Source organism: Rhizobium sp. SRI_017 (assembly GCF_057586295.1).
Genome location: NZ_JBYCZP010000016.1, coordinates 1 through 56,276, shown reverse-complemented (window position 1 = coordinate 56,276; position 56,276 = coordinate 1). Strand labels below are relative to the sequence as shown.

The 56,276-nt window shown below is 61.7% G+C and carries 52 protein-coding genes; 24 read left to right on the top strand and 28 right to left on the bottom strand.

The genetic code is table 11. The features are described from left to right. Positions 1-294 precede the first annotated feature (294 nt). The 3 genes from AC2YI2_RS27160 to AC2YI2_RS27150 all read left to right on the top strand — a co-directional run bounded on the left by AC2YI2_RS27160 (position 295) and on the right by AC2YI2_RS27150 (position 6,651). Positions 295-1,032 (top strand): helix-turn-helix transcriptional regulator, encoded by a 738-nt coding sequence (locus tag AC2YI2_RS27160; protein ID WP_487389657.1) that lies wholly within the window; start codon positions 295-297, stop codon positions 1,030-1,032. Between the two features lie 235 nt (positions 1,033-1,267). Beyond that, on the top strand, positions 1,268-4,726 hold the full coding sequence (gene pyc, locus AC2YI2_RS27155; protein WP_487389656.1) for a pyruvate carboxylase: 3,459 nt from the start codon (positions 1,268-1,270) through the stop codon (positions 4,724-4,726). A 299-nt stretch (positions 4,727-5,025) separates the two neighbouring features. Beyond that, a complete protein-coding gene (locus tag AC2YI2_RS27150) occupies positions 5,026-6,651 on the top strand; it encodes a putative bifunctional diguanylate cyclase/phosphodiesterase (protein WP_487389655.1) in 1,626 nt (541 codons plus the stop codon). 336 nt (positions 6,652-6,987) lie between these two features. Here AC2YI2_RS27150 and AC2YI2_RS27145 read toward each other — a convergent pair whose 3' ends face one another. From AC2YI2_RS27145 to msuE, 8 genes are all read right to left on the bottom strand, one after another. Continuing rightward, positions 6,988-8,232: an SfnB family sulfur acquisition oxidoreductase gene (locus AC2YI2_RS27145; RefSeq protein WP_487389654.1), complete on the bottom strand. Its 1,245-nt coding sequence runs from the start codon at positions 8,230-8,232 to the stop codon at positions 6,988-6,990. A 19-nt stretch (positions 8,233-8,251) separates the two neighbouring features. After that, positions 8,252-9,031 carry an ABC transporter ATP-binding protein gene (locus tag AC2YI2_RS27140; protein WP_487389653.1) on the bottom strand — a complete coding sequence of 260 codons (780 nt, stop codon included), beginning with the start codon at positions 9,029-9,031 and terminating at the stop codon, positions 8,252-8,254. 102 nt (positions 9,032-9,133) lie between these two features. After that, positions 9,134-10,471, bottom strand: coding sequence for an ABC transporter substrate-binding protein (locus AC2YI2_RS27135; protein ID WP_487389652.1), 1,338 nt, complete (start codon positions 10,469-10,471; stop codon positions 9,134-9,136). A 77-nt stretch (positions 10,472-10,548) separates the two neighbouring features. Then, the gene (locus AC2YI2_RS27130; RefSeq protein ID WP_487389651.1) at positions 10,549-11,598 is read right to left on the bottom strand and encodes a branched-chain amino acid ABC transporter permease; all 1,050 of its coding nucleotides are present in this window, start codon (positions 11,596-11,598) and stop codon (positions 10,549-10,551) included. A 3-nt stretch (positions 11,599-11,601) separates the two neighbouring features. After that, on the bottom strand, positions 11,602-12,501 hold the full coding sequence (locus tag AC2YI2_RS27125; RefSeq protein WP_487389650.1) for a branched-chain amino acid ABC transporter permease: 900 nt from the start codon (positions 12,499-12,501) through the stop codon (positions 11,602-11,604). Next, entirely contained in the window at positions 12,501-13,421 is a 921-nt protein-coding gene (locus AC2YI2_RS27120; RefSeq protein ID WP_487389649.1) for an ABC transporter ATP-binding protein, read from the bottom strand. The genes AC2YI2_RS27125 and AC2YI2_RS27120 overlap by 1 nt, the downstream gene beginning before the upstream one ends. A gap of 103 nt (positions 13,422-13,524) precedes the next feature. Further along, positions 13,525-14,634 carry a dimethylsulfone monooxygenase SfnG gene (gene sfnG, locus AC2YI2_RS27115; RefSeq protein ID WP_487389648.1) on the bottom strand — a complete coding sequence of 370 codons (1,110 nt, stop codon included), beginning with the start codon at positions 14,632-14,634 and terminating at the stop codon, positions 13,525-13,527. A 25-nt stretch (positions 14,635-14,659) separates the two neighbouring features. Next, entirely contained in the window at positions 14,660-15,247 is a 588-nt protein-coding gene (msuE, locus tag AC2YI2_RS27110) for an FMN reductase (protein WP_487389647.1), read from the bottom strand. Positions 15,248-15,556: 309 nt separating this feature from the next. Between msuE and AC2YI2_RS27105 the strand changes: the two genes are divergently transcribed. The 4 genes from AC2YI2_RS27105 to pncB all read left to right on the top strand — a co-directional run bounded on the left by AC2YI2_RS27105 (position 15,557) and on the right by pncB (position 19,655). Next, complete coding sequence (locus tag AC2YI2_RS27105; RefSeq protein ID WP_487389646.1) at positions 15,557-16,342, top strand: DeoR/GlpR family DNA-binding transcription regulator; 786 nt, start codon at positions 15,557-15,559, stop codon at positions 16,340-16,342. Positions 16,343-16,403: 61 nt separating this feature from the next. After that, positions 16,404-17,600: an MFS transporter gene (locus AC2YI2_RS27100; protein ID WP_487389645.1), complete on the top strand. Its 1,197-nt coding sequence runs from the start codon at positions 16,404-16,406 to the stop codon at positions 17,598-17,600. A gap of 116 nt (positions 17,601-17,716) precedes the next feature. Continuing rightward, on the top strand, positions 17,717-18,316 hold the full coding sequence (gene pncA, locus AC2YI2_RS27095; protein WP_487389644.1) for a bifunctional nicotinamidase/pyrazinamidase: 600 nt from the start codon (positions 17,717-17,719) through the stop codon (positions 18,314-18,316). 31 nt (positions 18,317-18,347) lie between these two features. Next, the gene (gene pncB / locus AC2YI2_RS27090) at positions 18,348-19,655 is read left to right on the top strand and encodes a nicotinate phosphoribosyltransferase (RefSeq protein WP_487389643.1); all 1,308 of its coding nucleotides are present in this window, start codon (positions 18,348-18,350) and stop codon (positions 19,653-19,655) included. 163 nt (positions 19,656-19,818) lie between these two features. Here the strand turns inward: pncB and AC2YI2_RS27085 are convergent, their stop codons facing one another. Next, positions 19,819-20,298: an N-acetyltransferase family protein gene (locus AC2YI2_RS27085; protein ID WP_487389642.1), complete on the bottom strand. Its 480-nt coding sequence runs from the start codon at positions 20,296-20,298 to the stop codon at positions 19,819-19,821. Between the two features lie 175 nt (positions 20,299-20,473). Here AC2YI2_RS27085 and AC2YI2_RS27080 point away from each other — a divergent pair, with 175 nt between their 5' ends. Next, the gene (locus AC2YI2_RS27080; RefSeq protein WP_487389641.1) at positions 20,474-20,785 is read left to right on the top strand and encodes a (2Fe-2S)-binding protein; all 312 of its coding nucleotides are present in this window, start codon (positions 20,474-20,476) and stop codon (positions 20,783-20,785) included. Between the two features lie 131 nt (positions 20,786-20,916). After that, complete coding sequence (gene bfr, locus AC2YI2_RS27075; protein WP_487389640.1) at positions 20,917-21,402, top strand: bacterioferritin; 486 nt, start codon at positions 20,917-20,919, stop codon at positions 21,400-21,402. A 289-nt stretch (positions 21,403-21,691) separates the two neighbouring features. Here bfr and AC2YI2_RS27070 read toward each other — a convergent pair whose 3' ends face one another. Next, positions 21,692-22,132, bottom strand: coding sequence for a MarR family winged helix-turn-helix transcriptional regulator (locus AC2YI2_RS27070; RefSeq protein ID WP_487389639.1), 441 nt, complete (start codon positions 22,130-22,132; stop codon positions 21,692-21,694). A 276-nt stretch (positions 22,133-22,408) separates the two neighbouring features. Between AC2YI2_RS27070 and AC2YI2_RS27065 the strand changes: the two genes are divergently transcribed. Next, positions 22,409-23,248: an alpha/beta fold hydrolase gene (locus tag AC2YI2_RS27065; RefSeq protein WP_487389638.1), complete on the top strand. Its 840-nt coding sequence runs from the start codon at positions 22,409-22,411 to the stop codon at positions 23,246-23,248. Between the two features lie 64 nt (positions 23,249-23,312). Here AC2YI2_RS27065 and AC2YI2_RS27060 read toward each other — a convergent pair whose 3' ends face one another. Together AC2YI2_RS27060 and AC2YI2_RS27055 are read right to left on the bottom strand one after the other, a co-directional pair. Next, on the bottom strand, positions 23,313-23,708 hold the full coding sequence (locus tag AC2YI2_RS27060; RefSeq protein ID WP_487389637.1) for a DoxX family protein: 396 nt from the start codon (positions 23,706-23,708) through the stop codon (positions 23,313-23,315). Positions 23,709-23,852: 144 nt separating this feature from the next. Continuing rightward, on the bottom strand, positions 23,853-24,380 hold the full coding sequence (locus AC2YI2_RS27055; protein WP_487389636.1) for an RNA pyrophosphohydrolase: 528 nt from the start codon (positions 24,378-24,380) through the stop codon (positions 23,853-23,855). Between the two features lie 243 nt (positions 24,381-24,623). Between AC2YI2_RS27055 and AC2YI2_RS27050 the strand changes: the two genes are divergently transcribed. Then, the gene (locus tag AC2YI2_RS27050; protein ID WP_487389635.1) at positions 24,624-24,974 is read left to right on the top strand and encodes a CAP-Gly domain protein; all 351 of its coding nucleotides are present in this window, start codon (positions 24,624-24,626) and stop codon (positions 24,972-24,974) included. A 12-nt stretch (positions 24,975-24,986) separates the two neighbouring features. Here the strand turns inward: AC2YI2_RS27050 and AC2YI2_RS27045 are convergent, their stop codons facing one another. The 4 genes from AC2YI2_RS27045 to AC2YI2_RS27030 form a co-directional block, all read right to left on the bottom strand. Then, positions 24,987-26,180 carry a divergent polysaccharide deacetylase family protein gene (locus AC2YI2_RS27045; RefSeq protein WP_487389634.1) on the bottom strand — a complete coding sequence of 398 codons (1,194 nt, stop codon included), beginning with the start codon at positions 26,178-26,180 and terminating at the stop codon, positions 24,987-24,989. 55 nt (positions 26,181-26,235) lie between these two features. Continuing rightward, complete coding sequence (locus AC2YI2_RS27040; protein ID WP_487389633.1) at positions 26,236-27,570, bottom strand: S41 family peptidase; 1,335 nt, start codon at positions 27,568-27,570, stop codon at positions 26,236-26,238. Then, positions 27,560-28,894 carry a murein hydrolase activator EnvC family protein gene (locus AC2YI2_RS27035; RefSeq protein WP_487389779.1) on the bottom strand — a complete coding sequence of 445 codons (1,335 nt, stop codon included), beginning with the start codon at positions 28,892-28,894 and terminating at the stop codon, positions 27,560-27,562. The genes AC2YI2_RS27040 and AC2YI2_RS27035 overlap by 11 nt, the downstream gene beginning before the upstream one ends. Before the next feature lie 111 nt (positions 28,895-29,005). Beyond that, positions 29,006-29,716, bottom strand: coding sequence for a DNA alkylation repair protein (locus AC2YI2_RS27030; protein ID WP_487389632.1), 711 nt, complete (start codon positions 29,714-29,716; stop codon positions 29,006-29,008). A 226-nt stretch (positions 29,717-29,942) separates the two neighbouring features. Here AC2YI2_RS27030 and AC2YI2_RS27025 point away from each other — a divergent pair, with 226 nt between their 5' ends. Further along, complete coding sequence (locus AC2YI2_RS27025) at positions 29,943-30,683, top strand: gamma-glutamylcyclotransferase (protein WP_487389631.1); 741 nt, start codon at positions 29,943-29,945, stop codon at positions 30,681-30,683. Here the strand turns inward: AC2YI2_RS27025 and rlmH are convergent. Together rlmH and rsfS are read right to left on the bottom strand one after the other, a co-directional pair. After that, positions 30,671-31,153 carry a 23S rRNA (pseudouridine(1915)-N(3))-methyltransferase RlmH gene (gene rlmH / locus AC2YI2_RS27020; protein WP_487389630.1) on the bottom strand — a complete coding sequence of 161 codons (483 nt, stop codon included), beginning with the start codon at positions 31,151-31,153 and terminating at the stop codon, positions 30,671-30,673. The genes AC2YI2_RS27025 and rlmH overlap by 13 nt on opposite strands. A gap of 157 nt (positions 31,154-31,310) precedes the next feature. Continuing rightward, positions 31,311-31,754: a ribosome silencing factor gene (gene rsfS, locus AC2YI2_RS27015; protein WP_487389629.1), complete on the bottom strand. Its 444-nt coding sequence runs from the start codon at positions 31,752-31,754 to the stop codon at positions 31,311-31,313. A gap of 230 nt (positions 31,755-31,984) precedes the next feature. Between rsfS and AC2YI2_RS27010 the strand changes: the two genes are divergently transcribed. After that, positions 31,985-32,368, top strand: coding sequence for an endonuclease domain-containing protein (locus AC2YI2_RS27010; RefSeq protein WP_487389628.1), 384 nt, complete (start codon positions 31,985-31,987; stop codon positions 32,366-32,368). Between the two features lie 170 nt (positions 32,369-32,538). Here AC2YI2_RS27010 and AC2YI2_RS27005 read toward each other — a convergent pair whose 3' ends face one another. Next, a complete protein-coding gene (locus AC2YI2_RS27005) occupies positions 32,539-33,750 on the bottom strand; it encodes a ubiquinone biosynthesis hydroxylase (protein ID WP_487389627.1) in 1,212 nt (403 codons plus the stop codon). Positions 33,751-33,853: 103 nt separating this feature from the next. Here AC2YI2_RS27005 and tesB point away from each other — a divergent pair, with 103 nt between their 5' ends. From tesB to adh, 6 genes are all read left to right on the top strand, one after another. Continuing rightward, positions 33,854-34,738: an acyl-CoA thioesterase II gene (gene tesB / locus AC2YI2_RS27000; protein ID WP_487389626.1), complete on the top strand. Its 885-nt coding sequence runs from the start codon at positions 33,854-33,856 to the stop codon at positions 34,736-34,738. A gap of 220 nt (positions 34,739-34,958) precedes the next feature. Beyond that, entirely contained in the window at positions 34,959-35,309 is a 351-nt protein-coding gene (locus AC2YI2_RS26995) for a P-II family nitrogen regulator (protein ID WP_487389625.1), read from the top strand. A gap of 32 nt (positions 35,310-35,341) precedes the next feature. Next, a complete protein-coding gene (locus AC2YI2_RS26990) occupies positions 35,342-36,781 on the top strand; it encodes an ammonium transporter (RefSeq protein WP_487389624.1) in 1,440 nt (479 codons plus the stop codon). Between the two features lie 186 nt (positions 36,782-36,967). Beyond that, on the top strand, positions 36,968-37,933 hold the full coding sequence (locus AC2YI2_RS26985; protein WP_487389623.1) for an endonuclease/exonuclease/phosphatase family protein: 966 nt from the start codon (positions 36,968-36,970) through the stop codon (positions 37,931-37,933). Positions 37,934-37,939: 6 nt separating this feature from the next. Beyond that, positions 37,940-38,377, top strand: coding sequence for a YqaA family protein (locus tag AC2YI2_RS26980; protein ID WP_487389622.1), 438 nt, complete (start codon positions 37,940-37,942; stop codon positions 38,375-38,377). Positions 38,378-38,594: 217 nt separating this feature from the next. Further along, positions 38,595-40,103: an aldehyde dehydrogenase gene (adh, locus tag AC2YI2_RS26975; RefSeq protein WP_487389621.1), complete on the top strand. Its 1,509-nt coding sequence runs from the start codon at positions 38,595-38,597 to the stop codon at positions 40,101-40,103. Between the two features lie 72 nt (positions 40,104-40,175). Here the strand turns inward: adh and AC2YI2_RS26970 are convergent, their stop codons facing one another. Both AC2YI2_RS26970 and AC2YI2_RS26965 read right to left on the bottom strand, forming a co-directional pair. Next, positions 40,176-40,505, bottom strand: coding sequence for a low molecular weight protein tyrosine phosphatase family protein (locus AC2YI2_RS26970; RefSeq protein WP_487389778.1), 330 nt, complete (start codon positions 40,503-40,505; stop codon positions 40,176-40,178). A 223-nt stretch (positions 40,506-40,728) separates the two neighbouring features. After that, a complete protein-coding gene (locus AC2YI2_RS26965; RefSeq protein ID WP_487389620.1) occupies positions 40,729-40,851 on the bottom strand; it encodes a hypothetical protein in 123 nt (40 codons plus the stop codon). A 291-nt stretch (positions 40,852-41,142) separates the two neighbouring features. On the opposite strand from AC2YI2_RS26965, the gene AC2YI2_RS26960 reads away from it, so the two are divergent. Further along, positions 41,143-42,405 (top strand): calcium-binding protein, encoded by a 1,263-nt coding sequence (locus AC2YI2_RS26960; RefSeq protein ID WP_487389619.1) that lies wholly within the window; start codon positions 41,143-41,145, stop codon positions 42,403-42,405. 129 nt (positions 42,406-42,534) lie between these two features. On the opposite strand, the gene AC2YI2_RS26955 is transcribed toward AC2YI2_RS26960, so the two are convergent. The 3 genes from AC2YI2_RS26955 to AC2YI2_RS26945 form a co-directional block, all read right to left on the bottom strand. Beyond that, the gene (locus tag AC2YI2_RS26955; RefSeq protein WP_487389618.1) at positions 42,535-43,761 is read right to left on the bottom strand and encodes an AGE family epimerase/isomerase; all 1,227 of its coding nucleotides are present in this window, start codon (positions 43,759-43,761) and stop codon (positions 42,535-42,537) included. A gap of 72 nt (positions 43,762-43,833) precedes the next feature. After that, the gene (locus AC2YI2_RS26950) at positions 43,834-44,424 is read right to left on the bottom strand and encodes a cation efflux transmembrane domain-containing protein (protein WP_487389617.1); all 591 of its coding nucleotides are present in this window, start codon (positions 44,422-44,424) and stop codon (positions 43,834-43,836) included. Positions 44,425-44,466: 42 nt separating this feature from the next. Further along, complete coding sequence (locus AC2YI2_RS26945) at positions 44,467-45,639, bottom strand: M20 aminoacylase family protein (RefSeq protein WP_487389616.1); 1,173 nt, start codon at positions 45,637-45,639, stop codon at positions 44,467-44,469. Positions 45,640-45,780: 141 nt separating this feature from the next. Here AC2YI2_RS26945 and AC2YI2_RS26940 point away from each other — a divergent pair, with 141 nt between their 5' ends. The 3 genes from AC2YI2_RS26940 to AC2YI2_RS26930 all read left to right on the top strand — a co-directional run bounded on the left by AC2YI2_RS26940 (position 45,781) and on the right by AC2YI2_RS26930 (position 49,131). Then, the gene (locus tag AC2YI2_RS26940; protein WP_487389615.1) at positions 45,781-46,917 is read left to right on the top strand and encodes a D-alanyl-D-alanine carboxypeptidase family protein; all 1,137 of its coding nucleotides are present in this window, start codon (positions 45,781-45,783) and stop codon (positions 46,915-46,917) included. Beyond that, positions 46,917-48,020, top strand: a complete 1,104-nt coding sequence (locus AC2YI2_RS26935) for a CobW family GTP-binding protein (RefSeq protein WP_487389614.1) — start codon at positions 46,917-46,919, stop codon at positions 48,018-48,020. The genes AC2YI2_RS26940 and AC2YI2_RS26935 overlap by 1 nt, the downstream gene beginning before the upstream one ends. Positions 48,021-48,114: 94 nt before the next feature. Further along, entirely contained in the window at positions 48,115-49,131 is a 1,017-nt protein-coding gene (locus tag AC2YI2_RS26930; protein WP_487389613.1) for a hypothetical protein, read from the top strand. A 3-nt stretch (positions 49,132-49,134) separates the two neighbouring features. Here AC2YI2_RS26930 and AC2YI2_RS26925 read toward each other — a convergent pair whose 3' ends face one another. The 3 genes from AC2YI2_RS26925 to AC2YI2_RS26915 are packed head-to-tail and all read right to left on the bottom strand — an operon-like array spanning position 49,135 to position 50,375. Further along, positions 49,135-49,722: a DUF6620 family protein gene (locus tag AC2YI2_RS26925; RefSeq protein WP_487389612.1), complete on the bottom strand. Its 588-nt coding sequence runs from the start codon at positions 49,720-49,722 to the stop codon at positions 49,135-49,137. A 10-nt stretch (positions 49,723-49,732) separates the two neighbouring features. Further along, positions 49,733-50,230, bottom strand: a complete 498-nt coding sequence (locus AC2YI2_RS26920; protein ID WP_487389611.1) for a hypothetical protein — start codon at positions 50,228-50,230, stop codon at positions 49,733-49,735. Positions 50,231-50,237: 7 nt separating this feature from the next. Continuing rightward, positions 50,238-50,375, bottom strand: a complete 138-nt coding sequence (locus AC2YI2_RS26915) for a hypothetical protein (RefSeq protein WP_487389610.1) — start codon at positions 50,373-50,375, stop codon at positions 50,238-50,240. A 1,037-nt stretch (positions 50,376-51,412) separates the two neighbouring features. On the opposite strand from AC2YI2_RS26915, the gene clpB reads away from it, so the two are divergent. After that, positions 51,413-54,022, top strand: coding sequence for an ATP-dependent chaperone ClpB (gene clpB, locus AC2YI2_RS26910; protein ID WP_487389609.1), 2,610 nt, complete (start codon positions 51,413-51,415; stop codon positions 54,020-54,022). 55 nt (positions 54,023-54,077) lie between these two features. Here clpB and AC2YI2_RS26905 read toward each other — a convergent pair whose 3' ends face one another. Continuing rightward, positions 54,078-56,024 carry a M23 family metallopeptidase gene (locus tag AC2YI2_RS26905; protein ID WP_487389608.1) on the bottom strand — a complete coding sequence of 649 codons (1,947 nt, stop codon included), beginning with the start codon at positions 56,022-56,024 and terminating at the stop codon, positions 54,078-54,080. Positions 56,025-56,276 lie beyond the last annotated feature (252 nt).

Below are 56,276 nucleotides of genomic sequence, written 5' to 3'. Positions count from 1 at the left end.
CAAGCGTAAAACCTGTGCTAAAACTTCAGGTTTTGAAGATTTTTCTTCGCGCATTCGCTGAATCCAAAACGGATGGCGCTTCCGCATTCGACGCCAAACCGATATTTTGCGAAGAGCTGGCCCTATTATTTCCGCAAGATTTACGGAATTTCGGCAAAGTCGTTCGAATTATCGCAGCTCTCCAGGGGCGAAGGAGCGACTTGCCGGCTATAGGGCGCCATTGACCTCCGCGGCTCCCGGGCATAGTTCTCCCTCATCGCTTTACTATGAATTTTAAGGGGAATGCGTGTGCGCGTGAACGATATTATGCGCTATCTCGTGGCCATCGGGGAGGTCCCGAGCCGCGATCTGGCGATCAGGGAGTTTGAGCACCTGATCGATGCGTTCGGCTACGAATATTATTGCTTCTTTCACGAGCCCAAACCGATCGAGAACCCGGCGCAGTTGATCATCGCGGCAAACTGGGAGAAGCACTGGATCGAGCGCTACGTTGCCAAGAAATACATCGTCAACGATCCGACCATCAAATATCTGCTGCGGGCGAACAAGAGTTTCTCCTGGGCACATGCGGCCGAAGCCTATGAGGGACATCCACATTACGGGCGCATGCAGAAGATGATGCAGGATGGCAAGGCGCATGGTCTCGTCTCCGGCCACATCTTTCCAGTCTTCGGCCGCAATGGCCTGCTGGGCGCGACGACGCTTGGCGGGCCGACGGAGATCGAGCTCTCTCCAGCCGAAATCATGCTGCTTGAGACCGTGACGCGCGCCACCTATTTCCGGCTCCTCGAATTCGAGGGTACGCGCTATGTCAACAAGATCGGCGACGGCAAGGATGTCGTCCTCACCCATCGCGAAGTGCAGGCGCTGAGCAACATGGCCGATGGCATGACCTCGCCGGAGATCGCCGAAGTGCTGAAGGTCGCCTCGACGACAGTCGACTGGTATGGCGCCAGCGTCCAGGAGAAGCTCGACGCGAAGAACCGTATCCATGCCGTCGCGATTGCGATCCGCAAGGGCCTGATCCCCTGAGCTTCGCCTTCGGCCTCCAGGGAAACGTCAGTCGAATGTGACGAAATTGCGTCAAATCAAAATTGACATTGCTGCAGGTCGCGTTAAGACTTTTCGCGGATGCAATAAAAATGACGCCCTGCACAACGTGCTGGCGGAAAGAGAATTTCCGCAGTCGCGTTGCGGCCGCAATGTCATGTGCGGATAGGGTTCATTGCGCCCGAGGAGTATAGTTTCAGCCTGAGGGAGCGCGGCCTTGCCGATCAAGAAGATTCTCGTCGCCAATCGTTCGGAAATCGCAATCCGCGTCTTCCGTGCCGCCAATGAACTCGGGATTGCGACAGTGGCGATCTGGGCGGAGGAAGACAAACTCGCGCTCCATCGCTTCAAGGCCGATGAATCCTATCAGGTCGGCCGCGGCCCGCATCTCGAGCGCGACCTCGGCCCGATCGAGAGCTATCTCTCGATCGACGAGGTGATCCGTGTCGCCAAGCTGTCGGGCGCCGACGCCATCCATCCCGGCTATGGCCTGCTTTCTGAAAGCCCGGAATTCGTCGATGCCTGCGATGCTGCGGGCATCATCTTCATCGGCCCGCGGCCGCCGACGATGCGCCAGCTCGGCAACAAGGTCGCCGCGCGCAATCTGGCGATTTCCATCGGCGTGCCGGTCGTGCCGGCGACTGAACCGCTCCCGGATGACGAGACGGAAATCCACCGTCTTGCCAACGAGATCGGATACCCGATCATGCTCAAGGCGTCCTGGGGCGGCGGCGGTCGTGGCATGCGCGCCATCCGCGATCCGAAGGATCTCATCCGCGAAGTGACGGAAGCCAAGCGCGAGGCCAAGGCCGCTTTCGGCAAGGACGAAGTCTATCTCGAAAAGCTCGTCGAACGCGCCCGCCATGTTGAGAGCCAGATCCTCGGCGATACGCATGGCAATGTCGTGCATCTCTTCGAGCGCGACTGTTCTGTCCAGCGCCGTAACCAGAAGGTCGTGGAGCGGGCGCCGGCGCCCTATCTGAGCGAAGCCCAGCGCGCCGAACTCGCCGCCTATTCGCTGAAGATCGCCAAGTCCACGGATTATGTCGGTGCCGGCACCGTCGAATATCTGATGGATATGGACTCGGGCAAATTCTACTTCATCGAAGTCAATCCGCGTATCCAGGTCGAGCATACAGTCACCGAACAGGTGACCGGCATCGACATCGTCAAGGCGCAGATCCATATCCTCGACGGCTTCGCCATCGGCACGCCTGAATCGGGTGTTCCCAGGCAGGAGGATATCCGGCTCAACGGTCATGCACTGCAGTGCCGCATCACGACCGAAGACCCGGAACAGAACTTCATCCCCGATTACGGCCGCATCACCGCCTATCGCGGTGCGACCGGTTTCGGTATCCGCCTCGATGGCGGCACCGCCTATTCCGGCGCGGTCATCACCCGCTTCTATGATCCGCTGCTCGAGAAGGTCACCGCCTGGGCGCCGACGCCGATCGAAGCCATCAAGCGCATGGAACGTGCGCTGCGCGAATTCCGCATCCGCGGCGTCGCCACCAACCTGACCTTCCTGGAAGCGATCATCACGCATCCGGCCTTCCAGAACAACACCTATACGACCCGCTTCATCGACACGACGCCCGAGCTATTCGCGCAGGTCAAGCGGCAGGACCGTGCGACGAAGCTGTTGACCTATCTCGCAGACGTCACCGTCAATGGCCATCCCGAGGCCAAGGGCCGCGCCCGCCCGCCGAAGGATGCGGCACTTCCGGTCGTGCCCTTCATCGACCAGCCGGTCCAGCCAGGGACCAAGCAGATGCTCGACGAACTCGGCCCGGCGAAGTTCGCCCAGTGGATGGTCGACCAGAAGCGCGTGCTGATGACCGATACGACGATGCGCGACGGCCACCAGTCGCTGCTCGCCACGCGCGTCCGCACCTTCGATATTGCAAACATCGCCTCGACCTATGCCAAGGCGCTGCCGAATCTCTTCTCGCTGGAATGCTGGGGCGGCGCAACCTTCGACGTTTCCATGCGCTTCCTCACCGAAGATCCGTGGGAACGCCTCGCACTGATCCGCGAGAATGCACCAAACTTCCTGCTGCAGATGCTGCTGCGCGGCGCCAACGGCGTCGGCTACAAGAACTACCCCGACAATGTCGTGAAATATTTCGTTCGCCAGGCGGCGAAGGGTGGCATCGATCTCTTCCGCGTCTTCGACTGCCTGAACTGGGTGGAGAACATGCGCGTCTCGATGGACGCTGTGGCCGAGGAGAACAAGCTCTGCGAAGCGGCGATCTGCTATACCGGCGACATTCTCAACTCCGCCCGGCCGAAATACGATCTGAAATACTACGTCAATCTGGCCAAGGAACTGGAGGCTGCGGGCGCCCATATCATTGCGCTCAAGGACATGGCCGGCCTGCTCAAGCCGCAGGCCGCGCGCATGTTGTTCCGCGAGCTCAAGCAGGCGACGTCGCTGCCGATCCATTTCCACACCCATGACACATCGGGCATCGCCGCAGCGACGGTGCTGGCGGCTGTGGAGGCCGGCGTCGATGTCGTCGATGCGGCCATGGACGCGCTTTCGGGCAACACGTCCCAGCCCTGCCTCGGCTCGATCGTCGAGGCGCTCAAGGGGGCCGAACGCGATCCGGGGCTCGATCCGGAATGGATTCGCCGCATCTCCTTCTATTGGGAAGCCGTGCGCACGCAGTACGCTGCCTTCGAAAGCGACCTCAAAGGGCCTGCCTCGGAAGTCTATCTGCACGAAATGCCGGGTGGCCAGTTCACCAACCTCAAGGAACAGGCCCGTTCGCTCGGCCTCGAGACCCGCTGGCACAAGGTGGCGCAGGCCTATGCCGACGCCAACCAGATGTTCGGCGATATCGTCAAGGTCACGCCGTCCTCGAAGGTAGTCGGCGACATGGCGCTGATGATGGTGAGCCAGGACCTCACCGTCGCTGATGTGGTCAATCCGGCCAAGGACGTCTCCTTCCCCGAATCGGTCGTCTCCATGCTCAAGGGCGATCTCGGCCAGCCCCCGGGCGGCTGGCCAGAGGCGCTGCAGAAGAAGGCGCTCAAGGGTGAAGCGGCCTACACAGTGCGTCCGGGTTCGCTGCTTCCTGCTGCGGATCTCGACAAGGAACGGAAGGACATCGAGACCAAGCTCGAACGCAAGGTCAGCGATTTCGAGTTCGCTTCTTATCTGATGTACCCGAAGGTCTTCACCGACTTCGCGATCGCCTTCGACACCTATGGCCCGGTCTCGACGCTGCCGACACCGTCCTATTTCTATGGCCTCGAAGCCGGCGAGGAACTCTTCGTCGATATCGAACGCGGCAAGACGCTCGTCGTCATAAACCAGGCCCAGGGCGAGACCGACCAGAAGGGCATGGTGACCATGTTCTTCGAACTGAACGGCCAACCGCGCCGCATCAAGGTGCCGGACCGGGCGCACGGCGCGACCAACGGCGCGGTGCGTCGCAAGGTCGAAATCGGCAATGCCACCCAGGTCGGCGCGCCGATGCCGGGCGTCATCTCGACGGTTGCGGTGGCTGCCGGCCAGCAGGTCAAGGCGGGCGACGTGCTGCTGTCGATCGAGGCAATGAAGATGGAAACCGCGCTGCACGCCGAAAAGGATGGCACGGTCGCCGAAGTGCTGGTGAAGGCCGGCGACCAGATCGATGCCAAGGATCTGCTGATCGTTTTCGGCTGACGATGGCGGGCGGGCGGCTTCTTCCGCCAAGGTGTCGCGTGCAGCGTTGAGGCGCGGTCGCATGCGGATATCACGTGAGGCGAGCTGCTTACTCCCCCTTCTCCCCTTGGGGAGAAGGGGCGAGCCGCGCCCTCGCTAATGCACCGCCAAAGCCTGACGCCCCAAAATCCTTCACTTTCGATTCACGATATCGGCAACAATTTCCGGCTGCTTGCCTGAATATCGTCAATTTTAATCAACTTTTCAGTGCCTGCCGCCAGAGTTCGCGCACGTTCCAACGGCAAACTCTGGACATGACCATGAGCCACGACCGGACTGACTCGCTGGCGACCGAAAGTTCGGTCACCCGTTTCCGCTACCAGACACTGGCGATCGCAGGTGTGACGCTGGCACTTTTCTTCCTCGCCGCGTCGAACAATTTCTATCGGGTGCTGCAGGCCTGGATGAACGGCGAACCGTGGTTGACGACGGGCCAGAAGATGCGGGACATCGGCATTGAGCTGGTCATCCGGCCGGAAACGGCATCGGCCGCGAGCCTCGATAATCTCCTGACCTTCGGCATCTTCGCCAGCCTCGGCCTGTCCGCCTTCGCCTTCCAGCAATCCTGGCGTCTCAGGAAGGCGTTGGAGCGCCAGCAGCTTGCCGAGCATGAAAGCCTGCGTCTTGCCATGCATGACCCGCTTACGGGTCTGCCGAACCGCCGCAACTTCGAAGCCTTCGGGGCCAAGTTCCTCGCCGAGAAGGCGATGTTCGAGCGCCGCTCGCTGATGGTCATCGATCTCGATCATTTCAAACCGGTCAACGACATCTATGGTCATGCCGCGGGCGACAAGGTGCTGGTCGACTATGCCGGCCGCATCGAGAAGCAATTTCCGGGCGGCATGGTTGCGCGCTTCGGCGGTGACGAATTCGCCGTCATTTCACCGCCGCTCGCCAATGACAGCGAGGCGAATGGCTATGCCCGTGCCTGCATATCAGGCATTTCCGAACCCTTCCATTTCAACGACGCAGTGCTGCATCTCGGCGCTTCGGTCGGTGTCGCCATGTTCGGTAAGGATGGCGATTCCATCGGCGAAGTCATGCGCCGCGCCGACATCGCGCTCTACAAGGCCAAGCATGCCGGCCGCCACCAGGTCGCCTTCTTCGAAGAAGAGCTGGAAAACGATATCCGCGAACGCAACTGGATGGAATCGGAGCTTGCCAAGGCGGTTCGCGATGGCGACATCATTCCGTTCTTCCAGCCCATCGTCGACCTCTCGACCCGGGCGATCATCGGCTACGAGGCGCTCGCCCGCTGGCGCCATGCCGAGCGCGGTCTCATCAGCCCGATGGATTTCATCCCTGTCGCCGAGTCCTGCGGCCTGATTTCACAGATCGGCGAACAAATCCTGCGCAAGTCGAGCGAGGCTGCGCTCAACTGGCCGTCGCATGTGAAACTCTCGATCAATCTCTCGCCGGTCCAGCTGCGCGAGAAGACGCTCGGCCTCAAGATCACCAGTATCCTTGGTGAGACTGGCCTGCCACCGCATCGGCTCGAAGTCGAGATCACCGAAAACGCTTTGGTCGCCGACCTTGAGACGGCACGCGAGACGATCGACCAGCTTCGCGCCGCCGGCATTGCCGTGGCACTCGACGATTTCGGCACCGGCTGCTCGACACTCCAGCATCTCAGGTCCTGCAAGTTCGACAAGCTCAAGATCGACCGCAGCTTCGTTGCCTCCATGCAGAACGATGAAAGCCGTCTGATCATCGATGCGATCCTGTCGCTCTCCCGCAGTTTCGGAATCCGCTGCACCGCCGAGGGTATCGAGGAACAGGCCGAGCTCGACGCGCTGACCGGCTGGGGCTGCACGGAGGGCCAGGGCTACCTCTTCGGCAGGCCGACCGAGGCTGTGGTCCACGCATCAGAGAGCCAGGCGGCCTGATCGTCTTCTTCGGCGGCGCACCGTCGTCCCCTCATGGCATCCGGACATCCGGAACGACCAGGAACTGGGTTGGTCGGCACAATCGATGCAGCGTTGCGTGCTACATTCCTGATCTCCAACGAAATCATGGCATCGCAAGCTGAAACGCTCCACGTCCACCTGGAAGTGTACGAAAGTGTTCGCATGCGTGATCCCGTCGGTGCGCGCAGGGCGATGAAGAGCTTGTTGAACTATGCGGCCAAAGACCTGGATATTACCGACCAGTTGATCTCGTCTGAGATGATTGTGTCGCCCGGCGTCCCCATAAACGAGTTCATGGAGACGCCGGGCAAGATATCAGCTCCAGGCATGAAGCGGTGGATTTTCGCCGTTAAGGTAGTATTTCCCGATGATCGAGTATTTCCAGCGCACGGGATCGTGGAGCGTGTGGGTCCGTGCATTGCGCCAATGGCGATCGAGGTTGTGCTCGGCCAGCGTCGAGCGGGTTCCTGCCAGTTCAAACAGTTTGTTGGTCGCTTCGATGGCGATTTCGGTGGAAAGCACCTTGGCTTCAGCCGTGATGATCTGGGCTTCGGCCACGGTTTCCGCGGTGGGCTTTGCCACGGCGCGGTCGATGGCCTGTCCTGCCTTCTCCAACAACGCCTGCGCGGCATGTAGCCGGATGCTCAGGCTTCCGATCGCCTGGATCGTGTACGGATCGTCATGGGCGTGGTCGAGGCCACTGTCCACCCAGGCCCGGGATTTGGTCCGGACGAATTCAACGGTTTCCTTGATCGCCGCGGATGCAATGCCGGTGTCGACTGCGACCTGGATGATCTGGAAGATCGCGCCGTCTGCCGTCGGCTTGTCGTAGCCCTTGTAGCCAGGGACGACCCAGGCCTTGTCGACCTTGACATTGTCGAGGATCACGGTGCCGGACAGGGTGGTACGCTGGCCGAAGCTCGACCAGTCGTCGATCACCGTCAAGCCCGGCGCGTCGCGGTCTGCGATGGCGTACCAGGCGCGGCCCTGGTCATCCAGCGCCACAATCGGAACCTTGTGGGCGAGCAGGGCACCCGAGGAATAGAACTTGCGGCCGTTGACGACGACATGGTCGCCATGGTCGGTGAACTTGGTCTCGAAGTCGGCGGCGCGTTTGGAACCGAATTCGGAGAAGGCGTTTCCGAACCGGGTGCCCTTCAGGATTTCACCGAAGAGAAGCTTCTGCTGCGCCTTGTCGGAGACGGTGCGGATCGCGGCGACGACGCCCAGATGGTTCTGGGAAATCTGCCCGATCGAAGAATCGGCTTCCGAGATGATCTCCACGACCTTGGCGAGGGTGGCATAGGAGACTTCAGGTCCGCCGAATTCCTTGGGCACGTTGATCGACCAAAGGCCGCTTTGGGAAAACGCGTCGAGCTCCGCGATCGGCCATATGCGATCCCGGTCGCGCTCGGCAGCGCCTTTGATGAAATCCTTCGCCAGTCTGTTGGCGACTTCGATCGCCTCCTGGTCGGATTTGATGACGTGGGCAGGCTGATCAACCTTGGGAAAGCCCGGCACTGCGGCCTTCTTGGCCGTGGGGTTTGCTATGATGTTCATGATCGTCTCCGTGGTGTGTTCAGGCTGCGGGCCTGTCGGTGGAAAGACTTGTGGCTTCGCCGAGATAGAAGGCCTTGATGTCGTCGCGTGCGCGCAGTTCTGCTGCCGAGCCAGAGAGCACGGTCCTGCCGTTTTCGATGACCACGGCAAAGTCGGCATATTTCAGCGCGATGGTCGAGTTCTGTTCGGCCACCAGAATGGAGAGCCCGTTCTCACGGTTGAGCCGCTTCAAGGCACCGAAAATGTCCTGGATGACCATCGGCGCAAGACCCATCGAAGGCTCGTCGAGCACCAGCAGGCGCGGTCGCGACATGAGCGCGCGCCCGATTGCGGTCATCTGCTGCTCGCCGCCGGAAACGAGACCCGCCCATGTCTGCCGCTTCTCCCTGAGGCGCGGGAAGGTGGCGTAGACGCGTTCGAGGTCTTCAGCGATCTCGGCTCGGCTGGCGCTGCGACCAAGCCCGCCGGAGACGAGATTTTCCTCGACGCTCAGGCTCTTGAAGACATGTCGACCCTCGAGGACTTGTACCAGCCCGGCGCGGACGAGGTCGGCGGGTCTTCTGGCCAGGACATCTTGACCCTCGAAGCGGATACTTCCCGACGTGACCTGGCCGCGTTCGGCCGGAAGCAGATTCGAAATGGCGCGGAGCGTGGTGGTTTTGCCCGCACCGTTCGATCCGAGGACGGCGACGATTTCGCCCTTGCCGACCTTCAGGCTCACGCCATCGAGCGCGCGGATCGTCTGGCTGTAAGTCGCCTCGATCGATTTTACCTCTAATACGCTGGCAGGTTCTTCCATGGATTGCTCCGGTCATTGAGATGGTGGGCATGCGGAATGGTCCGAGACCACCTCCGCATGCCGATCGGGCCGCCAGCTGGAGGGCGACGCGGCCCGAACCAGTTAGTTCAGGGCATTTTCGGCATCAGCCGCCGTACGGATCGTGATGTTCTTCTCCTTGGCATAGGCCTCGGAGGACTTTTCGATGATCGGACGCAGCAGCTTCCAGTCCGGCGCGATCCAATCCGAGACCACGTTCCACTTCTTGCCGTCCCACTGTTGGAACGTCACGTAGCCTTCGCCCTCGTGGTTATCCCAGGAGACATTGATCGAGTGGAACAGGTCCTTGGCACCGAGCGCCTCGACCTTGGCCTGGTCGAGCTTGAGATGCTCGAAACCCCAGCGGACCTCGTCGCCAGTCAGCGTCCGCTTTCCGAACTTCTCCTGGGCGATGCGGATCGCCTCGACGTTCAGGATGCCGTTGACGATGCCGAGATTGTGGTAGACCGAGCCGATGCGCTTCTTGTCCTCGAGATTGCCCTTGCCCTGATCGTAGATGGTCTTCACGATCTCCTGGACGACCGGATACTGGTTGCCGGAAGCCTGCGTCGTGATGGCGGTGTAGCCGATAGCGGCGTCGCCGGCCGGGATCACGTCCTCTTCGGAATTGGACCAGACATTGCCGACGATCTTGGTGGCCGGGAAGCCGACCTTCTGGGCGGTCTTCAGCGCAACCGGGTTCATGACGCCCCAGCCGCGCAGGACGACAAAGTCAGGCTTGGCGCGGCGGATGGTCAGCCACTGCGACTGCTGCTCGTTGCCCGGATGCGGAACTTCGATCTGCTGCACCGTGAAGCCGTACTTCTCGGCGAGCAGGTCGTAGATCGGGATAGTCTCCTTGCCATAGGGCGAGCCGTGATAGAGGACGACGATCTTCTTGCCCTTGAGCTTGTCGAGGCCGCCTTCCTTCGAGGCGAGGTAGTTGATGATACCCGAGGTCTCGGAATAGGGATTCAGCAACAGCGGGAAAACGTAAGGGAATACGCGGCCGTCGGTGGAATCCGTGCGGCCGTGATTGACCGTGATCAGCGGCACCTTGTCAGTGGAGATGCGGTCGATCATGGCATAGGCGATGCCGACCGAGAGGGGGTTCCAGGCCGCCGCATTGGCATGGCTCTTCTGGCGCTCGTAGCACTCGACGCCGCGCTCGACCTCATATTGGGTCTCGCACTCGTCCCAGGTCAGCTTGACGCCATTGACACCGCCGTCGCGGGTGTTGATCAGGTTCATGTAGTCGATGAAACCACCGAAGAAACCTGTGCCGCCAGCCGCGTAGGGACCGACCCGATAGCTCTGGAGCGGGAAGTATTGCTCATCGGCCTTGGCCGGGAGGGCACTGGCCGCAAGTGCGATGGCAAGACCTGCCGCCGCGGTTCTAAGAAGAGAGTGTAGAGTGTTCATAGGGCATGCTCCTTCTGTTGGCCGAACATGTCCGGACCAGATGATGTTTGAGGCTGTATGCTTGGGTCTCTGGGAGGTCAGGCCTCCGAGAGCGTCCCATTTCTTGTCCAGACCCGGGACCACAGACGGCGACCAAGCGCCGCCAAGCCGTCGGGTTCGAGGATCAGGAAGGCGATGATCAGCGCGCCGAGCACGATGCGCTGGCTCATGTCGAGAACTCCGGAGTCGAACACGTCCCCGAGAAGCAGGCTGCCGATCCGCGACAGGACCACCGGGAAGATGACGATCAGGGCCGCGCCGAAAAACGCACCACGGATCGTGGCCAGTCCGCCGATGATGATGATGAAAAGAATTTGGAACGAGCGGTCGAGATTGAAGCCCGCCGGTTCCACGGTCCGGAGATAGGCGAACGCCCAGAGGGCACCGGCCACGCCGATGATGAAGGACGACAGCGCGAATGCCAGCAGTTTGGTCTTCAGAACCGGGACGCCGATGAATTTCGCTGCGGTCTCGTTGTCGCGGACTGCGATGAAATTGCGTCCCGTCTGCGATATCACCACCCGCCAGGCAAAGAAGGTCAATGCGGTGACGATGAGAAGCGTGAAGTAGTAGCGTCCCACGGAGCCTTCGAAGGGAACGCCCAGGATCGACAGCGCCGGGGCATCGATCACGCCGGAGGGGTTGTCGTTGGAGAACCAACTGAACTTCGTGAGCGCCCACTGGACGAAGAACTGCGCGGCCAATGTCGAGACCGCGAGGTAGAAGCCCCGCAGGCGAAGGCTCGGCAGGCCGAAGACGATGCCGACCGCGGCGGCAACGCCGCCTGCCAGCAGAATGCTGACGATCAGCGGCAGGCCATCGACACGCAGGTTCAAATTGAAGGCTGCGAATGCGCCGACCGCCATGAACGCCGCGCTGCCGAGCGAGACCTGGCCCGCATAGCCAGTGAGAAGATTGAGGCCCACGCCAGCCAGCGAGAGGGCCAGGAACGGCATCATGATCGCTTCGATAAGGTAGCTGGAACCGACGAACGGAATGATTCCGAAAGCGACGATGAGGATCGAGACTGGTGCGATCCAGATCGGGAATGTCACCGGGCTCATCGGTTCGGACGTAATCGCGGCCATCTCTCAGACCCTTTCCACGAGCTTCTGGCCGAACAGGCCGGAGGGACGGATGAGGAGGAAGGCAAGCGCCAGCACATAGGCGAACCAGCCTTCGATGCCGCCGCCGAAATATTCGCCGATATAGACCTCGGCGAGCTTCTCCGACGCGCCGATGATCAGCCCGCCGACGATGGCTCCGGCAATCGAGTCAAATCCGCCGAGTACCAGGACGGGCAGAGCTTTGAGGACCACGAGCGAGAGCGAGAACTGCACGCCCGACCGGGCACCCCACAGAAGCCCTGCCACCAGGGCCACGAGACCCGCGGCTGCCCAGACGGTGGCCCAGATGAGCGGCAGACGCAGGCCGACGGCGAGCGCCGCGAACTGATCGTCCGCGACCGCCCGGAACGACAGGCCGATGCGGGTGTAGCGGAAAAACAGGGTCAGCAAGGTCACCATCAGGGCGGCAGTCCCCGCCGCGAACAGATCGAACTGCGAGATGAAGACGCCATAGACTTCGTAGGGCACATCCTCGATGCCGAGCTCCAGGGCGTGGACCTGCGTACCCCAGAGCAATTGCGCCGCACCCTCGATCACATAGGACAGGCCGAGCGTCGCCATGAACAGCGTGATCGGCGGCTTGTTGATGAGCGGGCGAAGCACGGTGCGCTCGACGGTGATGCCGATCAGCACCATGATCGCGAAGGTCAGGCCCAGCGACACCGCGAAGGGCACGCCGCGTTCGACCAGTGAAACGAAGGTGAGCGCCGCGAAGAGCAACATCGCGCCCTGGGCGAAGTTGAGGACACCCGATGTCTTGTAGATCAGCACGAAGCCGATCGCGACAAGCGAATACATGACGCCCGAGAGCAGTCCCCCGGTCAGGACTTCGATGAAGAACAGATAGTCGAAACCCTCGGCCATCAGATGCCCTCCTCGAAGTCGTCATGTCTGGCGATGCCGAGATAGGCGTCGATGACGGCCTGATCGGCACGGACTTCCGCAGGCGTGCCGTCGGCGATCTTGCGGCCGTAGTCGAGCACCGCTATCCGGTCCGACAGGTTCATGACCACGCCGATGTCATGTTCGATCAGGACGATCGTCGTGCCATAGGTGTCGCGTGTTTCGCGGATGAACGCGGCCATTTCCTGCTTTTCCGTGGCGGTCATTCCTGCCATCGGCTCGTCTAGCAACAGGATCTCCGGATTGGCGACCAATGCCCGAGCGAGTTCGACGCGCTTCTGAAGCCCGTAGGGCAGGGATCCGGCCAACCGCCCTGCGATGTCGTCCAGATGGAGAAACTGAAGGACGGCGCTGGCGCGCTGCCTGCCTTCACTCTCCTCGCGTCGCGCCCAGGGGAGGCCGAGCGCCTGGCCAAGGAATGTTGAGCGCCGCGTGAAGGCCAGGCCCGACATGACGTTTTCGAGAACGGTCAGCCCCTTGAAGAGAGCCAGATTCTGAAAGGTGCGAGCGAGGCCAAGACGTGCGGCGCGGCTCGCTGGAATTCGACTGAAGCTCCGGCCATTCAAACTGATTGTGCCGCTATCAGGCCTGTAGAGCCCGCTGATGACGTTGACGACCGAACTCTTCCCCGCTCCGTTGGGACCGATGATCGCCCGGATTTCCCCCGAACGCACGGAGAGGTCCACGCCGGCCAGCGCGGTCACACCGCCGAACGAGAGGTTCACATCCTTCAGGAAAAGGATGGGAGTGTCCGCCACGTTGAGAGGCGTGGCGTCGAGCCTGGCGGACGATCTCGACGTCGAGCGCTCCGGAAGTGACGGGAATTCGCGGAAGGACGCGCTGCCGTCCAAGGCCGAGAAAGTGTAATGCGTATCCAACATGGCGATCCCCTTGGGCATGGACGCGGCCGCGTTGTCGCGGACACACTTCTCCGGTCGGCATCCCGATGACGGGATGCCGTTGTTAAGACCGGAAGTTCCAATCCTATTCCGCGGCTTCGAGCTGGCTTTCTTCCCGCGCTTCCAGTTCTCTGACGATCGGGATCACGTGCTTGCCGAAATACTCGACCTCTTCCTGGAAGTGCAGGAAGCCCATGAGGATGAGGTCGGCGCCGGCCTGCTTATGCTCGATGATGCGCTCGGCGACCTGCTCGGGCGTGCCGATCAGGTTGGAACGGAAGCCGTCATTGTACTGAACGAGGTCCTGGAACGTGGACTTGGCCCAGTTGCCCTCGCGCTCCGGCGAGGCGTTACCGGCATTCTGGACCTCGTGCTTGAAGCCGTTGACCGCATCCGGGATCGCCTTGTCGATGATTTCCTTCAGGACCTCTTGCGCTTCCTTTTCGCTCGAACGCACAACGCCGAAGGCGTTCATGCCGACGCGCGTTTTCCAGGCCTTGCCGAATGCGACTTCCTTTGCCCGGATATCGTCGACCTGGGCCTTAAGACCCTCGGGGGTGTTGCCGTTGGTGAAATACCAGTCCGACACCCGTGCCGCCATGTCGCGGGCGGCGCGCGAGGAACCTCCCTGGAAGACCTGCGGAATGCCGCCATGCGGCTTGGGCTTCATGGAATAGTCGGTGAAGCGATAGAAATCGCCGCGCAGATTGTAGCTCTCCTCGGTCCAGATGCCGCGAATGGCGCGGATGAATTCCTCGGAACGCCGATAGCGCTCGTCGTGGTCGAGCCAAGGCTCGCCGATGGCCGCGAATTCGCCACGGAACCAGCCGGAGACGACGTTCACGTCAATACGGCCATTGGTATAATGGCTGATGGAAGCGACCTGCTTGGCAAGCAGTGCCGGGTGCCACGGACCTGGAAGCACCGCAGCGATAACGCGCAGCTTCTCGGTCGCGGCCAGCAGCGCATGGCTGAAGGAAAGAGATTCATGCTGGTTATCGGCGCCATAGCCGGCGGTGAAGCGGATTTGGCTCAGCGCATAGTCGAAGCCGCTCTCCTCGGCGATCTGGGCGAGCTTGCGGTTATACTCGATACCCCAATGGGTGCGCTGCTCGATCGAACTGATCACCAGGCCGCCGGAAACGTTCGGCACCCAGTAAGCAAATTTCAACGGCTCTCTTTTGGTGTGTGACATGAAACCCTCCAGCTCATGGTTCGTGTTAGGCAGTAAGTCGCGGGCGCTCGCCCTCGATGTGGGCGGTTGCAAGGCTTCGCGCATGGGGAAGGACGACTTCCAGTTCGCGTAGCACCGCGTTGATCCGCTTGCGGATGTCAGGATTGGCGATTTCGTAGGCGGAGAAGTCGCTCTCCAGCGCATAAACGGTGGTCGGGAGCGTCAACGCCTTGAAGAAACCAAAGAGCGGCCTGAACTGATGATCGATCATCAGCCCGTGCAAAGGCGTGCCGCCCGTCGCGCCCAGCACGACGGGCTTGCCGATCAGGGATTCGAAGTGAACGAGGTCAAAGAGATGCTTGAGAGCGCCGCTGTAGGACGCGCGGTAGACTGGCGATCCCACCACCAGCACATCGGCCGCCTCGACGGCACGCACCAGCTCGAGGCCCTCGTCGTCCAATTGGTCAGACCGTAATCCTCGAAACAGGGCGGGTGCCGAGTCCGCGAGGTCGATATGTCGGGTACTGACGGCGAACCGTCCTTCGATCGCTTGCAAGATCGCACCGACAAGGGCCGACGTGCGCGACGGCGCTTTCACATTCCCCGAGATACCAACGATTTTGAGATTGGTCATTCTTCTCTCCATTTATGTAATCTATAAAATTAGTATGGTTTAAACGCAACAAAATTCTATTCTATATCGCGGAGGCCGCAGTGACGGTTCGTCTAACCGCGGCGGAAGAATTAGAATGCTGTTCCAACGCGCCTGGAATTGACTCCCGTTGAGCTCCCCGAACAAAAGATCAGTGACTGGGCCATGCCCCAGAGGCGTGCTGGGCACCAGCGCGGACTCGGATTGGCATCTTCAAAAGCAACGTTCTTCGATATTGACTAATCGTGCATGTTTGTGCATGATTGTGCCAATTCATGCCGGATTCACCTTATGGCCGTCACCGACCTTCTTCTGCACGAGAGGCAGAGCCTCCTTCTCAGCCGCCTCAAGACAGACGGGCGGGTGATTGCGGCCGCCATTGCGCAGGAGCTCTCGATCTCCGAGGATACGGTCCGTCGCGACCTCCGCGAGATGGCGGCGGCCGGGCTTTGCAAGCGGGTCTATGGCGGGGCGCTGCCCGCGACCAGCGATGTGACGTCGCTGACCGAGCGGCTTGAGCTCAAACCCGAGCGGAAGGATACCCTGGCGCGGGCCGCGGTGGCTCTGTTCGAGCCGGGCATGACCTTGTTCATCGATGCCGGCTCGACCAATCTCGCCATTGCGCGGGCGCTCTCTCCGGCGATCCGGCTGACGGTGATCACCAATTCGCCCAATGTCGCTTCTGTCCTGATCGACCGGCAGGAGATGGATGTCATCCTGCTCGGTGGCAAGCTCGATCACCGCACCGGTGCGGTCATCGGCGCGCGTGCAATTGCGGATGCGGCGATCTTCCGGCCGGATATCTGTGTGCTCGGCAGTTGCGGTTTCGCGGCCGAAACGGGGATCAGCGCGTCGGATTTCGACGAGGCGGAGTTCAAGCGCTCGATCGCCCAGCGCTCGCGCTCGATCGTCGCGGCGATCACCAACGAGAAGCTCGGCGCCGCTGCGCCCTTCGATGTCGTGCCGGTCGGCAAGAACGACCACATCGTGCTGGAACACGACGCTGAGGCCGGCTATGTCCGCGACCTCGGCAAGAGGGGCATCAACATCATTCTGGCCGACCCTCTGCCGTCCTGAGCGGGGCTCGCGCCAACAGACCTTGGAACATGGGGCCGGCGCCCCGAACCTGGATAGAACCATGGCAGACAACACTGTGACTTCGCCCGCCCTTACAGGCCGCTATCCGCGCGAGCGGATCGCCGTCAAGCTGCTCTTCCTCGCCAACGGCCTCTATGCCGGCGCCTGGTCGCTCAAGGTGCCGGAGCTGGCCGAGCGGCTGGTGCTCTCGCCATTCTATGTCAGCCTGCTGGTGGTCTGCTACGGCATCGGCTCGGTCACCATCATGCCGATCGCCGGCTCACAGATCGCCCGCTACGGCTCGACGGTGGTGGCCAAGGTGACGGCAAGCATCTTCGTCTTCGCCATGCTGCTCATCTCGCTCGCGCCCAATGTCTGGACCGCTGGCATCGCCGTCTTCCTGTTCGGCGGCTTCGCCGGTGCCATGGATGTCGCGATGAATGCCAATGCGGTCGAGGTCGAGAAGTCGATGCGCAAGGCGATCATGTCGTCCTGCCACGCCTTCTGGAGCCTGGGCGGCCTGATCGGCTCCTCCGTCAGCGGCTATATGATCGACAATTTCGGGCCGGTCACGCATTCGGTCATCATCACCGTCGTCAATGCCGGCGTGCTGTTCGTCGCCTTTTCCATGCTGATGCCCGATGGCCCGCATGTCGAGGAACATCATGCCGAGGGCGCGGCGAAGACCAGCATCTTCAAGAGCCCGCTGCCCTGGATCATCGGCATCGTGGCGTTGTTCTGCATGGTGCAGGAAGGTGTGATTATCGACTGGTCGGCGCTCTATCTCAACCGCGAACTGAGTGCGACGCTCACCGTCGCGGCACTTGGCGCAGGCGCCATGCACGGCATGATGACCGTTGTCCGCCTCTTCGGGGATGGGATCCGCGATCGCTTCGGTGCCGTCCGCACAATGCAGGTCTCCGGCGTCATCGCCTTTACCGGCACCATGATCGCCGGCCTCGCTCCCAATGCCTATGTCGCCATTGCAGGCTTCGCGCTCTGCGGCATCGGTGTCTCCAACATGGTGCCCATCGCCTTCTCCGCGGCGGGAAACCTGCCGGGCATGGCCAAGGGCGTCGGCATCTCGGTCGTGACCATCATGGGCTATTCCGGCACGCTCTTCCTGCCGACCCTTTTCGGCTTCGTCGCCGAGCATACCGGCTTTGCCGCGATCTTCATCGGCACGCCGATGCTGCTGATCGTGGTGCTGCTGCTGTCGAACCTCATGCGGCATGCAGATGGGATCAACGGGCATTGAGGGCGATGGTTGCATTTGGCGCGGCACCGGTCAGCCGACCGCCACGCGTTGCAATGCCCTTGTGCACAGCCACCAAACATGATTGACCTTTTGCGCTAGGTTTGAGGGGGTGCGTCATGGCCGGGAAAGCGCTTGTTGTCATCGACTTGCAGTATGATTTCTGCCCGGGCGGTGCGCTGGCGGTTGCCGGCGGCGACGAGATCATACCCGCGATCAATCGCCTGATTGCCGCTCACGACCACGTCGTGCTGACACAGGACTGGCATCCCGCCGGCCATTCGAGCTTTGCCTCGAGTCATCCCGGAAAGTCGCCGTTCGAGATGGTCGACATGCCCTATGGCCCGCAGACGCTGTGGCCGGATCATTGCATCCAGGGCACGCGCGGTGCCGAGTTCCACGATGCGCTGGAATGGACCAGGGCCGAGCTCGTGATCCGCAAGGGTTTCCGCAAGGATATCGACTCCTATTCGGCCTTCTTCGAAAACGACCACACGACACCGACCGGCCTCGGCGGCTATCTGAAGGAGCGCGGTATTGCGGAGGTCACGCTCTGCGGCCTCGCCACGGATTTCTGCGTCGCTTTCTCGGCGATCGACGCGGTGCGTCATGGCCTTTCCACCACTGTCATTCTCGACGCCTGTCGCGGCATCGACCTTGGGGGATCGATGGCTGCGATGACGGAGAAGATGAAGGCCGACGGCGTCACGCTCGCCTGAAACCTCGCCCATTTGATGCAAGGAGGCCGCCATGGCCGCAAAGACCGATATCGCACGCCGCGTCTGGAGCCATGCCTGGAAGCTCGACCCGATCGTGCGCTCGCTGCTCGACACCGATTTCTACAAGCTCTTGATGCTGCAGATGATCTGGAAGATGCATCCTGACGTGCACACGACCTTCTCGGTCATCAACCGGACGAAATCCGTCCGTCTCGCAGACGATATCGACGAACATGAACTGCGCGACCAGCTCGACCATGCGCGCGATCTCCGATTCTCCAAGAAGGAAATGATCTGGCTCGCGGGTAACACGTTCTACGGCCGCAAGCAGATCTTCGAGCCGGAATTCCTGGCCTGGCTCGCCGATTTCAAGCTGCCGGACTACGAGCTCGAAAAAAAGGACGGCCAGTACGAGCTGACCTTTGCCGGCCGCTGGTGCGAGACGACGATGTGGGAAATCCCGGCGCTGGCGATCATCAACGAACTGCGCTCGCGCGCGGCGATGAAGGGCATGGGCCAGTTCGCGCTCGATGTCCTCTATGCCCGCGCCAAGGCGAAGATGTGGGACAAGGTCGAGCGGCTCAAGCAATATCCGGGGCTCAGGATCTCCGACTTCGGCACCCGCCGCCGCCATTCTTTCCTCTGGCACCGCTGGTGCGTGCAGGCACTGAAGGAAGGCATCGGCCCGGCCTTCACCGGCTCGTCCAACGTGCTGCTCGCCATGGACTCGGATCTCGAAGCCGTCGGCACCAATGCGCATGAACTGCCAATGGTCAGCGCGGCACTTGCCGAGACAGATGCGGAACTCGCCGAGGCGCCATACAAGATCCTGAAAGACTGGGAACGGCTCTATGGCGGCAACCTGCTGATCGTGCTGCCCGACGCTTTCGGCACCACCTCGTTCCTGCGGCACGCTCCCGACTGGGTCGCCGACTGGACCGGCTTCCGCCCCGACAGCGCCCCGCCGATCGAGGGCGGCGAGAAGATCATCACGTGGTGGAAGGAGCACGGCCGCGACCCGCGCGAGAAGCTGCTGATCTTCTCCGACGGCCTCGACGTCGACACGATCATCGAGACCTACAAGCATTTCCACGGCCGGGTCCGCATGAGTTTTGGTTGGGGTACCAACCTGACCAATGATTTCGAGGGCTGTGCGCCGGACGAGGCGACCGGACTCAATCCGATCTCTGTCGTATGCAAGGTCACGGAAGCCAATGGCCGGCCGGCGGTGAAGCTGTCCGACAATCCCAACAAGGCGACGGGTGTTACGTCGGAGGTCGAGCGCTACAAGAAGTTCTTCGGCACCGAGGATTTCGTCAAGCAGGTGGTGAAGGTCTGAGGATGGCCCCTCCGCTTCTCCCCTTGGGGAGAAGGTGGCCGGAGGCCGGATGAGGGGTTCCCACCAACGCAGAGCACGCGGCCGAGAACCCCTCATCGCCTCGCATGCGCTCGGCGCTTCTCCCCAAGGGGAGAAGCGGTGTGGAGCCAGCCGCCGACGTCATTCATCCCCGGGCAAATTGCGCCAGCTTCTCCCCGGCCAGCCGATACCGCACCCATTCTTTCTGCGCCTCAGCCCCGATCGCCTCATAGACGCGAATCGACGGCTCGTTCCAGTCGAGCACGCTCCATTCGAAGCGGCCGCAGCCCCTCTCAAGGGCAATCTGCGCCAGGCGCCGCAGCAGCGCCTTGCCGGCGCCGACACCACGGGCCTCCGGCGTCACATAGAGGTCTTCGAGATAGAGTCCGTTCTTTGCCTGCCAGGTCGAATAGCTGAAGAAGTAGACGGCCATGCCGATCGCCACGCCATCATGCTCCGCGATCAGCGCCCGTGTCACCGAGCCATCGCCAAAGATCGAAGCGCGCACCGTCTCCTCGGTTGCCTCGACCTCTTGGATCGCCTTCTCGTAATCTGCGAGTTCGCGGACGAATCGGAGAATGATAACGGCATCCGAAGGCGTGGCTTCGCGGACGGTAAGGCTCATGGGCGGGCTCCTGATATGCTGGTCCTGAGATGAAAGAACCGCGCGACGCTGTCAACTGCACGCATGGTTCTGCGCCCGCACTCTCATTTTGCACCTGCGACAATAGTTATCTTGACAGAAGCGGTCGCCTTTTAGATAAGGGAGGCAACTCGAATTCTGTCCGGACTATTCTGCCATGCTGGTCTGCTCCTGCAACCTGATCACCGACAAGGACATCAAGGAAGTGATCACCTCACTTCTCGATGAAGACTGTTGGCAGCTCATCGTGCCGGGCAAGGTCTATCACGCCATGCAGAAGCGCGGCCGCTGCTGCGGTTGTTTCCCCAACGTCGTCGACCTCATCGTCAAGACCACGGAGGAATATCATGCTGTTCGCCAGTCCCAGGGTGACGATGTCGTGGTGTTCATCGAGCGGCTCAAGGTCTTCGGCGCTGAGCAGAAGACCGAGATCATCGAGCGTCGCCAGCGCCTGACCCAGGTCGCCTGATCCCGCCTTTTTCCCATCCTGCCAAAGTGTTGCCCGCAACAACGGGCGATTTGAATCGTTCCAGTTCTCTCGACAGCGGGACGAAATCCTGCCATTGATCGCGGTCGCGCAATCATGAAGGGAGAACCAAGATGAAGGGCGATCCGAAGGTCATCGAACGTCTGAACCAGGCACTGTTTCTGGAGCTCGGTGCCGTCAATCAGTACTGGGTGCACTACCGCCTGCTCGAGGATTGGGGCTACCAGAAGCTCGCCAAGAAGGAGCGGGCCGAATCGATCGAAGAGATGCACCATGCCGACCGCCTGGTTGCCCGCATCATTTTCCTCGAAGGCCATCCCAATCTGCAGACGCTCGCGCCGCTGCGCATCGGCCAGAACGTCAAGGAAGTTCTCGAAGCCGACCTGGCCGGCGAATATGATGCGCGCACGGCCTACAAGCAGTCCCGCGACATCTGTCACGCGGCCGGTGACTATGTCTCGATGAAGCTGTTCGAAGAGCTGCTGGGCGACGAGGAAGGTCACATCGACTTCCTCGAAACCCAGATCGACCTGCTCGGCAAGATCGGCGAAGAGAAGTACGGCCAGCTCAACGCTGAGCCGGCGAACGAAGCCGAATAATCGGATTTTGGATGCGAGATTTGCAGACCCCGGCTCTGTGGGCCGGGGTTTTGCGTTTGGGGGAGCGTTTCACCCCTCACCAAGCGCGCCCATGTGATCGGCTTTGCCTCTCACGGGCTTGCTATCCTCTCCCACAAGGGGAGAGGTAGACCTGCGGCGGCGCTCGCCTCAGTTGAGGCCGATCTTGTGGCACCCCGCCTCTCCCCTTGTGGCAGAGGATACGCAGGCCGGGTGAGCACAGCGAAGCCTTGGCCGAAGTTGGTGAGGGGTAATGCCGTTGGGGCGACTCTCACCCCTCCTCATTCACCGCCGCCAGAAACCGCTTCATCCGCCCATTCAACCCCTGCACATCCTCGCTCGTCATCCTGGACCGCTCGACCAGTGTATCGCCAAGACACTGGCTTTCCTCCAGCAATCGCCGGCCCTGCGCGGTCATGAATACATTGACCTGCCGCTCATCCTCCTTGCTGCGCTGGCGTTCCACCAACCCGGCCTGCTCCATGCGCTTGATCGGCGGGGTGACCGTGCTCGATTCGAGCGACAGCCGGTCGGCGATCGCGCCGACTGTCAGTCCGTCCTGTTCGCCGAGGGCGGCGAGCACGAGATATTGCGGATAGGTGATGCCCATGCGGTCGAGCATCGGCTTGTACATGCGGGTGACAGCCATGCTGGTGGCATAGAGCGTGAAGCAGAGCTGTTCGTCGAGGGGGCGGGGGGTGAACTTGGTCATCACTAGCTCGTGGTTTCGTTTATGTCGCATATAATATCACAAAAAATGATATCGCGATAAAGAAATCGCTGGACAGACCGAGAATCATCCTCTATGCATATTGATATCGCGATATTAAATATCGCAATATCGAAGGAAACAGCAATGATTGAGACAATAGCGACACGAAGAGATGTCATGAAAACAGGGCTCGGACTGATTGCCGTTGTCTCTGCCCCGAATTTCGTACAACCTGCACACGCATCCTCCCAAACCGCCATCAAGGAGAACACCACCATGACCGACAGCTTCGTGACCACCAAGGACGGCACCCGCATCTTCTACAAGGATTGGGGCTCAAAGGATGCCCAGCCGATCGTTTTCCATCATGGCTGGCCGCTTTCGGCTGATGATTGGGACAACCAGATGCTGTTCTTCCTCGACAAGGGCTACCGCGTCATCGCCCATGACCGTCGTGGTCATGGCCGCTCTACCCAGACAGCAACAGGCAACGAGATGGACACTTACGCGGCCGATGTCGCCGAAGTGGTCAAGCATCTCGACCTCAAGAACGCCATCCATGTCGGCCATTCGACCGGCGGCGGCGAGGTTGCCCGTTACGTCGCGCAATATGGCGGCGGCGGTCGTGTCTCCAAGGCCGTGCTGCTTGGCGCTGTGCCGCCGATCATGCTGAAGACGGAGAACAATCCGGGCGGCCTGCCGATCGAGGTGTTCGACGGCTTCCGTGCAGCGCTGGTCGCCAACCGCGCTCAGTTCTTCCGCGATGTTCCGGCAGGACCGTTCTATGGCTTCAACCGTCCGGGCGCCCAGGTGTCGGAAGGCGTGATCCAGAATTGGTGGCGGCAGGGCATGATGGGCGGCGCCAAGGCCCATTACGATTGCATCAAGGCCTTTTCGGAAACCGATTTCACGGAGGACCTCAAGACCATCGACGTGCCCGTGCTCGTGATGCATGGCAGCGACGACCAGATCGTGCCGATCGACGACTCGGCTCACCTTGCCATCAAGCTGCTGAAGAAGGGCACGCTCGTTGTCTATGACGGCCTGCCGCACGGCATGGCAACGACCCATCCTGACGTCGTCAATGCCGGTCTGCTCGAATTCTTCAAGGCTTGAGCACAGCCATAAAAAGGCGCCGGTCGTGAGACCGGCGCCTATCCATTCCTTGGCAGGGTTGAGCTTATGCCGTGCCGCGTTGCGCGTCGATGCTCCAGCTGCCCGGGCCGGCGAAGACCAGGTAGAGGAAGAAGAAGCAATATAGGATCGCTGCATCGCCACCATTGAGCGCCGGGAAGAAGTTCTGCGGCGCATGCGCGATGAAATAAGCAAAGGCCATCGTGCCCGAGGCGATGAAGGCCGCCGGACGGGTGAACAGGCCGATCGTGATCAGCGTGCCGGCGATCAACTCGATCGCTCCGGCGAACCAGAAGATGGAGAAGACAGGCGGGTTCATGTCGCTTGCCGGGAAGCCGAGCAGCTTCTGCGAGCCATGCGCCAGGAAGATCAGGCCCGCAACGATGCGGACGACGGAGAGCACGCGCGGCGCCCAGGGGTTAAGGGTGTTTGTGATAGCCATCGGGAGCTCCTTGATAATCTTATCTGCGTCCTCCACTTTCACGTCACGGAGAAGCCGGCAAGGCCTGTGATGACAGATGGAGTTCACGATTGATAAGATTTTCGTGAACGGAGAGTTCCCATTTCCTCTAGCAATATCCGATAGTTATACGGTCGTCACGGATAGATGCCGAAACTCGGCAACCACCTGATCATAGACTGCCCGCTTGAATGGAACGATCAGTTCCGGCAGGTCCTCCATCGGCTTCCACGCCCATTCGTCGAATTCCTGCTCGTGGCCACCCGGCGGCGGGGCTATCTGGATTTCGCTCTCCTCACCCGTGAAGCGAAACGCGAACCAGGCCTGCGTCTGGCCGCGGTATTTGCCCTTGAGGCCGATGCCGATGAGCTCCGGCGGCAGGTCGTAATTGATCCAGCCCTTCGAGCGCGCGAGCAGCGTTACCGTCTCCATACCGGTCTCCTCGTAGAGTTCACGGTATGCCGCCTTCTCCGGATCCTCCCCCTTGTCGATCCCGCCCTGCGGCATCTGCCAGAGCTGGGGCGAACCATCATATTCGGAATTGCCGATCGGCGTGCGCCTGCCGGCCCAGACGAGGCCCGCGCGGTTCAGCACCATGATGCCGACACAGGGGCGATAGGGGAGATCTTCGGCGCGGACGGTTTTCTTGGTCATGGGAGTCCTCAACAATATCGATGATGAATAGCCCTCCCCAGGCGACCTCACAAGGCTCAGCTTCTCTCAGGTCGCCACGTCGGCGAAGTGCCTGGCTCAGATAGCGTGCGACAGCAACGCGGCCCGACAAATGTCGCATCAACATCTATATCGACGTGCAGACCCCGGCAAACAGTTCGGGGGAAACGGGTTGATAGCCGCCCCGTATCGACGTAACAGATTGCATGCGGATCGGAGACGGCGATGAACGATTTCTATGTTGGCCAGCAGGTTGTTTGCATCGATGACAAATTCAAGAATGTCTCGATAGACCAGGTTATCCGCAAGGGCCAGATCTATACCATCCGCTGGGTCGGCATGTACTCGCACTATGTCGATGGCGAGTTTCTCGGGATCAAGCTCGAGGAAATTCATCGCGGCAATGACGATGGGCCCGAAGGCTATGGCGCGGCCGACATGCCGTACCGCGCATCGCGGTTCAGGCCGCTGGTGAAAGACAGGATAGGTTCGCTGAGGAAGCTTCTCGCTCCGAGCCCTGATGTTCCGCCGGAGGAAAAGCCCAAGGCCCCGGTGCGGAAAAAAGAGAAGGTGTGAGCGCTCTAAGCCTCACTCCGGCACGTCCGCCAGCACTGAAACCCCGACGATCTCGATGCCGCGGCCCTGTGCATTGCGCGCCCATTCGGTCACGGCATCGACACTCTCGTCGAATGCCGAGGCGACCCCAATCGCCGTGCCCTTGCGGAGCGCAATGCGCTCCAGTTCGTCCAGCTTCTTGAGTACCGACGCCTTGCTGACCTCCTGGTCGAGCACGACATCGGCGAAGGCATGGGGGCCGCCGAAGGCCTTGGCGTAGGTGCCCGAGAGTGACTGCGCCGATGAGCCATCGTCGAGGAACAGCAATCCGCGGTTGGAAATGTCCTGCATGACCGGCTCAAGTGCCTCGGCATCTGCGAGGAAACGGCCGCCGAGATAGTTCATCACGCCAGTATAGTTGGTCATCCGGCCCATTGCCTCGTGCAGGCGCTTGAGGTTCGTGGCCGCCGAATCCGAGCTGACCAGGGTCAGCCGGCCGGGATTGTTATCCGGGTAATCAAACGGTTCCAGCGGCAGCTGCAGCAGGATCTCGTGGCCGCCTTTGCGGGCCACCGGCATCCAGCGGAACAGCGAGTTGCCGTTGGCGGCAAAGGCGAGGGTGATATCCTCCGGCAGCGTGTCGAGCGCGCGCTGCGTGCCGCTCTGGCTGAGCCCGAGGCCGCCGATGACGATGGCGACGCGTGTGCCGCGGGCGCCGGACCATGGCCGGGCATAGCGGTCGACCGGCCGCGTGCCGTCGGCGGCGACGATGGGCAGCTTGCCCTCGGGTGTCTCCTCGAGCAATGCCTCGTCGGGTAGGTCGGCGGTCTTCGGATCTTGCGGATTCTGGGCGGTGGCGTCGATGACGACAGGGCCATCCTTGTCGCGGTTCTTCGGCGTGAATTTCGTCACCACCGAGCCGTCGTCCATCACCTGCTTTTCGACATTGGCTCCGTCATGCGGCCGGGTATGGTTCAGCTTGTCAGTTTGCTCTGGAGTCTTGGCGTCGGTCTGGACAACCACCTGGTTCGCGTCGGCCGGCTTCTGCTCGACGGAGGCGACTTCAGGCTTTTCGATGTTCTCCGGTCCCATCGCTGCATAGAAGGACACGCCGGCCAGCATGAGGCCGCCGAAGACGAGAAGAAAGCGCCCGAATGAAAGAAAGCCGGGCGAGAGTCGTCTCGCCGGCTTCCTGTCCTGTCCCAGTGGCGTGTTGATGCCGCTCAAATCTGCCGTCCGTCCGAATCAAAAACGCGGCGGGTGGTGCCCGCCGCGTGAAACCTTACGGCTTCTTCTGTTCGACTTCGACGGCCTTCTTCTGGTCCGGCGGGAAATGCGCGTCGATCTTCTTGCCGCGCAGCAGGTCGAGGGCGGCAGCGAGCTGCACGTCGTCCTTCGGATCCGGCGGCACATAGGCCTGCGAGCCGGAACCCTCGTCGTTCTCGTCGGCGCCCTTGATATGGCCCTTGAGCGAGGATTCGGCAGCCTTCTCGAGCTTGCCCTGCAGTTCGGCCGGGATCGGCTGCTCGACGGTGATGTCGGGCGTGATGCCGATGCCCTGGATCGACTTGCCCGACGGCGTGTAATAGAGCGCCGTGGTCAGGCGCAGCGCGCCATTGTCGCCGAGCGGAATAATAGTCTGGACCGACCCCTTGCCGAAGGAGCGCGTGCCGAGAACGGTTGCGCGCTTGAGATCCTGCAGCGCGCCGGCGACGATTTCCGACGCCGAAGCCGAGCCGCCATTGGTCAGCACGATCACCGGCTTGCCGTTGATCAGGTCGCCTTCGGTCGCCGAGAAGCGCCGCGTTTCGGTTTCGATACGGCCGCGCGTCGAGACGATCTCGCCCTTGTCGAGGAAGGCGTCGGAGACATTGATCGCCTGGTCGAGCAGACCGCCCGGGTTGAGACGCAGGTCGAGGACGAAGCCCTTGAGCTTGTCGTTCGGCACCTGGGCCTGGATCTTCTCGATGCCCTTCTTAAGGTCATCATAGGTCTTCTCGGTGAAAGAGATGACGCGGAGATAGCCGACATCGCCCTCGACACGGACCTTGACGGCCTGCACGGCGATGACGTCGCGCTTCAGCGTGATGTCGATCGGCTTGTCGGCGCCCTTGCGCAGGATGGTCAGCGTGATCGGCGCACCGACCTCACCACGCATCTTGTCGACCGCTTCCTCGAGCTTGAGGCCGCGCACGTCCTGGCCGTCGATCTTGGAGATCATGTCGCCTGCCAGCACGCCTGCCTTGGCGGCCGGCGTGTCGTCGATCGGGGTAATGACCTTGACGAGGTCGTTTTCCATCGTGACTTCGATGCCGAGACCGCCGAATTCACCCTTGGTCTGGGTGCGCATGTCGTCGGCATCCTTGGCGTTCATATAGCTCGAATGCGGATCCAGCGACGTCAGCATGCCCGAAATCGCCGACTCCACCAGCTTCGCCTCGTCCGGCGGCGTCACATATTGGGCGCGCACACGCTCGAACACTTCACCGAAAATCGACAGCTCCTTGTAGGTCGACGACCCCGCTGCATTGGCGGGAATGCCGGCGGCATAGACGCCGATCATGGCGGTCGAACCCAGAAGCGCTCCGAGAAGCACAAGAGAAGTCTTACGTAGCATTGCGTGCCTTTCCGAGATCTTTGACGGACCACCAGGCCTTCGAATCGACCGGTTTGCCGTCCTTGCGAAATTCTATGTACAGCGTGGGGCGGTCGGTTTCCAGATGCATCCCTGCCGCACTTGCTATTCTCTTCTCGCCCATCTGGCCGAGCGGTTCCCCGGCCACGACGAACTGTCCTTGCTTGGCGGTCACGGAATCCATGCCCGATAATACGATGTGGTAGCCGTCCCCCGCATTCATGATGACCATCTGCCCGTAGCTGCGGAATGGTCCTGCAAACATCACCCATCCGTCCGCGGGCGCCGTCACCACCATGCCGGCCTTGGCCGCAACGGTAATGCCTTGAGCCGAGTGCCCGGTCCCGTCATCGTCGCCGAACAATCTTAGCACATCACCGGCAACCGGCAGGTCGAGCTTGGCCTTGAGGGCCGAAAACGCGTATGCGGGCGCAATGCGGTTTTTGTCGGGCAGGCTCTGGTCGCCATCGAGTTTGGCGCGTTCCTCGGGCGTCAGTTTGGCGCGCCTGGCCTCTTCCACCTTGGCCGCTTCGGCCGCTGCTTTCGCCGAGGAAATCTCGCTCTCGATCGAGGAAATCAGGCCTTCGAGGCTGGTCGCGCGGGTGGCCAGTTCCTCCGCGCGCTTCTTCTCGCTTTCGAGTTCGGCGCGGTTCTTCACATTCAGTTTATCGTTCTCGGCGGCGAGCAGCGTCATCTTCTGCTCCTCCTCGATCGCGGAGGCCATGGTGCGGACATAGCTCTCGCGTTCGGCCGCGATGTCCTTCCTCACCTTGGCAAGCGCGTCGAGATCGGCCGCGAGCTTTTCCGTCTCGCCGCGGATGCCGGGAACCACGGCGCCGAGCAGGATCGCCGACCGCACCGAGGATAGCGCATCGTCGGGCGTGACCAGCAGCGCGGGCGGCGGATTGCGCCCCATGCGCTGAAGGGCGGCGAGCACTTCGGCCAGCAGCCCGCGGCGGGCGTGCAGCGATTTTTTCGCTTGTGCCTCCTTGCCGGCGAGATCCCTCAGCCGGTCCTCGTTGGCGATGACCTGCCGCTCCAGATCCTTGCGTTTGCCGGCCGAAGCGACGAGCGCTTCACGCAGCCCGGCCGTCGTCCGCTCGATGCCGGCAATGGATTGCTCGAGTTCCGTCGCCCGCGCCTTGGCATCAGCCAGCGTCTTGGCGAGGTCCTGGAGTTCGCTTTCCGTGGCATTGCGCTTGATGGTGAGCGCACCCAGCGAGGTACCGGTCTCGGTGGGTATCGGATCCATCTCCTGCGACGGCGAGGCCACCGGCAGCGCAAACGCCAGCCCGGCCGCCGCCATCGCGACGACCCGCCCCCAGCCTGTCCGTCCTGTTCCGATCCGCATCGTATTGCGCATAACCCGCTATGACTGGCAGGTTAAGCTTATTTGAGGCTGGGGGGAAGGGAGGCGTCAGCGCCTGAATCGGGCCTTCTCTTCATCGGACATCTTCTCCGTGGCAATGCGCAGCGCCGTGGCCGACATCCGATCGCGGTTCGCCGCGAGAAACGCCCTCAGCCGCTCCGGATGTGTATCGCCTGCGGTTCTGATCCAGGAACTGAAGGCCTTCTGCACCATGACATGCGAATCGCCGGCAAGGATTTCGCTGATGGCGAAAAGTTCGGCCGGATCGCCTTTGCGGAGATAATAGGCCGTCGCCACCACTGCCGTCCTCCGCCGCCACGGATCCGGCGACCGCGCCAGTTCATAGAGCGGGTCTCGCGGCTTGTCCTCGAGAAACCTACCGACGACATGGATCGCGGCGCGATCGACGAGATCCCAATTGTCGAGCCGGTCATGGCGGCGCAGATAGAGCTCGTAGAGTTCGGCGTGACTGTTCACCGGCTTCCTCTCGCGGGCCTGGAAATCCATGATCGCGGCTGCTGCCATGCGCATTTCATAGAAGACACTTTCCAGCAGCGCCTCGATTTCGGCGAGCGGCAGGTCCTTGTGGGCCTTGGCGACGGGAAAGACCTTGCCGATGCCGACGCCCAGCACCTGGGTCTCTCCAAGGCCGTCGTGAAAGAAGCGCGCGACATCGGCTTTGGCCGCCTCCGAACTGATGGCCCGAAGGGCGGCTTCCACTTCGGCGGCGTTCTGCACGCTGGTTCTGCCATTCCCCATTGCCAACCCCTGTCTTGCGTCACCTGAATGACGAACCGGGCGACGCCGATCCGACAGCGGATGTGGATCCGCGCTCAACCGCCCGACAATAGCGTCTCTATATTGCATCGCCTTGCAATCGTCACATGTCGGCCGCCCGCCCAGGGCTCCAAATTCCTGTTGTGCGATTTGTCCTCTTCGTGAATCCTTCGGGCAGGTCAAACCACAATCCATGGATCGCAACTGCATGGCCCCTCCGCGCCAGATGTCTCTCACCTCAGAACTCGTCGCGCTCTGCTATCGCGAGGAGGAGAACAAGGGGTTCCCGGAAGACTGGGTATTGCTGACCGAGGCGGAGCAGGACGCGATCGCCTATCGCCTGCTGGAAGAGGCCGGATCGGATCCGGTCTGGATCTTCGCCTATGGCTCGCTGATCTGGAAGCCGGAATTCGAGACGGTCGAGAGCCGTCGCGCCACGGCGATCGGTTGGCACCGCTCCTTCTGCCTGGAGCTCACGAGCTGGCGCGGCACGCCTGAGACCCCGGGCCTGATGATGGCGCTCGATCGCGGCGGCCGCTGCGACGGTGTGGCGTTCCGTCTGTCGGACGACAGGCGGGAGGCCGAGCTGATCAAGACCGTGCGGCGCGAGATCATATTCCAGAGCGAGTTCGACATGGTGCGCTGGGTGCACTTGCAGGCCGGCGCGGAGAAGCTTCGGGCGCTCGTCTTCTGGGCCGGACCCAGACCTGGTGAAGGCATCGCGCTCAAGCTGCCGCTCGAAGAGGTCGCCGAGCGGCTTGCACATGCCTGTGGCTATGCCGGTTCCTGCGCCGAATATCTCTACAACACGGTGTCTCATCTCGAAGAGTTCGGCATCCGCGATCGTAATCTCTGGCGGCTGCAGCATCTCGTGGCTGAGAAGATCAAACGCGCGCATGCTCATCGGCTGGCCGCCGAGCAGCGGCCGGAAGCAGCTCAGACCCTGTGATAGGGATGCCCTGACAGGATGGTCACGGCGCGATAAAGCTGTTCGCCCAGCATGACCCGCACCAGTTGGTGCGGCCACGTCATCTTTCCGAAGCAGAGCATGTGGGAGGCCTTGGCGGCTAGGTCCGGATCGAGCCCGTCCGGCCCGCCGATGGCGATGATCAGGTCGCGCTTGCCCTGGTCGCGGATGCCGCCGAGCAGGTCGGCGAAAGCAGGGCTGTCCAGCGCTTTGCCGCGTTCGTCGAGCAGGATCAGAATGGCGCCGTCGCCCAGCATCTTCTCGAGCGCGGCCGCTTCCTCGCGCTTGCGCGTTTCGGCATTGCCCGATCGGCTCTCGGTGATTTCGATGATTTTTGCGAGTTCGAGCCCGACAGCGGGCCCTGTCTTGGCGAAGCGGTCAAGATACCGCTCGGCAAGTTCCTTTTCCGGGCCCGACTTCAGCCTGCCCACGGCGAACAATGAAATCCGCATGGTGCGCGCTCGAATTCCAGACCAAATTTCCGCTCACGAAAGGGGAGGCCCTTTCGAGATGCTTACTATCGTGTCAGTGCCGCGAGGTGAAGGCGGCCTGTTCACGTATTGCAGCTCGCAACCCTGATGCGCCGTCATGGCGCGCGGTCGCTGTTGCTTAATGCAGCGTTCCCTCATCCATATCCGGCGCGGCCCACATCTTTTCGAGACTGTAGAATTCGCGGATTTCCGGGCGGAAGACATGAACGATGATGTCACCGGCATCGATCAGCACCCAGTCGCCGATCTCCAAACCCTCGATACGCGGGCTGCCGAAGCCTTCGGCCTTGAGATCGTCGATCAGATGTTCGGCAATCGCCGTCACGTGACGGTTCGAGCGACCGGATACGACCACCATGTAGTCGCCCAGTGCGGATTTGCCTGATATGTCGATTGAGATGACGTTTTCAGCTTTTGAGTCTTCGAGGCTTTCGAGGACCAGCTTGAGAGCTTCGGCCGCAGCGGTCTCGCTACGTTCCAGGCTCCGGGAGTAGGCAACGGATGCCACCCCTTTCGCGTGCACTGTTGTCAGAGATTTGTCCTTTCTTACCTGAACAGTCATGCATCCGGCGCAAGTGCCGGATGTTCAAAGATAGTCACTAAACCTTAAAACTTTCAAGACAGAGCGGTTAACTATTGAGGCTCATTCGTTAATTGGGAAGGTTTCGCACAAGGATGGGACTTTAGCCAAATCGGCCGTTTGCCTTCCGTCGAGCGCGGGTGTCTTGAGCTTTCCGGGATGCCAAGGCAAGCTGAGGGGCATTCATAGCTTGTGTGGCCGGGAGGCTTCAGGTGCCACATTCAAATATCGATGCCGTTGCACGTAAACGCGCGCGCACGCTGCGGAGCAAGCTGACCAAAGCTGAAAGGGATATGTGGGACATGCTCCGCGAGTTCAGGCCTTACGGCGCCCGGTTTCGGCGGGAGACGCCTGTTGGTCCTTACATCGCGGATTTTGCATGGCTATCGGCCCGGCTGATTGACGAGGTCGATGGCGATACGCACGAGACCTTGGCAGGACGGGCTCACGATGCACGGAGAGATGCTTTTCTGAAAGCTCAGGGATTTACGGTCTTGAGGTTCGACAACGGACAGGTGATCGAGGGATCTGACCATGTCTTTGCCGAGATCGAACGACACGTTCGTCATTTGCTGAAAGACTACACGGAGATCTGAAGGACCCCTCCTAAATCCTCCCCACAAGGGGGAGGACTTAACTCGCGGCACCCTCTCACGGAATTCGTACGGCTACAGGATGTGGTGACGTTGCCTTAGGCAATGGGAGGGCAGCTGGATTAAGTCCTCCCCCTTGTGGGGAGGATTTAGGAGGGGTCTTTCTTTATCCCTCACGGAATCATCCCACCCAGCAGCTTCGGATCCGCGCCGCTGGCGATCGACGCCTGCTTGATGAAGAAGCTTTTGAGCCCCGGCATCCGGTCGACCAGCCCGAGTCCGAAATCGCGGATCACGCGAACCGGCGTCACATCGTTCGAGAACAGCCGGTTGAGCACGTCGGTGGTCACGCCCATGCGGAACGTGTCGAAGCGCCGCCAGCGCTCGTAGCGCTCCAGCACAGTCATTGCGCCGATATCGAGCCCCAGCCGGTCGGCATCGACGATGGTCTCGGCGAGAGCCGCGACATCCTTGAAGCCGAGATTGAGGCCCTGGCCGGAGATCGGGTGGATGCCATGTGCCGCGTCGCCCGCCAGCGCGAAGCGGTTGGCGACGAAGGCGCGGGCGAGCGTCAGGCCGAGCGGGAAGGCGCGGCGCGGGCCTACCGGCCTGATGTGGCCCAGCTTGTGGCCGAAACGACGCTCCAGCTCTTCCTCGAAGACGAGGTCGTCGGCCATCACCAGCCGATCGGCATCTGCAGTACGCTCCGTCCAGACCAGTGACGAGCGGTTGCCGGGCAGGGGCAGAATGGCGAACGGGCCGGCCGGCAGGAAGTGTTCTTCAGCGACGCCATTATGCGGACGCTCGTGCTCGACCGTGGTGACGATGCCGGACTGGCCGTAGTCCCAATGCACGGTCTTGATGCCAGCGATGTCACGCAGCTTTGATTTCGCGCCGTCACAGGCCACCAGTAGCCGCGCCTCGATCGTTTCACCGGTCGAGAGATTGGCTGTGGCCGAGCGCTGGTCCGTGGTGAAGCTGTCGACGGTGGTGCCGAAACGCAGCTCGACTTCCAAGTCCTTCGCGGCCGCGAGAAGCGGCCCTATCAATGCAGGATTGGGGACCATATGGGCAAAGGGCTCACCCGGACCGGCTTCGCCATCGAAGGTCAGGAAGACCGGCCGGACCGGATCGGAGGTGCGGGAATCGGTGATTTCCATGCGGGTGATCGGCTGGGCCTCCGGCAGCATCTTCTCCCAGAGACCGAGGGCATCGAGCATCCGTGAGGCCGCTGCTGCGATCGCCGAGGCGCGTGCATCCTTCTGCCAGACATTTTCCGGCGCGGCATCGACGACCATGACGTTTAGATGCGGCGCCGCCTTTTTGATCGAGACGGCAACCGAGAGCCCGACATAGCCGCCGCCGCCAACCAAGATATCCAGCATGGTCAACTCCTTGAAATGCGGGTGCCAAGTGTTGGCTTGCCGCCGCTGTTGTCCGGAGTATAGAGGACGGAGCAATGTGACGAAACAGCGTCGAGAAGCCAAAATGCCGCGCCCTGCCAACAGCCTCACCAGCATGGAACACCTGATCGACATCCTCGATCTCGAACAGATCGAGGAAAATCTGTTCCGCGGCGAGAGTCCTGATGTCGGCTGGCAGCGGCTGTTCGGTGGGCTGGTGATCTCACAGGCGCTGGCCGCCACCCAGCGTACGGCACCGGCCGATCGCTTCGTGCATTCGCTGCATGCCTATTTCCTGCGGCCTGGCGATCCGGCCATTCCCGTGGTCTATGAGGTCGATCGTATTCGCGACGGCGGCAGCTTCACGACGCGACGCGCCATCGCCATCCAGCACGGCAAGCCGATCTTCGCGCTCTCGGCCTCTTTCCAGTCGGACGAAGAGGGGCTGGCCCATCAGATCGCAATGCCCGATATCACCCCGCCTGAAGACCTGCCGGATTCGGATACGATCTACGAAAAATTCCTCCGCGACGCGCCGGAACATATCCGCCGTTTCTGGATGCGCGAGCGGCCAGTCGAGATCCGCCCGGTCTCGATGACGCATTACATCTCCTCCGACCGGCTCGAGCCGAGTCAGCATGTCTGGGTCAAGGCCAATGGCGTGGTGCCGAAAGATCGCCGCACGGCTGCCGCCGTGCTCGCCTATGTATCCGACATGACGCTGCTCGATACATCGCTTTTTCCGCATGGCCTTTCCGTCTTCGACCGGACGCTGCAGGCCGCGAGCCTCGATCATGCGATGTGGTTCCATTCCGATCCGGATTTCTCCGACTGGCTGCTCTACACACAGGACAGTCCCTTCTCTGGGGGAGGGCGCGGGCTCAGCCGTGGCGCGATCTACACCCGTACCGGCCGGCTGATCGCCTCGGTCGCGCAGGAAGGTCTGATTCGGAAACGTGCATCTGATTAATTTCTGACCAATTTTTATATTTTGCACATTTTTTGGTCGTTCTTGCCGCGAGTGACTGCCCGTTTTTTAGGGCCTCGGAAAAAAACCGTTAAAAAACAGTTATCTAGTGACCGTTCGCGAACTGGCACGCGACTTGTATTCCTCCTAGGCAGTCACGGGAGGGCACTGTTTCCCGCGATCTTGCAAGGGGGCGGGTCTCCGCCCGCATATTCGTCAAAGGATGGGAAACCAGATGAAAATTGTGATGGCTATCATCAAGCCGTTCAAGCTGGATGAAGTGCGCGAAGCGCTTACCGGCGTCGGCATCCAGGGCCTCACCGTAACCGAGGTGAAGGGTTACGGCCGGCAGAAGGGGCACACGGAAATCTATCGCGGTACGGAATATGCCGTCAGCTTCCTGCCCAAGCTGAAGATCGAGGTCGCGGTTCCCGCCGATCTCGTCGACAAGGCTGTCGAGGCCATCGCGGCCGCTGCCAAGACCGGCCAGATCGGTGACGGCAAGATCTTCGTCTACTCGATCGATCACGCTGTCCGGATCCGCACCGGCGAGACTGATTCCGAAGCGCTCTGACCGCCGCACATTTCCCAGGGGAGTTTTACCGAATGTCACTTTCTAAGATCTTCAACCCGATCAGCACGGCCTGGCTGACGCTCGGCGTGACGCTGGCGCCGGTCATTGCCTTCGCGCAGGATGCCACGGCACCCGCCGCGCCCGCTGCCGTTCCAACGCCCGACAAGGGCGACACGACCTGGATGCTCGTCTCGTCCGTCCTCGTTCTCCTGATGACGGTTCCTGGCCTCGCCCTCTTCTACGGCGGCCTCGTCCGCGCCAAGAACATGCTGTCCGTCCTGATGCAGGTCACAGCGATCGCCGCCGTCGCGATGATCGTCTGGATTGTCTACGGCTATTCGATGGCCTTTACGGATGGCGGTGGCATGAACACCTTCATCGGCGGCTTCTCCAAGATGTTCCTGATCGGGATTGATCCCTCGAAGGTCGTCGAGACTTTCTCGCGCGGCGTCGTCATTCCGGAATATACATTCGTCGTCTTCCAGATGACCTTTGCCGCGATCACGCCCGGCCTCATCGTCGGCGCTTTCGCCGAGCGGGTGAAATTCTCGGCGGTCATCCTGTTCACCATCCTGTGGCTGACCTTCGTCTACTTCCCGATCGCCCATATGGTCTGGTGGTGGGCCGGTCCGGAATTCGCCTCCACGAATACGGCTGACGCAACCATCGCAGCTGCGGGCCTCATCTGGGCTTTCGGCGCCATCGACTTCGCTGGCGGCACCGTGGTTCACATCAATGCCGGTATCGCCGGTCTCGTCGGCGCCTATATGGTCGGCAAGCGCACCGGTTTCGGCAAGGACATGATGGCGCCGCATTCCATGACGCTGACGCTGGTCGGCGCCGGCCTGCTCTGGGTCGGCTGGTTCGGCTTCAATGCCGGCTCCAACCTCGAAGCCAATGGTTATGCGGCACTCGCAATGATCAATACCTTCGTCGCGACGGCTGCGGCTCTGCTCTCGTGGACGGTGGTCGAAACCCTTGCCCGCGGCAAGGCTTCGATCCTCGGTGCCGTTTCCGGCGCCGTGGCGGGCCTCGTCGTCATCACCCCGGCCGCCGGCTTTGCCGGCCCGATCGGCGCGGTTGTCATGGGCCTCGTGGTCTCCCCGGTCTGCTACTTCTTCGTCTCGACGGTGAAGAACAAGTTCGGCTACGACGATACGGCTGACGTCTTCGGCATCCATTGCGTCGGCGGCATCATCGGCGCGCTGCTCACCGGTGTGTTCGTCAATCCGGCTCTTGGCGGTGCGGGCATCGTCGATTATGCCGCAGGCGGTGCAGCGGTCTACCCGGGTACGGCAATCCAGGTCTGGTCGCAGTTCAAGGGCGTGCTCGTGACGCTGCTGTGGTCCGGCATCATCTCGGCGATCCTCTTCAAGATCGTCGATCTGGTCGTCGGCCTGCGTGTTGCTGTCGAAGCCGAGCGCGAAGGTCTGGACCTCGCCTCCCACGGCGAAGCTGCCTACCACTCGTAACGAGCTTGCGGCGCGGAACAACCGCGCCGCTCATCCTCCCGTCGCGGCATATGTTTACATATTCCGCTTTTGGCCCGGCAAGCGATTGCCGGGCCCTTTTGTTGCCGCGCGTTTCAAGCTTCGATAAGACGGCTGTGCTCCAGGCGGTCAAGCCTCTCAGACCAGACCGGCCATAAGGGACGATGAATGCGAATGCTGCTCACGGTCTGCGCCATCGGTGGTCTGGTTCTCGCGCTCGCCGTCGTCGTGGCCGGCGAGCAGGTCTGGGCACTCGATCTGCTGACCTTCTTCTGGCCGGTCTTCAGCCTCGTCGCCGGCATGCTTCTGCTCTTGACCCTGCCGTTCGGGAGCAGCGTCGCCCGGCTCGCTGCGCTTGCCGCCGTCGGCACTTGCGCGCTCCCGTTCATCATGCTGCCCCCTTCGCCCGATAAAACGGCCGGCGAGAAGATCCGCATCCTCATCGCCAATCTCTATGTCGGCAATCCCGATCCGCGTCCTTTCGTTGCGCTTCTCACCCGCACGCAGCCCGACATCGTCGTCACGCAAGAGACGCGCCGGTCTTTTGTCGAGGCGATCAGGGGCTCTGGCCTTTTTCCGTTCGAAACCGAGGGCGCGCTTTCGGATGCCGACGACAAGAAGGTGTTCAGCCGCTATCCGATACGCGAATACCGGCAGCTCGCGGACTTGCCGGGCCGAAAGGTCGAGCGCCACGCGATGCGGCTGGTGATCGAAACCCCGGCCGGACCCGTCGTCGTCTACGCCGTCCATCCCGATACGCCGCGCAGCGTGGAGCAATGGCATGAGCGCAACGCCTATTTCGAACGACTCGCTGCCGCGATCCGCAGCGAAGCACCGGACATGCCGGTCGTGGTGGCGGGAGACTGGAACCTGCCGGCACATTCCGCCTTCTTCCGTGAATTCTTCGCCGCGACACACTATCGTTTTGCCCGGTCCGGCTTCTGGCCGCCGGTCACGCGCTTTGCAACGCGGCTTGCGCCTATCGGCTATTTCGGTTCGACCATCGATCACGTTGCCGTCTCGCCGCAGCTGCGCGTGACAGGCTGGAAACGCGGCACCGACATCGGATCGAACCATCTGCCCGTCATTGTCGACCTCGCCCTGCCGGCCGCCAATGCGCTCGCGAGCCGGTAACGCTTGGTGACCGACTTCCTCGCTCTCCTCGGCCTCTTCGTGACCTGCCTTGCTGCGGGTTCGATCGTGCCGATTCCCTCTGAGGCCGCCTTCGTCGGACTGATCCTCACGGGGGATTTTGCCGTCTGGACACTGGTCGCCATCGCAACGGCGGGAAACGTCACGGGGGCCACGATCAATTGGCTGCTTGGCCTTGGCGCAAGCCGTTTCGAAGGCCGGCGCTGGTTTCCAGTATCCGCGGTGGCGCTGGATCGGGCGCGACACTGGTATCATCGCTACGGACGCTGGTCGCTGCTGATGAGCTGGGTGCCTATTGTCGGTGATCCATTGACGATTGCGGCAGGCGTGATGCGCGAACCGCTTTGGTCATTCCTGCTCTTGACCGTCACGGCAAAGCTTGCGCGCTATCTCCTGGTCGCTGCCGCCGCATTGACATGGGCCTGACGCTGCAGTGAAGCAAAGGTCGTGCCGCAGAAGAAAATTGATATAAAACAAATTCTTAGCGATGTGCGTGGCGCCGAAACCTTCTTTTAGCCGTTGCTGTTTCAACCTTGCTACACTCACTGCAGTCCTCTCGCCGCAATATATGGACGTATATAACGACTTCATGCTTGTTGCGGCCACGGTTCATCCCGAACCAGTCTCTTCAAGGGAGGAAGTCATGCTGCATCAGAGAATTCTCGAGCATCCGTTCAAGCTGCGTTACGGCAACTTCATCGGCGGCGAATGGCGCGAGCCGGTCGAGGGCCGCTATTTCGACAACATCACGCCCGTCACCGGCGGCAAGCTCTGCGAGATCCCGCGCTCGAGCGAGAAGGATGTCGAGCTTGCCCTCGATGCCGCCCATGCCGCCAAGGACAAGTGGGGCCGCACTTCGGTGGCCGAGCGCGCGCTGCTGCTCAACCGCATTGCCGACCGCATGGACGCCAATCTCCAGCTTCTCGCCCAGGCCGAGACCTGGGACAACGGCAAGCCGCTCCGCGAGACCATGGCGGCCGACATTCCGCTGGCCATCGACCATTTCCGCTATTTCGCGGCCTGCATCCGTTCCCAGGAAGGTTCGATCGGCGAGATCGACCATAACACGGTCGCCTATCACTTCCACGAACCGCTCGGCGTGGTCGGCCAGATCATTCCCTGGAATTTCCCGATCCTGATGGCCGCCTGGAAAGTCGCGCCCGCGCTCGCCGCCGGCAATTGCATCGTGCTCAAGCCGGCCGAACAGACCCCGGCCTCGATCCTCGTTCTGGCCGAACTGATCGCCGACATCCTGCCGCCGGGCGTACTCAACATCGTCAACGGCTTCGGCCTCGAAGCCGGCAAGCCGCTCGCCTCGTCGCCCCGCATCGCCAAGATCGCCTTTACCGGCGAGACCTCGACCGGGCGGCTGATCATGCAATATGCCTCGCAGAACCTGATCCCGGTGACACTCGAACTCGGCGGCAAGTCGCCCAACATCTTCTTCTCCGACGTGATGGCCGAGGACGACGACTATCTCGACAAGGCGCTCGAAGGCTTTGCCATGTTCGCGCTCAACCAGGGCGAGGTCTGCACCTGCCCGTCCCGCGCACTGGTGCATGAGAAGGTCTTCGACCGCTTCATGGAAAAGGCCGTCGCCCGGGTCGAGAAGATCAAGCAGGGCAACCCGCTCGACATCGAGACCATGATCGGCGCCCAGGCCTCCTCCGAACAGCTGCACAAGATCCTCTCCTATATCGAGATCGGCACGCAGGAAGGCGCCAAGGTCCTGACCGGCGGCGGGCGCAACCTGCTCGAAGGCGATCTGGAACACGGCTTCTACGTCGAGCCGACCGTCTTCCAGGGTCACAACAAGATGCGCATCTTCCAGGAGGAGATCTTCGGTCCGGTCGTGTCCGTCACCACCTTCAAGGACGACGAAGAGGCGCTCGCCATCGCCAACGACTCGCCCTACGGCCTCGGCGCCGGCGTCTGGAGCCGTGATGCGAACCGCTGCTACCAGTTCGGCCGCAATATCGAGGCCGGCCGCGTCTGGATCAACAACTACCATGCCTATCCGGCACATGCCGCCTTCGGCGGCTACAAGCAGTCCGGCATCGGCCGCGAGACCCACAAGATGATGCTCGATCACTACCAGCAGACCAAGAACATGCTGGTCAGCTACTCTCCCAAGGCGCTCGGTTTCTTCTGAGCATAGCGAGAAGACGCGGGCGCACCGCGCCAAGCCGGCCTCCTTCCGGGGGCCGGTTTTTACTTGTCCGCATCAAATGTAGCGACCGACCTTGGCCTTCAGGAGCCGCACCAGGGCCGGGTCCATGTAGTCGTAGTCGTCGGGAATATCGAGGCAGACGACGCGCTTGCTGCCGAGATGCATCCTGAACCGACTGCGCAGCTTGTTGAGATGAGCCCTCTCCATCACGAAAATGACGTCCGCCCAGTCGACCATTTCACCGTCGATTGGTGTCTCGGCATCGTTGTTTGTTCCCGCCGACATGGTCTCGATACCGGGATATTGTGAAAAGACATGCTCGGCCGTCGGGCTGCGGAGCTTGTTCTGGCTGCAGATGAAGAGAAGGTTTCGGGGCTTTGGCATGGCGCGCTTTGAGATGACGTTCAAGCTGGGAACGCAGGGCCTGCCGCCGCTATTCGAGCGCATCTGGCCGTTTCGCGCAGACTGCGGGAAGCGCTCTTCCAGCCAGGCCTTGCCGAAGGCGCACATCGACGCGGCATCGACCAGCACGACGGGCCAATCGCCGACCTTGCTTTCTGCCCCTTCGCCCGAGGACGGAAACGCCCGGACGATCTCGGCGAAATAATCATCCACCACCACACTTGGCCGTCGCGCAGCAGCGGCACTTCATGCGGTTGCCGGCGATGTCTGCGAGATGCCCGGAATGATGCGGCTGCGTCGTCGTGTCGAAGGGCGCAGCTGCCATCATTCGTTTGGACCTCCCGGCCATTTTGGCATGATCGTTCCGGAGTATTTCGCCGCCGAACACGTTCGCGCTGTGTCATCGGCGATTTTCGTTGCCGGATCGTCCAAATGCCTACGGCATCCAGGCCCAACGATTCTATGTTTTTCCTCTGAGATCTTCCCTCCTGCCAGACGCGCGCCATCTTTCGCGACCCTGTCTCCCAGGGAACAATCGGAATTCCTCAGTTGAATAATTTCAACCGAACGGTCGTCGTGGCTGCAGGAACGAGTAACAATCATTTCAGCAGAGGCTCACATGACAAAACATATTCTCGATAAGGATCTCAACAAGTCCTGGAAGATCAAAACCGACAACGACACCTGGATCGTTGCCGAGGACGCCAAGATCAACGTCGCGGACAAGTCCGGCATCATTGGCGGTGGCCATGCGGGATCGACGATCCGCGTCCTCGGCGACATCACCGTCACCGGCACCACCGCTTCCGGGGTGTACGCCGACGGAGAGGGCACCAAGGTCGTCTTCGGCAGACACGCTCACATCGACGCTAGCGAAGCCAGCGGCGGGCTCGGCAGCGGCGTCAGGGACGTCACCGGCATCAACAACGGTTTCATCGAAACCGGGGCCTTTTACGGCCTCCATGGCAGCGCCAGTTCGCTGATGATCAACAACGGTCGGATCGAAGGTTACGGCGGCATCCTCACCTTCTCCTATGCCGGCGAGGACTCCGAGGCCAGAAACAGCGGCGTCATCAAAGCCAGTGCGTCGGGCATGGCCGGCGCCGGCAATGACGGCACATCCGTCGAACTCACCAACTTCCAGAGCGGAAAGGTCATTTCGACCAATATCGCTGCCGAGTTCAGCAATGGTACCGACGGCCTCTTGACCAATCATGGCCTGCTCAAAGGCACAAACTACGCCGTGAAGGACGGCGCCGGCGACTCCACCGTGATCAACACGGGCAAGATCATCGGCACCATCGACATGGGCGAAGGGCAGGACATGCTAGACCTGATGAAGGGCGCGCTCGACGGCATCGCCTATGGTGGCCAGGGATCTGACGTCTACAAGGTTTCCAGCCAGGACACGGATATCCGCGAACTGTTCTTGGGCGGTGTCGACACCGTTCAGAGCACGGTTTCCTATGTGCTGAAGGCGAACTTCGAATATCTTGAGCTGCTCGGCACCAGGAGCATCCACGGCACCGGCAACAGCGATGCGAACACGCTGATCGGCAATTCCGGCCACAACACGCTGCTCGGCATGAACGGCGCCGACAAGCTTTCCGGCGGCCTCGGCAACGACATCCTGGAAGGCGGCGACGGCGGTGACACTTTCGTGTTTTCGACCGGCTTCGGCTCCGACGTGATCGAGGATTTCCAGAACGGAATGGACAAGGTCGACATCTCCGCCTGGACCGGCGTCGACAGTTTCGCCGATTTCCTGGCCAACCATCTCTCCGTCGATGACGGCGATGTCCTGATCCAGAATGGCAGCGACACGCTCCGGCTCACGGATGTCACGGTGAACCAGCTCGACCCGACCGACTTCGTTTTCTGAATCTGTTCAGACCGTGGCCCGTCCCCGGGCGGGCCACGTCACACAGACTGCGTGTTGCCCACCGCGATGCCCAGCCACTCGATGTCGGCACGAAGCGAGGTGGTCGGTGCGGTCATGATGTCTTCGCCGTCACGTCTCCTGGCTGTCGATGATCCCCTTGGTGATCGAGCCTTCGGCCGGATAGAGCGGGATCAGGCAGGCCTGCAGGGCGTGATAGATGTCGCCCTTGCCAGCGAAGATCGTGTGGGCCGGCTTGAGATCTTCGGTCAGTTCCTCATGCCAGCCACCATTGCGACGATCGAGGAAGTTCGCGGCGATCGTGTCCCAGATCAGCCGGTAGCTGCTCTCGTGCATGTCCGACGGCACGTGGCTGATCAGGAAGCTGCTGGCACCCGCCGCTTCCGCCATCGGCCACCACAGCTTGGAGCGCTTGGCCGGCGCGTCATTCCAATCGAGCGTATAGAAGAAGCCGCCCTTGTCATGGTCCCAGCCGAGCGCCATGGATTGGGCGAAGAGTTCTTCTGCCGCGCCTGGCATCCAGGTCTTTTCGCGTCCGCCCAGGGCATAAAGCTGCAGGATCAGCCGCGCCCATTCCAATGCGTGGCCAGGCGTGGTGCCGGAAGGGCGGAACATCTCGTTGCCGCGGTAGTCCTTGAGCAGGTTCCAGTTCTCGTCGAAATGCTCGCCGACGCGGAAGCCGGTCTCGCGGGCACGGCGGTTGATGATCAGGTCGGCGATGCGCTCGGCCTTTTCGAGATAGAAATCCTCGCCGGTCGCCTCGTAGGCCGCCATCAGCGCCTCGGTCAGGTGCATGTTCGAGTTCTGCCCGCGATAGCCCGGGATCGGCGACCAGTCGGGCTCGAATTCCTCGGCGATGGCGCCGTGTTCCTCTTCCCAGAACTTGTTCTCCAGGATTTCGGTCACGTCGGCCAGCATTTCCTCGGCGATCGGATGGCCGACCAGCGTCGCGGAAGAGGCGGCGAGCAGCACGAAGGCGTGGCCATAGCCCTGCTTGGTTGCATCCTTCGGCCCGTCATTGCCCATCGTCCAGAAATAGCCGCCATGCTTGCGGTCGCGATGATGGTTCCAGAGCCAGTCCATGCCATGGTCGATCAACTGCGAGCAGCCGGGGCGGCCGAGCAGATGGCCGATCACCATGCAATGGACCATGCGGGCCGCGGTATGGATGCCGCGCACCGGATCGTCGCCGCCGAGCGGATTGCCGCTGTCGTCGAATTCGAAGAAGCCGCCCTTGGGGTTGATCGAGCGGTGCTGGAAATAGTCGAACAGGCTGATAGCCTCGGCCATCAGCCAGTCGCGATGCGTGGCGAGGGTGACCCAGCTTTGAGCGGTCATCATATTCTCCCGGTGAAAATCTGTCGCCGCGGCCAGCGGCATTTCGATCGACTCTGAGGCGGTGTTCCTGGTCTATGCGGCCGCTTCGTGCTCTTCCGTCGCCGCTTGCCACACTTCCCGTGCCGCGTCCAGATTCATGACCGCGATTGCAAAGCCGACGATCAGGTCCGGCCAGGCGGTCTGCCAGAGATATGCCGTGACCAGGCCTGCAAGGATGATCGCGACATTGGCGAAGGCATCGTTCCGGGCCGACAGGAAAGCTGCCTTGGTCAGGGAGCCGCCGGCATGGCGATAGGCAGCCAGCAGACGTGCGCAACCCAGGTTGACCGCGAGTGCGCCCAACCCGGCAAGCGACAGGGCAAATGGGGCAGGCGGAAGGGGGTTGAAGAACTTGTGCCATGCGGTCCACAGAAATGCGACGGCCGGCGCGAGCAGTATCAGCGCCATGGCCGCGCCGACCCGGGCGCGGTTCCTCGCCGACCATGCCATGGCAAAGAAGATGAGCATGTTGATGGAAGCGTCTTCCAGAAAGTCGGCACTGTCAGCCATCAGCGAGGCGGAACCGATGGCCAGCGCCACAGCGAACTCGACCCCGAAATAGGCCAGATTGGCAAGTGCGACAATCATGACGGCACGTCGCAGGCCGGGACCCGGGTCTTTCATGGCGTGACGCTCGCTCGACAGATCTTGCCTGGCAAACCCTCTTCAAACAGCAAGTGTGGAAAGCCGCTGCTCGGCCAGCCGCACCCAGTAGGACACGCCGTGCGGAATGACGTCGTCGTTGAAATCGTAATCCGCATTGTGCAGCGAGGCGGTATTGCCATTGCCGATGAAGATGAAATTGCCCGGCCGGGCATTGAGCATATAGGAGAAATCCTCGCCGCCCATCATCGGGTTGACGTCCGGGTCGATATTCGGAAGGCCCGCCACGTCGCCTGCCGCGTTGAGTGCCACGCCCGTCTGCTCGCCGTGGTTCTTGGTCACCGGATAGCCGGTGTGGATCGAGACCGTTGCCTGGGCGCCGAGGGCCGCGGCAACGCCTTCGGAAATTTCCTTGAGCCGCTTCTTGGAGAGCTCGCGCATTTCGGCATTGAGCGTGCGGATCGTGCCGGCGAAGCTCACCTCGTCGGGGATGACATTCGATGCATCGCCGGCCTTGAGGATCGTCACCGAGACGACGGAGGACTGCAGCGGGTCGACATTGCGCGATGCGATGGTCTGGACCGCCGTAATGATCTGCGCGGCAATGACGACTGGGTCGATCGTCGTATGCGGCATCGCGGCGTGGCCGCCACGACCCCTGACCGTCACCCGAAACTCGTCGGTCGAGGCCATGATCGGGCCCGAGCGGGTGGCGAACTTGCCGAGATCGAGGCCCGGCAGGTTATGCATGCCATAGACTTCGGAGATGGCAAATTTTTCCATCATCCCGTCATTGACCATTTCGCGGCCGCCGCCGCCGCCTTCTTCGGCCGGCTGGAAGATCACCGCGATCGAGCCGGCAAAATTGCGCGTCTCGGCGAGATATTTCGCCGCACCCAGCAGCATGGCGGTGTGTCCGTCATGGCCGCAGGCATGCATCTTGCCCGCCGTCTTCGACGCCCAGGCCTTGCCAGTCTTTTCAGTAATCGGCAGCGCATCCATGTCGGCGCGCAGCCCGATCGTCGGCCCGTCGCCCTTCGCGCCCTTGATGACGCCGACCACGCCGGTGCGGCCCAGGCCTTTTACAACATCGTCGACACCGAATTCACGCAGTTTGGACTCGACGAATCCTGCGGTCTTCACGACATCGAAATTCAGTTCCGGCATTTGGTGGAGTTCGCGGCGCCAAGCGGTGATTTCCGCATGCATTTCGCTCACACGGTTTAGGATCGGCATATTCTGTCACCTGTCATTCACATCGCGAAATGCCGGATTCCCCGGCAAAAACTTTCTAGGGCATCTGCCATTTCTCTGCCATATAGGGTAAATATGGCCCGGTCAAAAGTTTCCCGACTACATCTTTGGGTAAGGGACAGGATGAAAACTGTATTCCGCCGCGCCGCCATGAAGGCCGCCGTTGCAACTCTCGGAGCCGCACTTTCCATGGGCATCGTCGCCCAGGCGGTGGCTGGTCCGCATATGCTCGTCGATATCCGGACCGGCAAGGTGATCGAGCATGAGGATGCCTTCCAGAAATGGTATCCGGCGTCGCTCACCAAGCTGATGACCGCCTATGTCGCCTTCCGTCAGGTCAAGGCGGGCCGCATGACGCTCACGACTCCCATGGTGATGAGCAAGCGTGCCGCCGCCGAGCCGCCGTCGAAGATCGGCCTCAAGCCCGGCCAGGCGCTGACGCTCGATGACGCGCTCAAGGTGCTGCTGGTGAAGTCCGCCAACGACGTCGCCTTCGCGATCGCCGAAAATGTCGGCGGCACCAAGGAGAATTTCGTGGCGATGATGAATGCCGAAGCCCGCCGGCTCGGCATGAACTCGACCAATTTCATCAATCCGCACGGCCTGCCCGGCGCGGGCCAGTATACGACCGCGCGTGACCTCGCCGTGCTGGTTCTCGCGATCAAGCGCGAATTCCCGCAGCATGCCGGCTATTTCTCGCTCGAGGGCGTGATGGTCGGCAAGAAGAAATTCGGCAATTACAACAAGCTGATCGCCCGTTTCGACGGCGCCGACGGCATGAAGACCGGCTATATCTGCGCATCGGGCTACAACCAGGTCTCGACCGCGACTCGCAATGGACGGTCGGTGATCTCGGTGGTGCTCGGTTCCGACAGCCTCGCCGGCCGCACCGTCCTCTCCGCCGATCTCCTGCAGAAGGGCCTGACCGACGGCGCCGGCTTCAGCGATCCCTCGATCTACAAGCTCAAGCCCTATGGCGCGACCCGCGACCAGGTGGCCGACCAGACCGAGGTCATCTGCTCGAAGAAGAAGGGCAAGAAGGTTCGTTCGGAAGCCTCGGACGAAGTCGGCGACAACAAGACCTCACCCTATGTGCATGAGATCACCCGGCCGCTCGAATTCGCGGTCGTCAGGGTCATTCCCGTCGACAAGGATTCCCCGGAAGCCGTCGAGGAAGAAGTGGCTGACGCTTCGCCGCTCGTGGTCTTCGGCCGCAAGTTCACGGACATTCCGATCCCTGAACCGCGGCCGGTTAACTGATGGTTCTACCATCTGAGCGCATCCCGGTGAGCATCCTCACCGGCTTTCTCGGCGCGGGCAAATCCACGCTGTTGAACCGCTTGCTGCGCGACCCCGACATGCGGGACACCGCCGTCATCATCAATGAATTCGGCGAGGTCGGCATCGACCATCTGCTTGTCGAGTCCTCCGGCGACGCGATGGTGGAACTGTCCAATGGCTGCCTCTGCTGCACCGTGCGCGGCGAGTTGACCGATACGCTGGTCTCGCTCCGCGAAGGGCTGGCCACCGGCCGCATCAAGGCGCTTCGCCGCGTCGTCATCGAGACGACGGGCCTTGCCGATCCGGCTCCCGTCATCCAATCGATCATCGGCGCCACCGAGATCTCCCGCGACTATTCCGTCGATGGCGTCATCACGCTGGTCGATGCGGTCAACGGTCTCTCGACGCTCGATCATCACGAGGAAGCCCGCCGGCAGGCTGCGATGGCCGACCGCCTGGTGCTGACCAAGAAGACGCTTGCGGAGCCCTCTGCGATCGCCCTGCTCATCGCCCGCCTCAAGCTGCTCAATCCGATCGCCGAGATCGCCGATGGTGACGCCGAGGACGTCGCTCGCTACGCCACGCTCTCCTTCGGCCTCTATGATCCCGCGACCAAGATCGCCGATGTCTCGCGCTGGCTGCACGATGACCATGACCATCACGACCATGATCACGGCGATCACGATCACCACCACCATCACCACGACGAGTCGATCCGTTCCTTCTCAGTCATCCACGACCGCCCGATCGATCCGGCGGCGATCGGCATGTTTGTCGATCTCCTGCGCTCGGCCCATGCGGAAAAGCTTCTGCGCCTGAAGGCTGTCGTCCAGCTCACCGACGATCCCGACCGGCCCCTGGTGCTGCATGGCGTGCAATCCGTTTTCCATCAGCCCGAGCGTCTGCCGCGCTGGCCGGACCCGTCCGATCGCCGCACCCGCATGGTGCTGATCACCAAGGATCTCCCGGCAGACTTCGTCCAGAACCTGTTCGATGCCTTCACCGGCACGCCGCGCGTCGACCAGGCGGACCGCCAGGCGCTCGAGGACAATCCCCTCGCCATTCCCGGCCTGCGCTTTTGATCGGCCGTTTTTGATCGCCTGTTTTTGATCGGCTGACCAAGGTTCACGCAAGCCGCGGGCGCTAGCCTGCCCGGATGAACGGGACAGGCTTGCCATGATCAGCACCTCTGAAGACGTCATCGATTATCTGACTCGATCGGGCACGCTTGCCGACTTTCGCGAGGTCGGCGACGCCGTGCAGAAGCTCGCCGACCCCAGGCTCAAGAACATCTGCATGATCCACGGAACCGAGGTCAATCCGTTCTTCGTGCCCCATGCACAGCCCGGCATGCAGGCACTGAATTCGACGCAGTGGCTCTATGTCGTCTCGCAGGCGCGCGCCGCCGCCGCCCAGGGAAATACAAGGCGCATGATGGTCGCGGCGCCGATGAAGAGCGGCTCGACTTTCATCTCCAAATCGTTGGCCACCGCGTTCCAGCTTCCGCGCGTCAGCCTGATCATGCTGCTCGCTCGCGCCTATGACTATGCGATGTTGGGTGCTGCCACCCGGGCGCACGAGATCGATGAGTTGGCACTCCTCTCCGCCTGCTGCCGGCCCGACGGATTCATCGCCCATCACCACATGCTGGGCTCGCCCTTTCTAGCCAGCCAGGCAGCGCTCTATCGGCTCGATGTCATCCTCATCCGCCGCAACATATTCGACATGCTGGTCAGTCTCGACGATTTCACGCGCAAGCATCTCCTCGAAGACCCGCACCGCGAGACCTTCTTCCGCTATGGCGTACCGGCCAATTACGCGTCGCTCGATTTCGACCAGCGCATTTCGCGCCTGCTCGATCGCAATCTCAATTTCTATGTCAGCTATTATACATCCTGGACGCTCGCCGAGCACCACGGCCTGATCAAGCCTTTCTGGATTTCCTATGAGGATGAGATATCAGGTGGCGCGCGGGGGCTATCCGGCCGCATCGCCGAAGCCTTTGCCAGGAACGACGACGAGGCGGGTCGCGTCACCGCCGCGCTGGGCGAGGGCGGCAGGATGGAGCATATCCATTTCAACAAAGGCGTCGCGGGTCGCGGCCGGGCGATTACCGGCCGGAACCGCGAGCGCGTGCTCGAAGCCTTCGCCGATTTCTCCGAGGTCGCCGACTGGAGCGAGTTGCTGGCGTAAGCGCTATTCGGGTTTGAGTCCGTAACGCGCCTCGTAGACCTCTGTATAATGCTGCATGACGATATCCATCTCTGTCATCTTGTCACTGCCGGCAGCGTTGGCCATGGCTCGCACCCACGGCTTGGTCTCCTGCGAGAATTCGTAGACCGTCAGGCCATGCTCCTTCAGGATCTTTTCCGGATCGTCGCCAGCGCGCGAACCGACTGTGAGATGTGCCTGCACCTTGGCATAGTCGTCAAAGGTCGCGAGCTTGCCCTGGACCTCGGGAGTATTTTCGGCCCGCTCGAAACGACCGACGGCGGGATCGGCGAAGACCTCGGCGTAACGGCGGTACATTGGACCGGCCGGATCGCCCTTCTTGAGCTCCGCAAGGAAGGCATCATTGGTCGCGTTCCAGGTCTTCTCGTCGACGCCGAGCACCTTGAGCATCTCGGCCATCGGCTGGTTGTTGGCGAGCCGCGCATTGCCGGCCGCCCATTCCTCGAAGGTGATGCCATTGACAGGGGCGGGCAGGTCATCGCCAGCAAAAGCTGCCGGGGCGAGGATCAAGAAGACCGCGGCGAGCGCCAGGCGGATGGAGCGGAGGGTCATGATCTATCCTTCATTGTTCGAAACTACGGCGTCGCCAGGGTTCCAGGTCGGTTGGCTTCCGTGCCAACGCCAGGGCGCCGATCGCGTCTTCGTAGCTTCTCACCTCCACATCCCTGCCCGCCGCCTGCGCCTCGGCCTTGCGACGGAGCATTGAGGCATGAGCCAGATCCAGGCAGAGATCATGGGCGAAGTGAGGGCGCAGGATGACGCCGATGCCTTGCGGGGCCAGGGCGGCGAGGCCGCACAACTTTATCGCCACAACGATTGCGACAACGCTGGCGAGCCCGACGGCCATGGCGAAGATGCCAATCCAGGCACTCACCAGCATCGGCGTCAGCCATCGAGGCTGGAGCCGCTCGCGATAGGCCGCGGAATCGTACCGACCTGACCGTTCCGCCATCAGAGCGGCGGTCTCGCTCAGAGTCTTCTTGAACATCATACCCATAGCGGCCACGAGGCTCAGCGCCAAGAGCAGGGTCATCACCAGCGTCGCTTCGGTTCCCGACATGCCCATGTCAGAAGCCCGCATCGGTGGCGTCGAGATCGGCGACGTCTTGGATCACTGTCCTCTGTTCGCCGATCGGGACGCCGTCGCTCTTTTCGATATAGTACATACCGACCGTGTCCCGATCGATCACCTCTATCGCCGCCATTTCCAGCCTCCGATTGGATAAGGTGCAAGGCCGCTCGTGCCGCCGTGCGGAGTTGAGCGGCCAATAAAGACATCGAGAGAAGCTTGCTGTTTCCGCGGGAACAGGGAAGGCCGGCCAGATCGCTCCAAACGGCATTTTCCAGACGACGCAAAGGCCCGGGAGTTCTCGACGCGCTTTGAGGGCGTGAAAACCCCTCCAAGAAATTTCCACCTTTTCTATAACGGATGCAACAAGTTAAGCCCGATTTTCCACGGGGTCCAAACCCGTGCGAGAATCACTTCGTCCCGCATCGGCTACAACGCATGGCGATGCGTCGAGGCGGGGCCGGTGTTGCTGGTGTGGAGAGACGACGCAAAGCTCCATGCCAGGGCCTGTCGCAGAAAATGGTCCTCCTCGGGCCTGAAAAAGGGCCTGGCGTGCCTGTGAGGCATAGGAGGCATTCGAATGCCAGCCGGGGGTGATGGACCGGCACTTCCGGACTGCCAGCGATGGAGGACGGAGGAACATCGTGGGCGTGGAGGCTGAGCAAGCGTCTGCGTACCCAAGGCATTCGGTGACGCAGAGGGACCGGAGTTGCGCGGGAAGAACCACCGAACGGGGCACGGAAACGCGCCTTATCGGCTGCCGCGAGGCAGTCATACCTAACGTGGCACGGTTTCGTGCCCCGGCCGATATCCCATGCGAAAGCGGGGGGATCGGGAGACGTGCATGGTCAAGCCACGGGGCGGAACGGCTCGCGTGAACGCGGAGGTGTGTTTTGAGGTTACGGAGCACTTCATGCGCGCCGGAGCAAGCCCGGCAGGGAAGAGGGGTTATCCCAGATACGGGGCATGCGATCTGCCGTATCTTGACATTTTTCAATCCTATGGAAACGCACCCAAATTCTCTCCCAATCCCCTCTTTTTTTCCCCGACCCACCTTCCCATATTGCGGACAGACGGGAAATCACTTGATCCCGGCCGGCCAGCCTTCGGGGGGCCGATCTTGACCGACGCTGCCGTGCCTCGAATGGGCGGAGCGGGAAATGGAGAGACACTATGAACTTGCAGAAATATTCCGAACGAGTCCGCGGATTCCTGCAGAATGCGCAGACCTATGCGCTGGGCGAGGGTAACCCGCAATTCACCGCCGAGCATGTGCTGAAGGCGCTTCTCGATGACGAGGAGGGCATGGCCGCGTCGCTGATTTCGCGCGCCGGCGGCGATCCCCGCATTGCCAAGGCCGCGAATGATGAAGCGATCAGCAAGCTGCCGAAATCCACCGGCGGCAACAGTCAGCTTTCGCTTGCCCAGCCGCTTGCCCGCATTTTCAATGCGGCAGAGGAAGCCGCCAAGAAGTCCGGCGACTCCTTCGTCACCGTCGAGCGCCTGCTCGTGGCACTCGCCATCGAGACCACGGCCTCGACCGCCGAGTCGCTCAAGCGCGCCGGCGTCACGCCCGTCGGCATCAACCAGGTCATCAACGAGATCCGCAAGGGTCGAACCGCCGACTCGGCCAATGCCGAGCAGGGATTCGACTCGCTGAAGAAATATGCCCGCGACCTCACTGCCGAAGCCCGCGAAGGCAAGCTCGACCCGGTCATCGGCCGCGACGACGAAATCCGCCGCACGATTCAGGTCCTGTCGCGCCGCACCAAGAACAATCCGGTGCTGATCGGCGAGCCTGGCGTCGGCAAGACCGCGATTGCCGAGGGACTGGCGCTGCGCATCGTCAATGGCGACGTGCCGGAATCGCTGAAAGAGAAGAAACTGATGGCGCTCGACATGGGCTCCTTGATCGCCGGCGCCAAGTTCCGCGGCGAGTTCGAGGAGCGGCTCAAGGCCGTGCTCAACGAGGTCCAGTCGGAAAACGGTGAGATCATCCTGTTCATCGATGAGATGCACACGTTGGTCGGCGCCGGCAAGGCCGAAGGCGCGATGGATGCGTCGAACCTCCTCAAGCCGGCGCTCGCCCGTGGCGAATTGCACTGCGTCGGCGCCACGACGCTCGCCGAATACCGCAAGCATGTCGAAAAGGACGCAGCACTCGCGCGCCGGTTCCAGCCTGTCTTCGTCGACGAGCCCAATGTGATCGACACGATCTCGATCCTGCGTGGCCTCAAGGAGAAATACGAGCAGCATCACAAGGTCCGGATTTCCGATTCGGCGCTTGTTGCCGCAGCGACCCTTTCCAACCGCTACATCACCGACCGCTTCCTGCCCGACAAGGCGATCGACCTGATGGACGAAGCCGCTTCGCGGTTGCGCATGCAGGTCGATTCCAAGCCTGAGGAGCTCGACGAACTCGATCGCCGCATCATGCAGCTCAAGATCGAGCGTGAGGCGCTGAAGAAGGAAACCGACAATGCTTCGCGCGACCGGCTCGATAAGCTTGAGCTCGACCTAGCCAAGATCGAGGAGGAAGCCGGTGCGCTTACCGCCCGCTGGCAGTCGGAGAAGCAGAAGCTCGGCCTTGCCGCCGATATCAAGAAGCAACTGGACGATGCCCGCAACGAACTGGCGATCGCCCAGCGCAAGGGTGAGTTCCAGCGCGCCGGCGAACTGGCTTATGGCGTGATCCCCGGTCTCGAAAAGCAGCTCGAAGCCGCCGAAAGCAACGGCGACAAGACCACTGCCGATCTGGTGCAGGAAGTCGTGATCCCCGATCACATCGCGCATATCGTGTCGCGCTGGACCGGTATTCCGGTCGACAAGATGCTGGAGGGCGAACGCGAAAAGCTGCTCAGGATGGAAGACGAACTGGCCAAGTCCGTCGTCGGCCAGGGCGAGGCCGTGCAGGCCGTGTCGCGTGCCGTCCGTCGTGCCCGTGCCGGGCTCCAGGATCCGAACCGGCCGATCGGCTCGTTCATCTTCCTCGGCCCCACCGGCGTCGGCAAGACCGAGCTTACCAAGTCGCTCGCCCGTTTCCTGTTCGACGACGAGACGGCGATCACCCGGATGGACATGTCCGAATATATGGAGAAGCACTCGGTCTCGCGCCTGATCGGTGCACCTCCGGGCTATGTCGGCTACGAGGAAGGTGGCGCCCTGACTGAGGCCATCCGTCGCCGGCCCTACCAGGTGATCCTGTTCGACGAGATCGAGAAGGCGCATCCCGATGTCTTCAACGTGCTGCTGCAGGTCCTCGATGACGGCCGCCTGACCGATGGTCAGGGCCGCACCGTGGACTTCAAGAACACGATCATCATCATGACCTCCAATCTAGGCGCGGAATTCCTTACCCAGCTCGGCGAGAATGATGAAGTCGAGTCGGTGCGGGAAATGGTACTCGGCGTGGTCCGTTCGGCCTTCCGTCCGGAATTCCTCAACCGCGTCGACGAGATCATCCTGTTCCATCGCCTGCATCGCAAGGAGATGGGCGCGATCGTCGATATCCAGCTCGAGCGGCTGATGAAGCTGCTTGCCGATCGCAAGATCGTGCTGGAACTCGGCGCCGATGCGCGCGGCTGGCTGGCCGACAAGGGTTACGACCCGATCTATGGCGCCCGTCCGCTCAAGCGGGCGATCCAGCGCTATATCCAGGACCCGCTCTCCGAGCGCATCCTGTCGGGCGATTTCCCGGATGGATCGAAGATCCTGGTGTCGTCAGGCTCCGACCGCCTGGTGTTCTCGGCCAATACCAGCGACGCCACGCAGGAAGCGGCCTGATCCATTGGGTAAAAGGTGAGAAATGTAAGCCGGCGGCAGCAGTGCCGCCGGTTTTCTACTGCGTCTCGGCGACCTTGACGGTCGCGGCATTGCCGAGAAGTGTGTCGATGCGCTTACGCTCCTCCTCGAAACGGGACAGCATGTCGCCCTTGAGCGTCTTGCCGGCCGGCAGGCGGATGCGCTGCGGGTCGACCTTGTTGCCGTTGACGATCACTTCGTAATGCAGATGCGGCCCGGTCGATTGACCCGTCGTGCCGACCCAGCCGATCACCTGCCCCTGCCGGACGCGGGCGCCTTCCTTGACGCCCTTGGCGATGGCGCTCTGGTGATTGTAGGAGGTGACATAGCCGTTCGGATGCTGGATCAGCGTCTGGTTGCCGTAGCCGCCCTTGTCCCAGCCGGCGTTGAGCACGACACCGTCACCCGCCGCGATGATCGGCGTGCCGCGCGGTGCCGACCAGTCGACGCCGGTATGCATCCGCATATAGCCCAGGATCGGATGCCTGCGCATGCCGAAGCCGGAACGGAAGGTGCCGCCGGGCAGCGGGTTGCGGATCAGGAAGCGCTTCGGATTCTTGCCTTCGGTGTCGAAATAATCGACCGAATTGTCATCCGGGTTCTGGAATCGGTAGAGCCGGGTCTCGTTGTCGCCGAACTTGGCACGGACATAAAGCAGCTCCGACTCCTCGGTCGCTTCGCCGTCGGCATCCTCCAGCGAATAGAAGACCTCGAGCGCGTCGGTCGGCTTCAGCCGCGCCTGGAAGTCGACGCTCGGTGCGAGCAGCCTGACCAGCCGGCCCGTCATCTCCTTGCTCAACCCATAGGACAGCGAGGCGCGGTAGATACCGTCATAGACCCGCGGCAGGTCACCGGTATCGGCGACCTGCACGCCATCATCATCGAATGCCGTGGCGATGGCGGCAAGCTGGGGCGGTTCGGTGCCCTCGATCAGCTGGCCCTTGTCATTGACCGCGGCAGTCAGCAGATGGGCGCCATGCGCATAAAGGCTCGCCCTGACGATCCGCGCCTTCTCGCCCTGCTGGATGATGCCGAGCCGCAGCACTTCGCCCTCGGCCAGTTCATTGCGGCCCAGCGCCTGGGCGAAATAGGCCTCGATCGCTTTCGAGTCGGGCTGCGCATAGCCGGCGGCCAGCATCACCGCCGTCACCTTGGCCGGCTTGCGCACGGGCAGGATGTCATCGGCATATTCGGGCGTCGTCGGCGTGATTGTCGTCGGCATCGCGACACTTGAATTCTCCTCCACCACGCGGGCGGTCACCCGGGAGAGAAGATCGAGCGCATCGCTGTCGGAGGAAAAGCGCTGCGGGTCGACATAATAGAGCGTCGCGACCTGCGCCGTCCCCTCGGTCAGAACCGATCCGTTGGTCCGGACATTCTCCTCGACCTCGTCGAGTGACATGGACGGTGCGAGCGTGAAAGGTGCCCGGTCGGTCGGGAAAGCGTCGGTCTTCAACGCGACCTCGGATTCGACATCCGAACCATAGAAGACGGGAGAGGGGGCCACGGCGACATCCCGCTCGCCCTCGGCCACGATATTGAGCGGGTCGAAGCGCGGATAACTCTGGTCGGTGGCATAATTCGCGGCGAGCGCCATCTTTACATGGGCGAAGGGTCGCTTGCGGATCACCTGGCTCTCGCCCTCGACGACCACGGTCGGCACTTCCATGACCGCCTTGTCGGCCGGCTTGGCGGCAATGGCCGATGTGATCAAGCGCTTGCCCTTGATAACAGACGTCGGTCCGACCCGATCATCGGCATCCTGGCGGGTGATGACAGAGGCTTCCGCAGGCGTGGTGAGGATCTGCCGTCCCTCGACGGCGGCAAAGAGCGCGACACCCATAAGGATGGACGCGGTCAGGCCGGTGAGGAAGGTGCCCGAGAGCCAGCGCAGCGATACCTCGCGCCGGTCGGGCGTACGCCGTCCCTCTGCAAGGATCGGCGCTTCGGAGCCGATCGAGCGTATGATCTTCTCATCAGTCATATAAGACGGATTTCTCCCACGAGGCCTGTCGGCCGCCAAAATCAGTGCAATAATCCCCGCACCAAGTCAAATCAGCCCGCGCGTGTGAAGGCATCGAGAAACGCGATGAGCGCCTTTCGGGGAGAAAATGTGAAATTTCGCGGGCAAAACGCATTATTTTGTGCGCCGCGGGGCGATTTTGACCAGGTTTTGCGCCGCAACATGCTGCAATTCTCGGGTTTTCAAAAAAACTTCACAAACCGGATTTTTTCT

Excerpts from the sequence above, each read along its gene's own strand:
- bfr (WP_487389640.1), top strand. The coding sequence starts at position 20,917 with ATGAAGGGCGATCCGAAGGTCATCGAACGTCTGAACCAGGCACTGTTT.
- AC2YI2_RS27070 (WP_487389639.1), bottom strand. The coding sequence starts at position 22,132 with ATGACCAAGTTCACCCCCCGCCCCCTCGACGAACAGCTCTGCTTCACG.
- AC2YI2_RS27130 (WP_487389651.1), bottom strand. The coding sequence starts at position 11,598 with ATGGCCGCGATTACGTCCGAACCGATGAGCCCGGTGACATTCCCGATC.
- AC2YI2_RS27085 (WP_487389642.1), bottom strand. The coding sequence starts at position 20,298 with ATGAGCCTTACCGTCCGCGAAGCCACGCCTTCGGATGCCGTTATCATT.
- AC2YI2_RS27100 (WP_487389645.1), top strand. The coding sequence starts at position 16,404 with ATGGCAGACAACACTGTGACTTCGCCCGCCCTTACAGGCCGCTATCCG.
- AC2YI2_RS27060 (WP_487389637.1), bottom strand. The coding sequence starts at position 23,708 with ATGGCTATCACAAACACCCTTAACCCCTGGGCGCCGCGCGTGCTCTCC.
- AC2YI2_RS27135 (WP_487389652.1), bottom strand. The coding sequence starts at position 10,471 with ATGAACACTCTACACTCTCTTCTTAGAACCGCGGCGGCAGGTCTTGCC.
- AC2YI2_RS26950 (WP_487389617.1), bottom strand. The coding sequence starts at position 44,424 with ATGAAAGACCCGGGTCCCGGCCTGCGACGTGCCGTCATGATTGTCGCA.
- clpB (WP_487389609.1), top strand. The coding sequence starts at position 51,413 with ATGAACTTGCAGAAATATTCCGAACGAGTCCGCGGATTCCTGCAGAAT.
- pncB (WP_487389643.1), top strand. The coding sequence starts at position 18,348 with ATGGCCGCAAAGACCGATATCGCACGCCGCGTCTGGAGCCATGCCTGG.
- AC2YI2_RS27040 (WP_487389633.1), bottom strand. The coding sequence starts at position 27,570 with ATGCTACGTAAGACTTCTCTTGTGCTTCTCGGAGCGCTTCTGGGTTCG.
- AC2YI2_RS26930 (WP_487389613.1), top strand. The coding sequence starts at position 48,115 with ATGATCAGCACCTCTGAAGACGTCATCGATTATCTGACTCGATCGGGC.
- AC2YI2_RS26945 (WP_487389616.1), bottom strand. The coding sequence starts at position 45,639 with ATGCCGATCCTAAACCGTGTGAGCGAAATGCATGCGGAAATCACCGCT.
- AC2YI2_RS26995 (WP_487389625.1), top strand. The coding sequence starts at position 34,959 with ATGGGAAACCAGATGAAAATTGTGATGGCTATCATCAAGCCGTTCAAG.
- rlmH (WP_487389630.1), bottom strand. The coding sequence starts at position 31,153 with ATGCGGATTTCATTGTTCGCCGTGGGCAGGCTGAAGTCGGGCCCGGAA.
- AC2YI2_RS26925 (WP_487389612.1), bottom strand. The coding sequence starts at position 49,722 with ATGACCCTCCGCTCCATCCGCCTGGCGCTCGCCGCGGTCTTCTTGATC.
- AC2YI2_RS26985 (WP_487389623.1), top strand. The coding sequence starts at position 36,968 with ATGCGAATGCTGCTCACGGTCTGCGCCATCGGTGGTCTGGTTCTCGCG.
- AC2YI2_RS27080 (WP_487389641.1), top strand. The coding sequence starts at position 20,474 with ATGCTGGTCTGCTCCTGCAACCTGATCACCGACAAGGACATCAAGGAA.
- AC2YI2_RS27120 (WP_487389649.1), bottom strand. The coding sequence starts at position 13,421 with ATGTTGGATACGCATTACACTTTCTCGGCCTTGGACGGCAGCGCGTCC.
- AC2YI2_RS27140 (WP_487389653.1), bottom strand. The coding sequence starts at position 9,031 with ATGGAAGAACCTGCCAGCGTATTAGAGGTAAAATCGATCGAGGCGACT.
- AC2YI2_RS27055 (WP_487389636.1), bottom strand. The coding sequence starts at position 24,380 with ATGACCAAGAAAACCGTCCGCGCCGAAGATCTCCCCTATCGCCCCTGT.
- msuE (WP_487389647.1), bottom strand. The coding sequence starts at position 15,247 with ATGACCAATCTCAAAATCGTTGGTATCTCGGGGAATGTGAAAGCGCCG.
- AC2YI2_RS27005 (WP_487389627.1), bottom strand. The coding sequence starts at position 33,750 with ATGCTGGATATCTTGGTTGGCGGCGGCGGCTATGTCGGGCTCTCGGTT.
- AC2YI2_RS26990 (WP_487389624.1), top strand. The coding sequence starts at position 35,342 with ATGTCACTTTCTAAGATCTTCAACCCGATCAGCACGGCCTGGCTGACG.
- adh (WP_487389621.1), top strand. The coding sequence starts at position 38,595 with ATGCTGCATCAGAGAATTCTCGAGCATCCGTTCAAGCTGCGTTACGGC.
- rsfS (WP_487389629.1), bottom strand. The coding sequence starts at position 31,754 with ATGACTGTTCAGGTAAGAAAGGACAAATCTCTGACAACAGTGCACGCG.
- AC2YI2_RS26965 (WP_487389620.1), bottom strand. The coding sequence starts at position 40,851 with ATGATGGCAGCTGCGCCCTTCGACACGACGACGCAGCCGCATCATTCC.
- AC2YI2_RS26970 (WP_487389778.1), bottom strand. The coding sequence starts at position 40,505 with ATGCCAAAGCCCCGAAACCTTCTCTTCATCTGCAGCCAGAACAAGCTC.
- AC2YI2_RS27065 (WP_487389638.1), top strand. The coding sequence starts at position 22,409 with ATGACCGACAGCTTCGTGACCACCAAGGACGGCACCCGCATCTTCTAC.
- AC2YI2_RS27125 (WP_487389650.1), bottom strand. The coding sequence starts at position 12,501 with ATGGCCGAGGGTTTCGACTATCTGTTCTTCATCGAAGTCCTGACCGGG.
- AC2YI2_RS26905 (WP_487389608.1), bottom strand. The coding sequence starts at position 56,024 with ATGACTGATGAGAAGATCATACGCTCGATCGGCTCCGAAGCGCCGATC.
- sfnG (WP_487389648.1), bottom strand. The coding sequence starts at position 14,634 with ATGTCACACACCAAAAGAGAGCCGTTGAAATTTGCTTACTGGGTGCCG.
- AC2YI2_RS26920 (WP_487389611.1), bottom strand. The coding sequence starts at position 50,230 with ATGTCGGGAACCGAAGCGACGCTGGTGATGACCCTGCTCTTGGCGCTG.
- AC2YI2_RS27030 (WP_487389632.1), bottom strand. The coding sequence starts at position 29,716 with ATGGGGAATGGCAGAACCAGCGTGCAGAACGCCGCCGAAGTGGAAGCC.
- AC2YI2_RS27035 (WP_487389779.1), bottom strand. The coding sequence starts at position 28,894 with ATGGCGGCGGCCGGGCTGGCGTTTGCGCTGCCGGTGGCCTCGCCGTCG.
- AC2YI2_RS27050 (WP_487389635.1), top strand. The coding sequence starts at position 24,624 with ATGAACGATTTCTATGTTGGCCAGCAGGTTGTTTGCATCGATGACAAA.
- pncA (WP_487389644.1), top strand. The coding sequence starts at position 17,717 with ATGGCCGGGAAAGCGCTTGTTGTCATCGACTTGCAGTATGATTTCTGC.
- AC2YI2_RS27145 (WP_487389654.1), bottom strand. The coding sequence starts at position 8,232 with ATGAACATCATAGCAAACCCCACGGCCAAGAAGGCCGCAGTGCCGGGC.
- AC2YI2_RS26955 (WP_487389618.1), bottom strand. The coding sequence starts at position 43,761 with ATGACCGCTCAAAGCTGGGTCACCCTCGCCACGCATCGCGACTGGCTG.
- AC2YI2_RS27025 (WP_487389631.1), top strand. The coding sequence starts at position 29,943 with ATGGCCCCTCCGCGCCAGATGTCTCTCACCTCAGAACTCGTCGCGCTC.
- AC2YI2_RS26915 (WP_487389610.1), bottom strand. The coding sequence starts at position 50,375 with ATGGCGGCGATAGAGGTGATCGATCGGGACACGGTCGGTATGTACTAT.
- AC2YI2_RS27150 (WP_487389655.1), top strand. The coding sequence starts at position 5,026 with ATGAGCCACGACCGGACTGACTCGCTGGCGACCGAAAGTTCGGTCACC.
- AC2YI2_RS27105 (WP_487389646.1), top strand. The coding sequence starts at position 15,557 with ATGGCCGTCACCGACCTTCTTCTGCACGAGAGGCAGAGCCTCCTTCTC.
- AC2YI2_RS26960 (WP_487389619.1), top strand. The coding sequence starts at position 41,143 with ATGACAAAACATATTCTCGATAAGGATCTCAACAAGTCCTGGAAGATC.
- AC2YI2_RS26940 (WP_487389615.1), top strand. The coding sequence starts at position 45,781 with ATGAAAACTGTATTCCGCCGCGCCGCCATGAAGGCCGCCGTTGCAACT.
- AC2YI2_RS26935 (WP_487389614.1), top strand. The coding sequence starts at position 46,917 with ATGGTTCTACCATCTGAGCGCATCCCGGTGAGCATCCTCACCGGCTTT.
- tesB (WP_487389626.1), top strand. The coding sequence starts at position 33,854 with ATGCCGCGCCCTGCCAACAGCCTCACCAGCATGGAACACCTGATCGAC.